General features: G+C 44.9%; 55 protein-coding genes and 1 tRNA gene (1 of these 56 running past the window's edge). 28 read left to right on the forward strand and 28 right to left on the reverse strand.

The features are described 5' to 3' along the window. Window positions 1–593: 593 nt before the first annotated feature. The 7 genes from R7F67_RS17240 to R7F67_RS17270 all read right to left on the reverse strand — a co-directional run bounded on the left by R7F67_RS17240 (window position 594) and on the right by R7F67_RS17270 (window position 7,280). Window positions 594–1,847, reverse strand: a complete 1,254-nt coding sequence (locus tag R7F67_RS17240; protein ID WP_005381029.1) for an HD-GYP domain-containing protein — start codon at window positions 1,845–1,847, stop codon at window positions 594–596. Window positions 1,848–1,977: 130 nt separating this feature from the next. Next, the gene (locus tag R7F67_RS17245) at window positions 1,978–2,976 is read right to left on the reverse strand and encodes a LacI family DNA-binding transcriptional regulator (RefSeq protein ID WP_005381031.1); all 999 of its coding nucleotides are present in this window, start codon (window positions 2,974–2,976) and stop codon (window positions 1,978–1,980) included. Between the two features lie 104 nt (window positions 2,977–3,080). Then, window positions 3,081–3,836, reverse strand: coding sequence for a chitin disaccharide deacetylase (gene chbG / locus R7F67_RS17250; protein WP_054579416.1), 756 nt, complete (start codon window positions 3,834–3,836; stop codon window positions 3,081–3,083). A gap of 18 nt (window positions 3,837–3,854) precedes the next feature. Continuing rightward, complete coding sequence (locus R7F67_RS17255; RefSeq protein WP_005381048.1) at window positions 3,855–5,177, reverse strand: 6-phospho-beta-glucosidase; 1,323 nt, start codon at window positions 5,175–5,177, stop codon at window positions 3,855–3,857. Between the two features lie 12 nt (window positions 5,178–5,189). After that, entirely contained in the window at window positions 5,190–5,501 is a 312-nt protein-coding gene (locus R7F67_RS17260) for a PTS lactose/cellobiose transporter subunit IIA (protein WP_031777269.1), read from the reverse strand. Window positions 5,502–5,552: 51 nt separating this feature from the next. Then, window positions 5,553–6,887 (reverse strand): PTS sugar transporter subunit IIC, encoded by a 1,335-nt coding sequence (locus tag R7F67_RS17265; protein ID WP_005381064.1) that lies wholly within the window; start codon window positions 6,885–6,887, stop codon window positions 5,553–5,555. An 87-nt stretch (window positions 6,888–6,974) separates the two neighbouring features. After that, a complete protein-coding gene (locus tag R7F67_RS17270) occupies window positions 6,975–7,280 on the reverse strand; it encodes a PTS sugar transporter subunit IIB (RefSeq protein WP_064368782.1) in 306 nt (101 codons plus the stop codon). 247 nt (window positions 7,281–7,527) lie between these two features. Between R7F67_RS17270 and R7F67_RS17275 the strand changes: the two genes are divergently transcribed. After that, a complete protein-coding gene (locus R7F67_RS17275) occupies window positions 7,528–8,811 on the forward strand; it encodes a carbohydrate-binding protein (protein WP_054577132.1) in 1,284 nt (427 codons plus the stop codon). A 246-nt stretch (window positions 8,812–9,057) separates the two neighbouring features. Here the strand turns inward: R7F67_RS17275 and R7F67_RS17280 are convergent. Continuing rightward, window positions 9,058–9,142: transfer RNA gene (locus R7F67_RS17280), tRNA-Leu, on the reverse strand. Window positions 9,143–9,332: 190 nt separating this feature from the next. Further along, a complete protein-coding gene (locus R7F67_RS17285; protein WP_054577133.1) occupies window positions 9,333–9,998 on the reverse strand; it encodes an SDR family NAD(P)-dependent oxidoreductase in 666 nt (221 codons plus the stop codon). Between the two features lie 227 nt (window positions 9,999–10,225). Here R7F67_RS17285 and R7F67_RS17290 point away from each other — a divergent pair, with 227 nt between their 5' ends. After that, the gene (locus R7F67_RS17290) at window positions 10,226–11,494 is read left to right on the forward strand and encodes a DUF2254 domain-containing protein (protein ID WP_005385537.1); all 1,269 of its coding nucleotides are present in this window, start codon (window positions 10,226–10,228) and stop codon (window positions 11,492–11,494) included. A gap of 184 nt (window positions 11,495–11,678) precedes the next feature. Next, window positions 11,679–12,158, forward strand: a complete 480-nt coding sequence (locus tag R7F67_RS17295) for an RDD family protein (protein ID WP_005381070.1) — start codon at window positions 11,679–11,681, stop codon at window positions 12,156–12,158. A gap of 86 nt (window positions 12,159–12,244) precedes the next feature. On the opposite strand, the gene lptG is transcribed toward R7F67_RS17295, so the two are convergent. Both lptG and lptF read right to left on the reverse strand, forming a co-directional pair. After that, window positions 12,245–13,315 carry an LPS export ABC transporter permease LptG gene (gene lptG, locus R7F67_RS17300; protein WP_005381071.1) on the reverse strand — a complete coding sequence of 357 codons (1,071 nt, stop codon included), beginning with the start codon at window positions 13,313–13,315 and terminating at the stop codon, window positions 12,245–12,247. Between the two features lie 3 nt (window positions 13,316–13,318). After that, entirely contained in the window at window positions 13,319–14,419 is a 1,101-nt protein-coding gene (lptF, locus tag R7F67_RS17305; protein ID WP_005381072.1) for an LPS export ABC transporter permease LptF, read from the reverse strand. A gap of 201 nt (window positions 14,420–14,620) precedes the next feature. On the opposite strand from lptF, the gene pepA reads away from it, so the two are divergent. From pepA to R7F67_RS17330, 5 genes are all read left to right on the forward strand, one after another. Further along, on the forward strand, window positions 14,621–16,129 hold the full coding sequence (gene pepA / locus R7F67_RS17310; RefSeq protein ID WP_005381073.1) for a leucyl aminopeptidase: 1,509 nt from the start codon (window positions 14,621–14,623) through the stop codon (window positions 16,127–16,129). 115 nt (window positions 16,130–16,244) lie between these two features. After that, window positions 16,245–16,694, forward strand: a complete 450-nt coding sequence (locus R7F67_RS17315) for a DNA polymerase III subunit chi (protein WP_031777270.1) — start codon at window positions 16,245–16,247, stop codon at window positions 16,692–16,694. Window positions 16,695–16,790: 96 nt separating this feature from the next. Then, entirely contained in the window at window positions 16,791–19,649 is a 2,859-nt protein-coding gene (locus tag R7F67_RS17320; RefSeq protein WP_267922997.1) for a valine--tRNA ligase, read from the forward strand. Window positions 19,650–19,851: 202 nt separating this feature from the next. Continuing rightward, window positions 19,852–20,256, forward strand: a complete 405-nt coding sequence (locus R7F67_RS17325; protein ID WP_005381078.1) for a DUF2061 domain-containing protein — start codon at window positions 19,852–19,854, stop codon at window positions 20,254–20,256. A 115-nt stretch (window positions 20,257–20,371) separates the two neighbouring features. Then, on the forward strand, window positions 20,372–21,277 hold the full coding sequence (locus R7F67_RS17330; RefSeq protein WP_213886860.1) for a bifunctional helix-turn-helix transcriptional regulator/GNAT family N-acetyltransferase: 906 nt from the start codon (window positions 20,372–20,374) through the stop codon (window positions 21,275–21,277). A gap of 19 nt (window positions 21,278–21,296) precedes the next feature. On the opposite strand, the gene R7F67_RS17335 is transcribed toward R7F67_RS17330, so the two are convergent. Further along, window positions 21,297–22,097 carry a glycosyl hydrolase 2 galactose-binding domain-containing protein gene (locus R7F67_RS17335; RefSeq protein ID WP_033906208.1) on the reverse strand — a complete coding sequence of 267 codons (801 nt, stop codon included), beginning with the start codon at window positions 22,095–22,097 and terminating at the stop codon, window positions 21,297–21,299. Window positions 22,098–22,251: 154 nt separating this feature from the next. Next, the gene (rraB, locus tag R7F67_RS17340) at window positions 22,252–22,665 is read right to left on the reverse strand and encodes a ribonuclease E inhibitor RraB (RefSeq protein ID WP_054577136.1); all 414 of its coding nucleotides are present in this window, start codon (window positions 22,663–22,665) and stop codon (window positions 22,252–22,254) included. A 583-nt stretch (window positions 22,666–23,248) separates the two neighbouring features. On the opposite strand from rraB, the gene arcA reads away from it, so the two are divergent. The 6 genes from arcA to R7F67_RS17370 all read left to right on the forward strand — a co-directional run bounded on the left by arcA (window position 23,249) and on the right by R7F67_RS17370 (window position 27,838). Further along, a complete protein-coding gene (gene arcA / locus R7F67_RS17345) occupies window positions 23,249–24,469 on the forward strand; it encodes an arginine deiminase (protein ID WP_005381082.1) in 1,221 nt (406 codons plus the stop codon). Between the two features lie 156 nt (window positions 24,470–24,625). Beyond that, complete coding sequence (locus tag R7F67_RS17350) at window positions 24,626–25,630, forward strand: ornithine carbamoyltransferase (RefSeq protein ID WP_318057291.1); 1,005 nt, start codon at window positions 24,626–24,628, stop codon at window positions 25,628–25,630. 99 nt (window positions 25,631–25,729) lie between these two features. After that, window positions 25,730–25,825 (forward strand): hypothetical protein, encoded by a 96-nt coding sequence (locus tag R7F67_RS17355; protein WP_005381084.1) that lies wholly within the window; start codon window positions 25,730–25,732, stop codon window positions 25,823–25,825. Window positions 25,826–25,911: 86 nt separating this feature from the next. Next, window positions 25,912–26,841, forward strand: a complete 930-nt coding sequence (pyrB, locus tag R7F67_RS17360; protein ID WP_005381085.1) for an aspartate carbamoyltransferase — start codon at window positions 25,912–25,914, stop codon at window positions 26,839–26,841. A gap of 15 nt (window positions 26,842–26,856) precedes the next feature. Beyond that, window positions 26,857–27,318: an aspartate carbamoyltransferase regulatory subunit gene (gene pyrI, locus R7F67_RS17365; RefSeq protein ID WP_005381086.1), complete on the forward strand. Its 462-nt coding sequence runs from the start codon at window positions 26,857–26,859 to the stop codon at window positions 27,316–27,318. Between the two features lie 130 nt (window positions 27,319–27,448). Beyond that, window positions 27,449–27,838, forward strand: coding sequence for a RidA family protein (locus R7F67_RS17370; RefSeq protein ID WP_005381087.1), 390 nt, complete (start codon window positions 27,449–27,451; stop codon window positions 27,836–27,838). 84 nt (window positions 27,839–27,922) lie between these two features. Here R7F67_RS17370 and R7F67_RS17375 read toward each other — a convergent pair whose 3' ends face one another. The 8 genes from R7F67_RS17375 to mlaF form a co-directional block, all read right to left on the reverse strand. Then, complete coding sequence (locus R7F67_RS17375; protein ID WP_005381088.1) at window positions 27,923–28,648, reverse strand: 1-acylglycerol-3-phosphate O-acyltransferase; 726 nt, start codon at window positions 28,646–28,648, stop codon at window positions 27,923–27,925. Between the two features lie 155 nt (window positions 28,649–28,803). Then, the gene (gene murA, locus R7F67_RS17380) at window positions 28,804–30,060 is read right to left on the reverse strand and encodes a UDP-N-acetylglucosamine 1-carboxyvinyltransferase (RefSeq protein WP_005388419.1); all 1,257 of its coding nucleotides are present in this window, start codon (window positions 30,058–30,060) and stop codon (window positions 28,804–28,806) included. Window positions 30,061–30,069: 9 nt separating this feature from the next. Beyond that, window positions 30,070–30,324 (reverse strand): BolA family iron metabolism protein IbaG, encoded by a 255-nt coding sequence (ibaG, locus tag R7F67_RS17385; RefSeq protein ID WP_005381092.1) that lies wholly within the window; start codon window positions 30,322–30,324, stop codon window positions 30,070–30,072. Window positions 30,325–30,327: 3 nt separating this feature from the next. Then, window positions 30,328–30,648 (reverse strand): lipid asymmetry maintenance protein MlaB, encoded by a 321-nt coding sequence (locus R7F67_RS17390; protein ID WP_005381093.1) that lies wholly within the window; start codon window positions 30,646–30,648, stop codon window positions 30,328–30,330. Continuing rightward, window positions 30,648–31,286, reverse strand: coding sequence for a phospholipid-binding protein MlaC (gene mlaC, locus R7F67_RS17395; RefSeq protein WP_005381098.1), 639 nt, complete (start codon window positions 31,284–31,286; stop codon window positions 30,648–30,650). The genes R7F67_RS17390 and mlaC overlap by 1 nt, the downstream gene beginning before the upstream one ends. Before the next feature lie 2 nt (window positions 31,287–31,288). Next, window positions 31,289–31,777: an outer membrane lipid asymmetry maintenance protein MlaD gene (gene mlaD, locus R7F67_RS17400; protein WP_005381099.1), complete on the reverse strand. Its 489-nt coding sequence runs from the start codon at window positions 31,775–31,777 to the stop codon at window positions 31,289–31,291. Between the two features lie 2 nt (window positions 31,778–31,779). Next, window positions 31,780–32,571, reverse strand: coding sequence for a lipid asymmetry maintenance ABC transporter permease subunit MlaE (mlaE, locus tag R7F67_RS17405; RefSeq protein WP_005381100.1), 792 nt, complete (start codon window positions 32,569–32,571; stop codon window positions 31,780–31,782). After that, complete coding sequence (mlaF, locus tag R7F67_RS17410) at window positions 32,561–33,364, reverse strand: phospholipid ABC transporter ATP-binding protein MlaF (protein WP_005388422.1); 804 nt, start codon at window positions 33,362–33,364, stop codon at window positions 32,561–32,563. Before mlaF ends, mlaE begins: the two co-directional genes overlap by 11 nt. Before the next feature lie 374 nt (window positions 33,365–33,738). On the opposite strand from mlaF, the gene R7F67_RS17415 reads away from it, so the two are divergent. The 11 genes from R7F67_RS17415 (at window position 33,739) to mgtE (ending at window position 42,501) form a co-directional block, all read left to right on the forward strand. Then, window positions 33,739–34,704: a calcium/sodium antiporter gene (locus tag R7F67_RS17415; protein WP_005381102.1), complete on the forward strand. Its 966-nt coding sequence runs from the start codon at window positions 33,739–33,741 to the stop codon at window positions 34,702–34,704. A 29-nt stretch (window positions 34,705–34,733) separates the two neighbouring features. Next, window positions 34,734–35,705, forward strand: coding sequence for an arabinose-5-phosphate isomerase KdsD (gene kdsD, locus R7F67_RS17420; RefSeq protein WP_005381104.1), 972 nt, complete (start codon window positions 34,734–34,736; stop codon window positions 35,703–35,705). Window positions 35,706–35,791: 86 nt separating this feature from the next. Then, on the forward strand, window positions 35,792–36,355 hold the full coding sequence (gene lptC / locus R7F67_RS17425; RefSeq protein WP_005381106.1) for an LPS export ABC transporter periplasmic protein LptC: 564 nt from the start codon (window positions 35,792–35,794) through the stop codon (window positions 36,353–36,355). Then, the gene (gene lptA, locus R7F67_RS17430) at window positions 36,336–36,830 is read left to right on the forward strand and encodes a lipopolysaccharide transport periplasmic protein LptA (RefSeq protein ID WP_005381109.1); all 495 of its coding nucleotides are present in this window, start codon (window positions 36,336–36,338) and stop codon (window positions 36,828–36,830) included. Before lptC ends, lptA begins: the two co-directional genes overlap by 20 nt. A gap of 1 nt (window position 36,831) precedes the next feature. Next, entirely contained in the window at window positions 36,832–37,557 is a 726-nt protein-coding gene (lptB, locus tag R7F67_RS17435; RefSeq protein ID WP_005381111.1) for an LPS export ABC transporter ATP-binding protein, read from the forward strand. A gap of 50 nt (window positions 37,558–37,607) precedes the next feature. Next, window positions 37,608–39,077, forward strand: coding sequence for an RNA polymerase factor sigma-54 (locus tag R7F67_RS17440; RefSeq protein ID WP_017636186.1), 1,470 nt, complete (start codon window positions 37,608–37,610; stop codon window positions 39,075–39,077). A gap of 24 nt (window positions 39,078–39,101) precedes the next feature. Beyond that, window positions 39,102–39,389, forward strand: a complete 288-nt coding sequence (gene hpf, locus R7F67_RS17445) for a ribosome hibernation promoting factor (protein ID WP_005381114.1) — start codon at window positions 39,102–39,104, stop codon at window positions 39,387–39,389. A gap of 2 nt (window positions 39,390–39,391) precedes the next feature. Next, a complete protein-coding gene (gene ptsN / locus R7F67_RS17450; RefSeq protein WP_005381116.1) occupies window positions 39,392–39,838 on the forward strand; it encodes a PTS IIA-like nitrogen regulatory protein PtsN in 447 nt (148 codons plus the stop codon). Between the two features lie 14 nt (window positions 39,839–39,852). Further along, window positions 39,853–40,716 carry an RNase adapter RapZ gene (gene rapZ, locus R7F67_RS17455; RefSeq protein ID WP_054577138.1) on the forward strand — a complete coding sequence of 288 codons (864 nt, stop codon included), beginning with the start codon at window positions 39,853–39,855 and terminating at the stop codon, window positions 40,714–40,716. A 2-nt stretch (window positions 40,717–40,718) separates the two neighbouring features. Further along, complete coding sequence (locus tag R7F67_RS17460; RefSeq protein ID WP_005381120.1) at window positions 40,719–40,994, forward strand: HPr family phosphocarrier protein; 276 nt, start codon at window positions 40,719–40,721, stop codon at window positions 40,992–40,994. A gap of 148 nt (window positions 40,995–41,142) precedes the next feature. Then, window positions 41,143–42,501 (forward strand): magnesium transporter, encoded by a 1,359-nt coding sequence (gene mgtE / locus R7F67_RS17465; RefSeq protein ID WP_005381121.1) that lies wholly within the window; start codon window positions 41,143–41,145, stop codon window positions 42,499–42,501. A gap of 64 nt (window positions 42,502–42,565) precedes the next feature. Here the strand turns inward: mgtE and pmbA are convergent, their stop codons facing one another. Next, window positions 42,566–43,909, reverse strand: a complete 1,344-nt coding sequence (pmbA, locus tag R7F67_RS17470; RefSeq protein ID WP_171344973.1) for a metalloprotease PmbA — start codon at window positions 43,907–43,909, stop codon at window positions 42,566–42,568. Window positions 43,910–44,019: 110 nt separating this feature from the next. Here pmbA and yjgA point away from each other — a divergent pair, with 110 nt between their 5' ends. Continuing rightward, on the forward strand, window positions 44,020–44,547 hold the full coding sequence (gene yjgA, locus R7F67_RS17475; protein ID WP_025767614.1) for a ribosome biogenesis factor YjgA: 528 nt from the start codon (window positions 44,020–44,022) through the stop codon (window positions 44,545–44,547). An 88-nt stretch (window positions 44,548–44,635) separates the two neighbouring features. Here the strand turns inward: yjgA and R7F67_RS17480 are convergent, their stop codons facing one another. Continuing rightward, entirely contained in the window at window positions 44,636–45,598 is a 963-nt protein-coding gene (locus tag R7F67_RS17480; protein WP_054577140.1) for a D-2-hydroxyacid dehydrogenase, read from the reverse strand. A gap of 103 nt (window positions 45,599–45,701) precedes the next feature. After that, entirely contained in the window at window positions 45,702–46,454 is a 753-nt protein-coding gene (locus R7F67_RS17485) for a pseudouridine synthase (RefSeq protein WP_104979746.1), read from the reverse strand. 342 nt (window positions 46,455–46,796) lie between these two features. Here R7F67_RS17485 and R7F67_RS17490 point away from each other — a divergent pair, with 342 nt between their 5' ends. Beyond that, a complete protein-coding gene (locus R7F67_RS17490) occupies window positions 46,797–48,062 on the forward strand; it encodes an NRAMP family divalent metal transporter (RefSeq protein ID WP_005381130.1) in 1,266 nt (421 codons plus the stop codon). A gap of 109 nt (window positions 48,063–48,171) precedes the next feature. Here R7F67_RS17490 and rapA read toward each other — a convergent pair whose 3' ends face one another. Then, entirely contained in the window at window positions 48,172–51,081 is a 2,910-nt protein-coding gene (rapA, locus tag R7F67_RS17495) for an RNA polymerase-associated protein RapA (RefSeq protein WP_104975637.1), read from the reverse strand. A 561-nt stretch (window positions 51,082–51,642) separates the two neighbouring features. On the opposite strand from rapA, the gene R7F67_RS17500 reads away from it, so the two are divergent. Further along, window positions 51,643–53,019 carry a PhoH family protein gene (locus R7F67_RS17500; protein WP_005381133.1) on the forward strand — a complete coding sequence of 459 codons (1,377 nt, stop codon included), beginning with the start codon at window positions 51,643–51,645 and terminating at the stop codon, window positions 53,017–53,019. Between the two features lie 66 nt (window positions 53,020–53,085). Here R7F67_RS17500 and tldD read toward each other — a convergent pair whose 3' ends face one another. The 3 genes in view from tldD to R7F67_RS17515 are tightly spaced (at most 33 nt apart) and all read right to left on the reverse strand, a layout consistent with a single transcriptional unit that may run on beyond the window. After that, window positions 53,086–54,531 (reverse strand): metalloprotease TldD, encoded by a 1,446-nt coding sequence (gene tldD / locus R7F67_RS17505; protein ID WP_318057292.1) that lies wholly within the window; start codon window positions 54,529–54,531, stop codon window positions 53,086–53,088. Window positions 54,532–54,542: 11 nt separating this feature from the next. Continuing rightward, complete coding sequence (locus R7F67_RS17510) at window positions 54,543–55,364, reverse strand: carbon-nitrogen hydrolase family protein (protein WP_005381136.1); 822 nt, start codon at window positions 55,362–55,364, stop codon at window positions 54,543–54,545. 33 nt (window positions 55,365–55,397) lie between these two features. Beyond that, window positions 55,398–57,671: the 3' portion of a YhdP family protein gene (locus R7F67_RS17515; RefSeq protein WP_017636191.1), read on the reverse strand. The gene runs 1,608 nt beyond the window's last position; 2,274 of the gene's 3,882 nt are visible here — the last part of the coding sequence; its start codon lies beyond the right edge, outside the window; it ends in the stop codon at window positions 55,398–55,400.

Genomic DNA, 57,671 nt, shown 5'->3' on the forward strand with positions numbered 1-57,671 from the left:
GCCGCCAGCGTTCAATCTGAGCCATGATCAAACTCTTCAATTTAAGATTTTGTTCGGCTCAATGAATACTGAACATTCCTTTCGCTAATAAATAGCAGAAGTAATGTTTGAATTGACTGTGCTCTTATTGGTTTTTACTTTTGAAAAAGTAAAACAAAACAGCTCAAGGCTGCTTCCCAATTCGAATGGTCACTTCGTTTCATTGAAACCTAATTTGATACCGAAGTATCGAATTGGATTATCATCAACGAGTGCCCACACAGATTGATAGGTCTATATTGTTAAAGAGCTTGCTTTGCGAGAAGTTTTTCTCTCAAAGCGGAGGTGCATTCTAGCGATTTAGTTGTTAGTGTCAAACACTTTTTTAAACTAATTTTTTGTAGAAGCTTTTTACCTCTTCGACCCTGCTAAAGCCTTGTGGCGTCTGCCGTGTCGATGGATGCGCATTATAGGGAGAAGATTTTCTTTGGCAATACTAAAAATGCATTTTTTCTAAAAAAACATGCCAAATGGATACTTTCCATCCAACCCTAAAATTACCCAGAAATAACACTCAGGATTTATACAATTTACCCACAAAAAGCTGTGGATAACTACTCATCACTATCAAAGAAATAAGAAATACGCGAACGCGGATTTAGATACTCTTTTACTTTATCCGGTAATTTTGACGGATGAATCGCGTTAACTATCTTTATATCTTTTGAGGCAAGATCAATGATTGGCGCTTGCGTCCTTGGTACTGATGGATCGTAAACCAAGACATTCGGGAATAATAAATGCGATGCATTCACTGAGATAACCAGGCCGACCATATTATTAGAAAGCTGAACTACGGTACCCGGAGGAAACACGCCCATAAACTTAATTAGGATGTTCAGGTTCTCTTCTTTATATAGGTGTTTACAGTTCTTATATAAATGAGAGAGTGCGGTATAAGGAATCTTTTGATCTGAGACTATCGGTGTATGACACAAGTTATCAAACGCATTGGCTACAGCAATAATTTGAGCAAACTCGTTGATCTCATCTCCTTTCAGGCCTTTAGGATAACCAGACCCATCTCTTAGCTCATGGTGCTGCGCGATCACAATTCTCGCGACTTCGGGAAAAGCCTCGATTTGACTCGCAAGATCGACGCCATATTTAGTGTGCAACTTTAAGTAGTTGGTTTCTGGCTCTGTTAGAGGTAGTTGCTTTCTTAATATTGCAGTCGGGATTTTTATTTTCCCGATATCATGGAATAGTGCGGAGAAGGAAAGCTCTTTCAACTGTGCTGCTGAGTACCCTTTAGCACGGCCAATCATCATCGAGATAACAGCCACGTTCAATGAGTGGAAATAAATATCTTCAAACTCATTTTTTCCGTTCATCAGATGTAACGTAACATTATCATCGCACATTAACTTCTCGACGATATCTTCAATAAGAAGCTTTGCTTCATCAACTGCTGCTGTCGGACGGTTACGGATTTTAGTCATGACTGAACGCATACGTGCCAGAGAGCGCTCAAACTCTTTTTCACACTGAATCACGCGTCGACGGTATGCACTTAACTTTTCTATGCGGTTCTGTTTTTCTTGCCACATTTTTTGAGTTTCATGATCTAACGACGCTTCATTTGTTACTCTGTCAGCTTGTCTTTGATCAACAGGGAGTGGAACGGCATCGCTTTGCTCTGGATTAAAGTAAACGAACTTTACGCCGAGGTGGCGGATCATCTCGACTTGCTCTTGGTCTTTAATCTTAAAGCTATTGAGTAGAAAGGGGTGATCGTTCCACTTTAGCGGAAGACGGATATGTAATCCGGGTTGAATACGATCGACCGTTAGTTTAATGGCTGCCACTTATTCACTACTGATTTATATTTCTTAAGAGAGTTAGAATACTAGTAAATTTTGTGAATAAATTCATCAGTAACTATCAAAACATCAAACCGTTATTTCTAAGCGACTCACTTAATTAGATAGAAGTAAGCTACTTTAAGGAGCGATCTGCTTTGCGTATTTTAAGCTTGGCCTCGAACACTGGCTTGTCTATTACTTCTTGATCTTTGACTAGCCCCATTAACGTTTGTACCGCTACACGGGCCATGTCACTGATAGGAAAGTGCACTGCTGATACTGTAGGGTAAAGACTTTCACAAAGATCAACACTGTCAAAGCTAGTTAATGAGATTTGCTCTGGTACAGAAATACTGTGCTCGTGTAAGTACTGCATTGCGCCAACCGTCATTTCTTCACTGCACGAAAAGACAGCCGTCACATCAGGGTGTCGTTGTAAAATTGCAGCCATTGCATCATAACCACTTTGCCGACCATAATTCCCTTCTTCACACCAGCTTTCATCAATATCTATACCAGCATCCTTCATTGCATCAATATACCCAAGCTTTCTCAATACACTGTTATGACGTTGGGATGGACCGGCAATACAAGCAATCTTTCGATGACCACCAGCTAAAAGGTGCTCAACGGCAATACGGCTTGCATGATGATGGTTAAAGGTAACACAACGCTCTTCTATTCCTTCCACGTAGCGATCCAGAAGAACGAAAGGTGTTGGCTGTTTAGCTAATTCACGTAAGTCATCATCTGACAAATAACGACTATGAAGTACATAGCCGTCACAACGTAAATCATTAAAACGCTGAATTGCCTCTTTTTCACCTTGTGCAGAATGATGGCCTTGAGCTGTAATCAAAAACTTCTTATGAATATCCAGCTCGGTCTGAACCTGCTCCATCATCTCGCCAAAGAAGCCCCCCGTATAGTAAGTCACCAATAACCCAACCATATTACTGGATGAGGTTGCGAGTGAACGAGCAATTGCACTAGGACGATAATTCAATTGCGCCATAGCTTGCTCTACTTTTTTTCGAGTTTCCTCGCGAAATTTCCCCTCTCCATTAATAATTCGAGAAACGGTAGAGCGATTTACACCGGCGAGTTCGGCTACATCTTTAATCCTTGCCATAATGCTATTGGGTCCAACTGCAATTGTTATTAAATATTCGTTTGTGTAGAACGGCTGCCAGCAATTCGTAAGGTGCTATAGGGGGCGAAGCTGGCAGCCTTTAATCATACACCGACCATTTGATTGGTAGAAACAAGCTCAGAGTAATCCGTGACAGTTATGCCATGATGAGCTAACTGTTCTTTTAAAATGGGAGAGGTAAGAACTTGTAACTCTAGCTCTCGCTGAAGCGCATAGCCACTCTTTAAGATAAGCGCCTGATCGGCCTCTGCCGGGTGGCACATCACCTCAACCAAGTCATAGTCAGCTTTTAAGCTCAATAGATGTGCCATTAAGCCATCCAAGCTCACTTTTTGATCATAAAACTCATCAGTAAAGATATACCTGATTGTCATCGATTCTTGACACAAGCCAGTGCCCCGCAGTGGCACTCTGTATTCATTCGCTACTTCTTTAATAACGGGCAAAATTTGAGGGTGAGTATGCGCGTGATGATGGCTATCTAAGTGGCTTAGCTCTAACCCAAGCGATAAAAAATGTTCCACCTGAGCTTTTGCTTCATCATAAATGACCTGAGTTTCGAAGTCCTGCTTACTCCAAAGTTCGTCATAGTTGATAAAGTGCGCTCGGCCGTTGGTCAAGTTAGGATGCTTCGTTATAGGCACACCTGCTGTAAACCTAAGATGAACGCCAATTTTCAAGTCTGGATTATGGCGAGCTAGTTCTAAGGCATGTTGCTCAGCATCCATACCCACCATCATGGTGGTTGAATGAACCACACCTTGCTGATGAGCTTTAACGATGCCGCTATTTACACCTCTCGTTAAACCAAAATCATCAGCATTAAAAATGACTTTCATCGGCGCCCTTCCTTAGTCTTACAACGTCGTTAGTTTAAATTGAGGTAAATACGGAGCGTTCACCGCTAGGATATCATCCAGGATTGACTTGGCGCGGCCAATGTCAGGCACCAATGGGTTATTGGTTAATGCCATAAGCGCCTTGTCATAATTACCTTCGACAGCAGCTTCTATTGTTAGCTGCTCATACGCTTTAACTTGATGGAGTAATCCTTTGATATTGTTTGACAACTCGCCAACCGCAAGAGGTTTCGCCCCCCAGCTACCAATCACGGCACTACATTCAATCACAGCATCGTCAGGTAGGCCGTTGATCGCTCCATTATTTAAAACGTTAACAACATGAATACTATTACGATTGTTATAAATTGAATCAACTAGGTTCAGTGATGCATCAGAATAATAAGCACCACCCCGCTCCTCTAACTCTTTCGGCTTATGATCGAGGGTAGGATCTTGATAGAGCTTAAATAGCGCATTTTCTGTTTCCATTACCTGCTCAGCACGAGTGCCTTTTTCATCGGCACTTTGTTTCTCTTCAGCAAGCATGGCATCAGTTTGATAGAAGTAGCGATGATAAGGACATGGTATCGCCCCCAGTGCTTTTAGAAATGCCGGATCCCACGGTTCTTCCCAGATATTCTTCATACTGAAGTTGGCACCATCACCGACTTTCTCTAATACCGTTTGAGTAATATCTTCCCCATTGAGCCATGCTTTGTGTACCCACACGAGATGGTTTAACCCAGCAAACTCAAGTTGTAGCTCTTTTGGCTCGCACTCCATCATTTCTGCAATCATCATTTCCATTGAAACGGGCACATTGCATAAACCAATACTCTTTACTTTGGTGTACTTACTGACCGCTTCGGAAACTAAACCCGCTGGGTTGGTGAAATTGAGCATCCATGCGTTTGGAGCCAACTCTTCAATGTCTTTACAGATATCAAGAATGACCGGAATGGTTCGCAGTGCTTTAGCAAAACCACCAGGGCCCGTTGTTTCTTGGCCGATGACGTCGTACTTGATTGGGATTCGCTCATCGTTAGCGCGTGCAGCAAGGCCACCAACACGAAACTGCGTCATCACAAAATCTGCATCTTTTATCGCAGCACGGCGATCGAAACCGGCTTTTATCTCAATTTTTGCGCCGGCTTTATCGACCATTCGCTGAGCCAATCCTTTGATGATCTCAAGCTTCTCAGCTCCTGACTCAATGTCCACAAAATGAATCTTCTTAACGGGTAAATATTCTAAGCGCTTAATAACCCCTTCAACCAATTCCGGGGTATAGCTACTACCACCGCCAATAATGGCAAGTTTGATCGCCTCTCTAGACATTTTCATCCCCCTTTATTTGTTCGAGATTTTTTTGTTCAGTGCGACGATTTCTACAGCCATCTCTTGAGCCAAAATCGTAGTCATTAGGTGATCTTGAGCATGCACCATCACTAACGTCATCGGGACTTTCCCTTCTCCCTGATCTTCTTCAATAAGCTGAGTCTGTATTAAGTGGGCTTTATTAATGCACTCTCTTGCTTGAGAGAGCTTCTCATCAGCCGCTTCAAAATCTTGTTCTCGAGATAAACGCAATGCCTCGTAGCTTAAACTTCTGGCTTCACCAGCATTGCAAATGATCTCCATTACAACCAATTCTTGTTCCATCATTTTCTCTCCGAAAATCGGGCCGCGGTAATTGCGGCCCATTAAGTACAGTTAAGCAGTAACGCCTTCGCCTGACGGCTGCGTGTCACCTTTAGTTTCCTTCGTCGTTGGTAGTTCTTGCTCCAACATTTGCTTCTCAAACATTTTGAAGAATGGGAAGTAGATGATTAGATCAAGAATTAATAAACCAATGACGAGCAATACTGGCGCAAAGGTCCAACCGCTACCCCACGAAGCACCTATCAGTGCCGGTGTTGTCCAAGGTGTTGTAGCGACACCCATACCCACAAAGCCGACATGCACAGCAAAATACGCAATCGTAGCGTTGATGACTGGAGCGAAGACGAACGGGATAAACAAGGTCGGGTTCATCACAACTGGGCTACCGAAGATCACAGGTTCGTTGATTTGGAAAAAGCCAGGCACCGCACTCATTCGACCAATGCTCTTAAGGTGAACAGAACGGCTAAACGACATCAGCATAACAAGAGCAAGTGTTGCACCAGAGCCGCCAATAAAGATGTAAAAATCCCAGAACGGTTGAGTAAATACGTTTGGAATCGGTTCACCTGCAACAAAGGCTTCAATGTTGGCACCAATGTTGGTCAAAAAGATTGGAGAAAGCAGTCCAACAACAATTGCAGCACCATGAATACCCGCAAACCAAAGCAGCTGGCAAAGCAATAAAGCGCCAATAATGGCAGGCAATGAGTTAGACGCACTAATTAGCGGTTTAAAGATAGCCATAACAGCGTCTGGAATCAGCATGTCGTACTGGGTTTGTACGAAAAGGCTAAGTGGATATAAGGTAATGAATATCGCTAAGACTGGTAGCAATACTTCAAATGATCGCGCAATCGCCGGTGGCACCTGCTCTGGCATGCGAATCGTAATATTGTGCTTTTTCATAAAACGGTAGAGCTCCACCGAGAAAAATGCACACATCACTGCGGTGAAGATCCCGGTTCCGCCCATGTGAGACATAGACAACGCGCCATCTTTAGCTGGGGCCGCAATGAGTAAAAAAGACATTAGTGACAATACAGCACTCGTGATCCCATCCATCTTGTAAGCCTTAGCTAAACTATAAGCAACGCCCAGCGAAACAAAAATGGTCATGATCCCCATCGACATGTTGTAGGGCATCATTATGGTATCAAAATGTGTAGTGGCGAAATCGAGCCAAATTCGACCAAAAGTAAAGGTTGTATCTTCGGCAAATGGGGGGAATGCAAAAATCAAAATGAAACTACCGACAATAATAAACGGCATTGCGACAATAAAACCGTCTCTCATTGCGCGAACATGGGGCTGATTCCCCACTTTAGCTGCTATAGGGGCTATATGCTTTTCGACTGCGCCTATAATTGCGTCATAAAGCTTCATAGAGTCCATCCTTATTTTAGGCAAAAGAATCCCGCATCAAATATTTATATTTGATGTACAGTTATCTTTTTAATTTAAAACTATGGTTTAGTTAATTAATTCTAATGCTTGCTCTAGTACTTCTTCTCCCTTCATCATTCCATAATGCTGAGGAGAAATAGCATCAATGTTTTTACCATGCTCTTGCGCCGTTTTTCTTAGCTCTTCTAGCTGAAAACGTACTTGAGGCCCGAGAAGACAAACATCGTACTCTTTAATTGCATCTTCAAACGCATTCACTGACATTGCATCAATTTTGCACTCAATTCCTTTATTTTCAGCAACTTGCTCCATTTTCTTAACAAGCATACTGGTGGACATCCCTGCGCTACAGCATAAAAGGATCTTTTTCATAGCCTTACTCCCGTTGTGTAAATTTCAACCTATAAAAACTGTAGCAAAAATAACCAAGACAAAAAAGCGCAACCGGTTGCATTATTCGTGAACACAATCCCAATTTAGAAAATACCACCTATTTTTTTGTAATTATTTAGGTCTAGGATAAAAGTCATAAAATATTTTAAGACATCACATTAAGTTTCAAATTATCAATATTTTACTACTGACAACGTCGTTATTAATTTCTTAAAAGGAATAGAGAATGAAATTTAATAAATTGGCTATTGCAACGCTTGTAAGTGCCGCACTATCACAACACTCATTTGCTCAAACCGGCTCTAAAGGCACCATTTATCTAACGTTTGATGATGGACCAATCAATGCATCTATTGACGTTATTCAAGTACTTAACCAGGAAGATATCAAAGCGACGTTTTACTTTAATGCTTGGCATTTAGATGGAATTGGTGATGAGAATGAAGACCGTTCCCTAGAAGCCTTAAAGCTCGCATTAGACACTGGTCATATTGTTGCGAACCACAGTTACGATCACATGGTGCACAACTGCGTGGATGAATTTGGACCGAACAGTGCTGCGGAGTGTAATGCGACCGGGGACCACCAGCTTAACTCGTATCAAGACCCTGTTTACGACGCCTCCATGTTTACGGAAAACTTATCTGTGTTAGCAAAGTATTTGCCGAACATTACAAGCTACCCGAACTACAAGGCAACAGAATTTGCTAGACTGCCCTACACCAACGGTTGGCGAGTGACGAAAGACTTCAAAGCAGATGGGTTATGTGCCACGTCTGATGACCTGAAACCTTGGGAACCAGGATATGTGTGCAATACATCCAACCCATCCAACAGTGTAAAAGCAGCTATCGAGGTTCAAAATATCCTAGCGAATAACGGCTATCAAACTCATGGTTGGGATGTGGACTGGGCACCTGAAAATTGGGGCATTGAAATGCCAGCAAACAGCCTTACAGAAGCAGAAGCATTTCTTGGATATGTGGATTCCGCGTTAAACACTTGTGCACCAACAACGATTAACCCGATCAACTCCAAAGCTCAAGAGTTCCCATGTGGTACACCTTTACACGCCGATAAAGTTATCGTATTAACTCACGAGTTCCTATTTGAAGATGGTAAGCGTGGCATGGGTGCAACGCAAAACCTACCTAAGCTCGCTAAGTTTATACAGTTAGCAAAACAAGCGGGTTATGACTTCGACACAATGGATAACTACACACCGAACTGGCAAGTTGGTCATAACTACGACGCTGGCGATTACGTCTTACACCTAGGTACTGTATACCAGGCTGTAACAAACCATGCTGCACAACAAGATTGGGCACCGTCTCCAACCTCTAGCCTCTGGACAAATGCGGACCCAGCCACTAACTGGACTCAAAATGTTTCCTATAAACAAGGCGATGTGGTGACTTATCAAGGTTTGCGTTATCTAGTTGATGTACCGCACGTGTCCCAAGCAGACTGGACTCCGAACACTCAAAATACCTTGTTCACAGCTCTATAGGCTGTTCCTACTATCACCATGTAGTAGTTTGCGCGAGGCATACCCCTCGCGCTTTTTTGTTTTGAAGATCCAGATACAACAAAGCCCCGACTTTCATCGAGGCTCTGTCTTAAAATATGGTACCGGTGGACGGAGTTGATTGGACTGGCATCCCTGCCGCCACCGCGAAGGCAACGCTAACTTCCTTTTGATATTTACGAGCACCTAAAACGACGAAAGGCCGCTATAAAAGCGACCTTTCTAATATGGTACCGGTGGGCGGACTTGAACCGCCACGCCCGAAGGCAACGGATTTTGAATCCGTCGTGTATACCAATTTCACCACACCGGCATCTTTGGGCTATTGCCCTTTGATGGTTGGCATTATACGTAAGCTTTTGACCTGCGCAAGCATAAATACCTTAAATAACTATCGTTTGCTGATAATTTCGCCACAAAGTGTGACAAAGCTGTACTCATAAGAAACGTACGCTCCATTTTCTACTACTCTTCCAGATGAAAATGAGTATACGAAACTCTTTTTAAGTTCTATTCACTGTAATATCAGAAACATAACCATTCCCAATGCTCGACAACGCATTATGGAGCATCTCTGCGGCATCTTCTGCTTGCATGAAGTGACTCGTGTCCATCGTATTGCCGCTTGTTTTCCAGAATTCCGTATCCATTCCACCAGGATAAACCGCGATAATTTTCATAGGTTTTCCTTTTAGCTCCAAACGAACCGACTCAATTAATCCTTTGACGGCCCATTTCACTGCACAATACGTAGACTCTTGCGCTTTAGGTTGTTGCGCGGCTGTGGACATGATCATGACCACTTTTATTGGATGATCTTTGTAACGCTTTACTAACTCTCTTAACACATGAATCGCAGAATTCAGGTTGTTATCAATCAACTTTTGAATCTCTTCCGGCTCCTGCTCTTCCAGTAAGCCAAAATAACCACTTCCTGCACTATGAATGACCATTTCAGGCGGCTGTTTCATCCCATCAAAGAGCTGTTTCACACCTTGATGTAATGAGAGGTTGCAAGCTTGATAGCCGACGTTATGAGAGAGTTGTTTTGCTAGTGCGGATAGTTTTTCTGTGTTTCTTCCTATTACGTACGTCTCTTTGCCTTCCGCATCATAACGCTTTGCTAGTTCCGCCCCTAAACCGCTACTTGCACCTGTAACTACAATCATGCGCTACCTCTTTTCAATCACATACTTTTAATTCATCTATCAATTAAGGTAACAGAATCGTGGTAATTCACACCTCAAGAGCACCATTCTTTGAAGCAAGCAGCTTTCTTACTTTCGTGATGCATGAAATATCAAGCAGAACGACGGGCATTTAACCTATGCTTAAGCAAGAATAACTTTCTGAATTTTCTATCGACTTTCTAGTGAGAACTGAATAGGAGCAAAGAATGACTGGGTCAAAATGGCAGTGGTTACTGAAACAGATGACACGAAAACTGTGGGTCCGGACGTCACTCTACGCATTACTAGCTGTTGCTACCGCCTTAATGTCGATTGTTTTAAACCAGTTCATTACTCTGCCCCCTGCCATCAACGTCAGCAAGGATTTGTTGAACAACATATTAAATATCCTCGCAACCTCCATGCTTGCAGTGACTACATTCTCTCTCAATATTATGGTCTCAGCGTACAGTGCCGCTAGTGCAGGGGTAACGCCGCGAGCGACAAAACTGTTGATGGAAGACAGCACAACACAAAATGCCTTAGCAACCTTTCTTGGCTCTTTTCTATTTAGTTTGGTAGGAATTATCGCGCTAGGTATTGGGGCCTATCATCAACAAGCACAAATTTATCTGTTCATCGTGACTATCGCCGTAATCGTGATGATCATACTCACTCTGCTACGTTGGATTCAGCACCTTTCCGTACTAGGAAGGGTCAGTGAAACCACTTCATACGTGGAGCAAGCCTTGTTAGATGCGATAAGAAAACGGGGCAAAGAGCGTTGGCTAGGTGCTCACCCGTGGAGCCACCCAGAACATAAACCCAGAGGAAGTAAACCTATTTTGAGCCAAGAAATTGGCTACTTACAGCATGTTGATATGCATCATCTCGATAGTATTGCTGAAGCAAACCAATGCACCATCTATCTTGAGCGACAACCGGGAAGTTTTGTGTACGTAGGTCAACCATTGGCTTGGGTTTGTGGAGAATTGCCAGACGAAAGCGAAGTAACGGCAGCCTTCACGATTCGAACGGAGCGTTCATATGATCAGGACCCTCGCTTTGGTTTAGTCGTTATGGCGGAAATCGCCTCACGAGCACTATCTCCGGCTGTAAATGATAATGGCACCGCAATTGACGTTCTTGGGCGTTCTGTACGAGCACTTTCATTATGGGGAGACCTACTCAGTGAGCCTCCTACCAAAACTCGATATCCTAGACTATTTGTGCCCGCATTGAGCTGCCAGGATTTGTTCGATGATGTCTTTTTGCCGATAGCACACGATGGTGCAGCGCAACTCCAAATACAGATTCGCCTACAAAAGGCCTTGCTAGCTCTCTCTAGTATGCACCCTAAGTTATTTTTGTCACCAGCAATCAAGCTGTCAGAAAAAGCTTTAGAGCTTTCATTAAGCCAACATTATACCGAAGATGAGAAACACCAACTCTCTCAGCTATCTAATCTGGTCACAGACCAAAAAGCCAATGGTTAAGAGAGTCGAATTCAGTTGAAACATATTGCTGCACGGCCTCGTGTATCATGACATGTGCTGATAACGTAGGGCAGAAAAGTCTCTTCGTTTATACACAATTAAAGACTCTGTGCGTTAGGTCTCTTTTCTCTTGGTGAGGGAATCTATATTCTGACGCACAATTTTTAAGGTAAGTGATGGAATAATGACAACGTCTACAACTCTTCCACCTGCTGGTCTCTTTCGTCGACTTGCAGCGTTGATTTACGACACATTGATTATTATCGCAATTGAAATGATGGCCGCAGGTATTGTTATGGCCGTTGTGTTTGCACTAAATGCAGCAGGATTGTTGAGCTATGGCGAGTACGCTGATGCCGCAGATATGCTCGGAAAGCACCCTGTATTGAGCCCTCTATTTACACTTTATCTTGCGGGTGTGTGGATATATTTCTTTGTGTTCTTCTGGACGCGAGCAGGACAAACTCTTGGGATGCGCGCTTGGAAGCTTCGAGTTCGCAATGCCAAAGACGGAGCACCAATTACGGTAACTCAAGCTCTGATTCGTATTTCGACATCTGGCTTTGGCTTGGCAAATTTGACTGTACCGATTGATCCGAAGAAACGTGGTTTCCACGACATTTGGGCCAAAACAGAGGTTGTTGTATTACCTAAGGCAAACTAACTTGTCTAGGAACACAAAAAAGGAAGGCGTAATGCCTTCCTTTACATTTGGTTCGGTAAAACTTGGTTTATTCGATGATGCTTCAGTTATAGCTTTCTTCGTAGTAGTGCAATCGCAATAGCTAAGAACACCAAACTCGGGGCCAAAGCACCAAACACTGGGGATATGCCATACACCAAGCTTAATGGACCAAAGAACTCACTGGATATGTAAAAAGTAAACCCGGCAACCACGCCCGACAATACCCTTGCCCCCATGGTCACGCTTCTGAGTGGACCGAAAACAAAAGATAGCGCCATTAACATCATCACAGCAATTGAAAGCGGCTGAGTCAACTTACGCCAAAACGCCAACTCATAGCGAGATGCATCTTGTTCCGATGCTTTCAGGTAAGTCACATAATCATACAAACCGCTCAGCGACAGTTCTTCTGGCTTCACGGTCACCACAGCTAGCTTATCTGGTGCCAAAGAGGTGTGCCACTCCATCTGTTCGATGTCTTGCTTTGAAATTACGTTTTCATTTTCCATGTCCGTAATTTGTACGTAGCGCATCAGCCAGTTGTTATCTTGTTGGTAGTCGACTTCTTCGGCGAAAATAACTTTTTGTAGATTCTTATCATCATCAAAACGCCACATATTTAAAGCATAAAGCTTGTCGTCTTCGACTTTACCTATAAAGATAAAGTCGTTTGCGTCACGAGCCCACACACCTGAGCGCACAGACACAATGCTACCACCTGATATCGCAAACGCACGTAAGTCACGGGCCATCTTCTGGGCCTCAGGAGCGCCCCATTGACCTAACGCCATAACGACAATCATGAGCGGGACGGCCGTTTTTAGTACCGATAACCCGATATCCAGCTTAGAGAAACCAGCAGCTTGCATCACCACCAGCTCAGAGCTTGAAGCCAACATACCTAAGCCGATCAGGGCACCGAGTAATGCCGCCATTGGAAAGAACATTTCGATATCACGCGGCACACTGAGTAACACAAAGTACAACGCATGAGTGAGGTCGTACACACCTCGCCCTACTTTACGTAGCTGTTCTACATATTTGATGATGCCCGATAAGCCAACAAACGTCGCTAAAACCAAGGCAGTGGTAGAGATGATGGTTCTACCGATGTAAAGGTCTAAGATTTTGAACACAGCTTACGCGAGCCTCTTCTTGCGGAATTTGTCTTTTATTCGTCTAGCAGCAACGCTGTCCATCATATTCGCCATGATAGCAACAATCAGCAACATCGCATTGATTGGCCACATACCAATAGCAGCCGGGATGTCACCATCTTCTAATGCAGATTTGGTTGCACTGATCGCCAAGAAATACGCTAGATAGATCAGAATCGCAGGCCCCATTTTGGCAAACCGTCCCTGACGCGGATTCACCGCAGACAAAGGAATAACGAGCATTGTTAAGAGTGGAATACACACAAATAACGAAATTCGCCATTGTAGCTCCGCTTGCGCCTCTGGATCTGGGTGACCTATCAAGTCAACCGTTGGGTATGCTTCCCAGTCTCGCCCTTTCTTTTTGACCTCACGTTGGCCGATAACACCTTCGTATTCATCGAATTTCGTGATCATATATTCAACGCGAGTAGGCACACCTTCATAACGCGTACCTTCTTTCATAGTGATGATCTGACGACCGTCCGAAAGCTCTTTTACTTCACCAGAAGATGAGAACATCACACTCGGTAACACTGAATCTCGAGGGCGCATCTGCGCAACAAAAACGTTGCTCAAGGTATTGTCTTTAATGTCATCGATGAACACAACCGATGAACCGTCTGGTGTACCTTGGAACTGACCTTTTTTAAGTAGGTCAACGCTGTTTTCTGACGCTACCTGCTCATAAAGCTGCTCAACGCGGTCTTGAGACCACGGCGATAGCCACAACGCATTGAAAGCCGCCACCGCTGAAGTAATCAACGCTAGGTATAAGGCCGCTTGAACTAAGAATTTATTACCAATACCTGTCGCGTTCATTACGACAATTTCGCTCTCTGCATACAGACGACCAAATGTGATCAATATGCCGATATACAGACTTAAAGGCAGCATTAACAGACCCATTGCTGGCATGTTCAAACCAACAATAGAGAAAATCAATCCAGCAGGAATATCCCCATCAGAAGCATCAGCAAGAACACTTATGAATTTCTGGCTTACAAACACCAAAAAAAGTACGAAAAAAATCGCAAATTGGCTCTTGAGTGTTTCGCGGATCAAATATCTAACAATAATCACGCTGAAATTACCTATACAAAACTTGTTTTTTTGGTCGAATCACTATAGTTTCCCGTTGAACCATTTATTTTTTTAAAAATTATAAACTAGATGTTAGTCGCTTAATCAGCTCTGCATGTTAAGTCTGGAGCTAAAATTCAACAAGTAAGCGATCATTATCTAACATTTAGAGCAATTTGTCTTCAGGATGTAGGAGTACGCATGGAGTTCAGTGTAAAAAGTGGCAGTCCAGAGAAACAACGTAGCGCATGTATCGTTGTTGGTGTGTTTGAACCACGTCGCCTTTCTCCAGTAGCCGAACAACTTGATAAAATCAGTGACGGTTACATCAGTTCACTACTTCGCCGTGGTGATCTAGAGGGTAAACCTGGTCAGATGCTGCTACTGCATCAAGTACCAGGTGTTTTGTCAGAGCGCGTTTTACTTGTCGGTTGCGGCAAAGAGCGTGAACTTGGCGAGCGCCAGTACAAGGAAATCATTCAAAAGACGATCAGCACACTTAACGAGACAGGCTCAATGGAAGCGGTATGTTTCCTAACTGAACTGCATGTTAAGGGTCGTGATACATACTGGAAAGTGCGCCAGGCTGTAGAAGCGACTAAAGATGGTCTATACACATTTAATCAATTCAAGAGCGTGAAACCTGAGACTCGCCGCCCACTGCGCAAGCTTGTTTTCAACGTACCAACGCGTCGTGAATTGAACTTGGGTGAAAAAGCAATCACTCATGGTCTTGCTATCGCATCAGGTGTCAAAGCCTCAAAAGACCTTGGCAACATGCCGCCAAACGTAGCTAATCCAGCTTACCTTGCTTCTCAAGCTCGTCGTCTAGCGGACGACTACGAAACCGTAACCACCAAAATTATTGGTGAGCAAGAGATGGAAAAGCTGGGTATGACCTCTTACCTAGCAGTAGGCCGTGGTTCTAAAAACGAATCTATGATGTCTATCATCGAGTACAAAGGTAACCCTGACTCAGATGCAAAACCGATTGTGCTCGTAGGTAAAGGTCTAACCTTCGACTCAGGCGGTATCTCTCTAAAGCCGGGTGAAGGTATGGATGAGATGAAGTACGACATGTGTGGTGCGGCATCGGTATTCGGTACAATGAAAGCGCTGGCGAAGCTAAACCTACCAATCAACGTTATTGGTGTTCTAGCGGGCTGTGAAAACATGCCTGGCAGCAACGCTTACCGTCCAGGTGACATCCTAACGACCATGTCTGGTCAAACTGTAGAAGTTCTGAACACGGATGCTGAAGGCCGTCTTGTTCTTTGTGACGCACTGACTTACGTAGAGCGTTTCGAACCAGACTGCGTGGTTGACGTTGCAACGCTAACTGGTGCTTGTGTTATCGCACTAGGCCACCATATCAGCGGCGTAATCTCTAACCACAACCCTCTTTCTCATGAGCTAGTAAACGCTTCTGAGCAAGCGAGTGACCGTGCATGGCGTCTACCAATGGCAGACGAGTACCACGAACAGTTGAAGAGCCCGTTTGCGGATATGGCAAACATTGGTGGTCGCCCTGGTGGCACAATTACTGCGGGTTGCTTCTTATCTAAGTTCGCGAAGAAGTATAACTGGGCACACGTCGATATCGCAGGTACCGCGTGGAAATCAGGCGCAGCGAAAGGCTCAACGGGCCGTCCTGTCTCAATGCTTGTCCAATTCCTTTTGAACCGCAGCGGCCAAGAGACAGAAGAGTAATTTCTGAACAGAATCTAAAAGGGCCGCAAGGCCCTTTTTTATTATCCTAATTTTCTAAAATGAAAGTGGGACTTAAGATGGTCTTAGGAAGAGACCCAAGGCAAGTGAGAGAATGATGCAAACTGCAACCTTCTACATCATTAACGAAGAGAGCCCGCAAGCAACGGTGGCTGGCTTTGAAGAATACATCGTGTTTTTGGCTCAGCACTTTGCTCGCCAAGGCGCTAAAGTGTATTTAAACTGCCAAGACAAACCACACGCCGAGCAGCTCGCTGAAGCCTTTTGGCAAGTTGATGCAGACAAGTTCATGGCACATAACCTCGTAGGCGAGGGACCGAAATACGCCACCAACATTGAAATCGGCCATGAAGGTGTAAAACCTAATTGGAACCGTCAGCTGGTAATTAATTTGGCGGAAAATGAGACAACCTTTGCGAACAAGTTTGCTCAAGTGGTAGACTTCGTGCCCTGCGAAGAAAAAGCTAAACAACTCGCAAGAGAAAGATATAAAATTTACCGTCAAGCAGGTTACCAGCTGCAAACGATCGAAATTCAATATCCTTAACGGTCAATCCTTATAGTTAAGGCGATCTTGTTAAGATCCCTCACTTATAAAGATTGACTAAGATTCAACCATCAACGTATCCATTAAAAGAGCGCTATGGAAAAGACATACAACCCAACTTCAATCGAACAAGCTCTGTATCAGACTTGGGAAGAGAAAGGCTACTTTAAGCCACACGGTGACACTACTAAAGAATCATACAGCATCATGATCCCGCCACCGAACGTCACTGGTAGCCTACACATGGGCCACGCGTTCCAAGATACGATCATGGATACGCTTATCCGTTGTGAACGTATGAAGGGTAAAAACACCCTTTGGCAAGTAGGTACTGACCACGCTGGTATCGCAACTCAGATGGTTGTTGAGCGTAAGATCGCTGCAGAAGAAGGCAAAACAAAACACGATTACGGTCGTGAAGCTTTCATCGACAAAATCTGGGAATGGAAAGGCGAATCTGGCGGCACTATCACTAAGCAGCTTCGTCGTCTTGGCGCATCTGTAGACTGGGATCGTGAACGCTTCACGATGGACGATGGTCTATCTAACGCCGTTCAAGAAGTGTTCGTACGTCTATACGAAGACGATCTAATCTACCGCGGTAAGCGTCTAGTTAACTGGGATCCAAAGCTACACACAGCGATTTCAGATCTAGAAGTAGAGAACAAAGACACTAAAGGCAACATGTGGCACTTCCGCTACCCACTAGCAGATGGCGCAAAAACAGCGGATGGCAAAGACTACATCGTTGTTGCAACGACTCGTCCAGAGACCGTGCTAGGCGATACAGGTGTTGCAGTTAACCCAGAAGATCCACGTTACAAAGATCTTATCGGTAAAGAAATCATCCTTCCTATCGTTGATCGTCGCATCCCAATCGTGGGCGATGAGCACGCAGATATGGAAAAAGGTACTGGCTGTGTGAAAATCACACCTGCGCACGACTTCAACGACTACGAAGTAGGTAAGCGCCACCAGCTACCAATGATCAACATTCTGACTTTCGACGCGAACATCCGCGACTCAGCAGAAGTATTCAACACTAACGGCGAAGCAAGCGACGCTTACAGCACTGAGCTACCAGCTAAATACCACGGTATGGAGCGTTTTGCCGCTCGTAAAGCTATCGTTGCTGAATTCGACGAGCTAGGCCTACTTGAAGAAGTGAAAGATCACGATCTACAAGTTCCTTACGGCGACCGTGGTGGCGTGGTTATCGAACCAATGCTAACTGACCAATGGTACGTACGTACTGCGCCTCTAGCGAAAACCGCAGTTGAAGCAGTAGAAAACGGCGACATCCAATTCGTTCCTAAGCAGTACGAAAACATGTACTTCTCTTGGATGCGTGACGTTCAAGACTGGTGTATCTCTCGTCAGCTATGGTGGGGTCACCGCATCCCAGCTTGGTACGACAACCAAGGTAATGTTTACGTAGGTCGCACTGAAGAAGAAGTTCGTAAGAACAACAACCTAGAGTCAGTCATTGAACTGCACCAAGACGAAGACGTACTGGATACATGGTTCTCTTCTGCACTATGGACCTTCGGTACTCAAGGTTGGCCAGAGCAAACTGACGATCTGAAAGTATTCCACCCTTCAGACGTACTAGTAACTGGTTTCGACATTATCTTCTTCTGGGTTGCGCGCATGATCATGATGACCATGCACTTCGTGAAAGACGAAAACGGCAAACCACAAGTACCATTTAAGACAGTTTACGTTACTGGTCTAATCCGTGACGAAAACGGCGACAAGATGTCTAAGTCGAAAGGTAACGTACTTGACCCAATCGACATGATCGATGGTATCGACCTAGAGTCTCTAGTAGAGAAGCGTTGTGGCAACATGATGCAGCCTCAGCTAGCGAAGAAGATCGAGAAGAACACTCGTAAGACGTTTGAAAACGGTATCGAAGCATACGGTACAGACGCACTACGTTTCACTCTTGCAGCAATGGCATCAACAGGTCGTGATATCAACTGGGATATGAAGCGTCTTGAGGGTTACCGTAACTTCTGTAACAAACTATGGAACGCAAGCCGTTACGTAATGATGAACACAGAAGAGCAAGATTGTGGCTTCAACGGTGGTGAGATTGAATACTCACTAGCAGACAAGTGGATTGAGTCTCAGTTTGAACTCGCAGCGAAAGCGTTCAACAACCATATCGACAACTTCCGTCTAGATATGGCTGCGAACACGCTTTACGAATTCATCTGGAACCAATTCTGTGACTGGTACCTAGAGCTAACTAAACCCGTTCTATGGAAAGGTACTGAAGCACAACAGCGTGGTACTCGTCGTACATTAATCACGGTTCTTGAGAAGACTCTACGTCTAGCTCACCCAGTGATTCCTTACATCACTGAAACTATCTGGCAAAGCATCAAGCCATTAGTTGAAGGTGTAGAAGGCGAGACAATCATGCTGCAAGCACTGCCTCAATTCGACGAAGCAAACTTCAACCAAGAAGCGCTAGACGACATTGAATGGGTGAAAGCGTTCATTACCAGCATCCGTAACCTACGTGCTGAATACGACATCAACCCTGGTAAGCCGCTTGACGTTATGCTGAAAGCAGCAAATGCAGAAGATGCCTCTCGTCTAGAAGCAAGCAAGCAAGTACTGATGTCACTAGCGAAGCTAGAAGCAGTACGCGTGCTTGAAGCTGGCGAACAAACTCCTGCATGTGCGACAGCACTGGTTGGCAAGTCTGAGCTGATGATCCCAATGGCAGGTCTGATCGACAAAGATGCTGAGCTTGCTCGTCTAGATGGCGAAATCAAGAAGACGCACGGCGAAATCAAGCGTATCGAAGGCAAACTGGGCAACGAAGGCTTTGTAGCGAAAGCACCTGAAGCTGTTGTTGCTAAAGAGCGTGAGAAGCTTGAAGGCTACAAAGAGACACTAGCTAAGCTAGAAGAGCAGAAGACAACGATCGCTGCACTTTAGGCCTCAGTGAAAGAGAAGAACTAACACTTCTCACTTTGAATCCAAAGGTTGGCCATCATGGTCAACCTTTTTTGTATATCTTTCACCAAAAACCATCATCAATAGCTTTCCCCTATCGCAACAATACTCATCATCCATTAGCATTAATGAGAATTATTATCGATAATGAACTAATCGAAACAAACACGATTGAGTAATTATCATGAAAAAGACACTAACTTTCGCAGCACTGCATTTTACTATCGCATTTAGTGTCGCTTACGTACTCACAGGCGACATTCTAATTGGTAGTTTAATTGCCATGATTGAGCCTTCAGTGAACACCGTAGCCTTCTACTTTCATGAAAAGGCATGGGCAAAAGTCCCAGCACTTAAAGCTCGTCAGTGGATGACCAAATTAAAAACCGCAAGCTTTGCGACCGTGCACTTCAGCGTCGCTTTTACCGTGGTTTACTTACTAACAGGTGATGCATTTGTCGGCGGCGTAATGGCGATGCTAGAGCCGAGTTTGAACACGGTGGCTTACTACTTCCACGAGAAAGTATGGATGCGTAAATCATCAGAAAAAGCTCCAGCACCGCAGTTTTGTTTACATCACCACGCTTAAACATGGAGGCTCACTACGTCTCCTAACGAGAAAAATGACATTTACCATTGACAAGGTTGCGCACCGCAATTAATTTAATTGCGGTGCGCAACTTTATTTTTAGAGGTAAGTGATAATGAACGCTCGTCAACTTCGACACTACTCCCGTCAAGCCGTCCGATTGCTTGGTATACTTGATAAACAATGCGGCGATGTCGCTCTCACTCCAGTGCAAGCGCACGCATTGGGTGAAATCCAATTGCAGCCATTGACCATCAATCAGCTGGCACAGCAGCTTAATGTCGACAAGTCCAACGCGAGCCGAACCGTTACTGGTTTGATTAAATTAGGTTTGGTCGAGAGCATCGAAAACCCAAAAGACAAACGTAGTCAACTCGTAGCGATTACAGAGCAAGGCCAGCAGGCGTTATCACAACTGGACCAACAGCAAAACCACTTCTTTGAACAACTGCTTACCCAACTCGATGACAGCGAGCAAGAGCAACTCAAACTTGGTCTAGAGACTTACCTAAAAGGGCTAACAAAAGTGTGTCAGTCTGAGGAATACGTTCTTCGACCTCTTACTAAAGCAGACAACCCGCAAGTCGCAGATGTGATTCGTAAAGTCTCTGCAGAATACGGCTTAACCGCAGACAAAGGTTATGGTGTGGCCGATCCAACGCTTGATGATATGTATTCGGTTTACAATCAATGCGGGGCCGCCTATTGGGTCATTGAACATCGCGGAGAGATCGTTGGTGGCGGTGGCTTTGCCCCTTTAGCTGGCGAGCCAAATGTGTGTGAACTACAAAAGATGTACTTCTTACCTCAAACACGAGGACACGGTTTAGCCAAACGCATCGTCGCATTGAGCTTACAATTGGCGAAACAATTTGGGTATCAGCAGTGCTATTTAGAGACAACTGAATGTCTGAGAGAAGCGGTAAGCTTGTATGAAAAGCTAGGCTTTGAGCATCTCGATGCCCCGCTTGGACAAACAGGGCATGATGCATGTGAAGTCGTAATGCTTAAGATGCTGTAATAGATAATATTATTAGACGTTAAAGCACAACATGGGTAACACAAAGCTCCTGGCTCAAGGCAACAGTGAAGTTTTGGTGCTGCCCATCCAACTCAACAGACAACTGGTAGAGATCACTTGGATCAGGATCAGTAAGATCGGCATACTTTGGCGCTTCTATCTGGAATAAAGCGCTCGCATGCTCCGCTCGGACATCAATAGGAATATGGTAAGTCATACCATTAAACTTAACCGATGCAGAGACCAGACCCGGCGCAAAAGTTTGATAGTACAAGTCTACTTTAAACTCGCAACCACCACCGTGGTGCCAAATCTGCTCGGTTGCCACGCGGTCTAAACGTACATTGCGAATGAACTGCAGATACGGTTCTTGCCATACCCCTAAGCGCTCATCACTTTTTTTATATTCATGATCGGACAGAGAGCACAGCTCAGGTTTATCTTCATCAAACAGAAGATCCTCTTCTTCCTCTAAGAACAAGATTTCAAAGCGGTTACGCCCCATTTGCATGAACGGACGAATGTCTTTCTTGTAGACATTTTGAGAACCGTCACAGTCGAACAATGCTACTCCGTTCAAACGCACTTCTGCATGGTAATCCACACCACCCAACACCATTTCTACCGCTGGGAATGCCATCATGGATTCGTCCACTTCAATGTCATGCATCAGGTGCCACTCTTGCTGACGAATTGCTTCTTCTGTCAGTTCAGCTGGCAATACCTGACTCAAAGGAGCAGGGAAAGTAATGTCATCCTGTGGGATAGAAAGGTCCGTCAGTGGAGAGACTTGCCATAAACCGGCGAGTGAGAGTTGCATATACACCTTGAGCTAGATCAATTTTCATGCATTATAGGGAGAAATCCCCTATAAACTCAATGTGAATTATTTATCGCCTCCACATTCGTCAGTTTTTCAAGGTATAAAAAAACCAGCGTTAAACGCTGGTTTTTCCAAAAGTAGTGAGCTTTGATTACTCGTCGTCTTCATCTTCTTCAGGGTAAAGCGCATCTTCGCCTTCGTAGTACGTACCCCAACCGTCATAGATGATGTCGTATTTTTCTGCCAAGTAAATCAATTTTTCAACTTGCGCATCAATCGCTTCTGCGTCTAGTGCGGACTCCATAGTCGCATCACAGCAAAGCAACTTGTTACCATCTTCATCTTCAGTTTCTTCTGCTTCAAGAACTTCAAAGCCCATCTTGAATGCTTCAACTACCGCTTTTTCTAGCGTGTCAAAATCTTCTGCAAACAGGTGGTGCTCAATTTCGTATAGCGAATCTGGATCGCTGCCATCTTCTAGCAATGCTGCAATGATATCGCGAGTCTCTTCCTTTTGAATCTCAATTAATTCTTCTACTGATAGATATTCATCTTCGTGAGACATGTTTTGGCTCCAGATTAGTTACTTGATGGAAACACAATACCCGATACTGAGTATGCTGATCCGGTGAAATATGGCATGGATTGCGATGAAAAGCCACAAACAAACATCATACCACTGCGATTCTTATCGGTTATTTGAATCTAAATATTAAACCGACCACACAAAGAAACAAAAAATTAACAAAGAATGGCATTTTTTAATATTCAGAACATCCTAATTGACACTTAATGTGGTTATTTTCTCTTTCTATGCGTGTTTATGATGCTTTCTTGAATACACTCACGTGTAAAACGAAGAAGCATAACGAATAAATTCACTTTAATAATGCATAATTTAGAATAAAAATGCACGTTTTATGCACTGTGCGTGTATTCTTTCTCAACGGGAAAATTAGAATAAAAACGCACGCACTCTAATTTTAGTAAAATAGCATTTATATCTAATAATAAATTTCATAAGAATCAAAATAAAAATAAAAAACTCACAAAACCAGAAACACCAGAATATAAACAAAGCTTGATAACTTGCATCTTTCTAGGAAGCTTGTCATAACTAATGGCTGGAAAATTTGTAAGGATACAAAATGAGCAAGCTGTACGTTGGATCAGAAGTTGGTCAACTTCGACGAGTTCTATTAAATCGCCCTGAACGCGCCCTAACCCACTTAACTCCGTCAAACTGTCATGAGTTGCTATTTGATGACGTTCTTGCTGTAGAAGCGGCAGGTGAAGAGCACGATGCATTCGCACGTACGCTGCGCGAGCAAGACGTTGAAGTGCTTCTCCTCCACGATTTACTGGTCGAAACCCTCGCTGTTCCAGAAGCAAAACAATGGCTGCTGAACACTCAGATTTCTGACTTTCGCTACGGGCCAACATTTGCGCGAGACCTACGCCAATACTTTTCAGAAATGGATGATGAACATCTTGCCTGCATCTTTTTAGGTGGCTTAGCATACTCAGAGCTACCGATCTCCTCATCTTCTATGCTGCCAAAAATGAAGCGTCCTCTCGACTTTGTTATTGAGCCACTGCCTAATCACCTCTTTACTCGTGATACCTCATGTTGGGTTTATGGCGGCGTTTCTCTTAACCCGATGATGATGCCTGCACGCCAACGTGAAACAAACCACCTACGTGCGATTTATCGTTGGCACCCAATTTTTGCTGGCCAAGATTTTATCAAATACTTCGGTGACGATGATCTGCATTATGATAATGCGAATGTCGAAGGCGGTGATGTGTTGGTTATTGGTAAAGGTGCAGTTCTTATCGGTATGTCTGAGCGTACGACTGCACAAGGTGTAGAGAACCTTGCAGCAAGCCTATTTAAAGCAGGCCAAGCTACCGAGGTGATTGCAATTGATCTGCCTAAACACCGCTCATGTATGCATTTAGACACCGTGATGACCCATATGGATGTAGATACTTTCTCTGTTTACCCAGAGATCATGCGCAAAGATCTCGACACATGGCGCTTAACACCAAAAGGCAACGGTGAAATGCATGTTGAAGCCTCACATAACTATCTGCACGCGATTGAGTCCGCTCTTGGCTTAGATCAGCTGAAAATCATCACCACTGGTGGCGACAGCTATGAAGCGGAACGCGAACAATGGAATGATGCCAATAACGTTCTAACTGTAAAACCGGGCGTAGTAATTGGTTACGAACGCAACGTATACACCAACGAAAAATACGATAAAGCTGGCATCAAAGTACTGACAGTACCTGGTAACGAGCTTGGTCGTGGTCGCGGTGGCGCTCGCTGTATGAGCTGTCCAATAGAACGAGACGATATATAACTTACTCGTCCCTTTACATTAGGTGAATCAAAACTAAGGTTGATGTGAATACATCAACCTTTTTTAGCTTTAATTAAAAATAATTATTCACAATAAAAGCATTTATATGTTTTAATGAATTCTATTAATCTAATCACATGTACTAAGGGACGAGCTATGGCTTTCAATTTACGTAACCGCAACTTTTTGAAGCTATTGGACTTCTCAACCAAAGAAATCCAGTTTTTGCTCGAACTGTCTGCAGAGCTGAAAAAAGCTAAATATGCAGGAACAGAGCAGAAGAAACTTCAAGGTAAAAACATCGCACTAATCTTTGAGAAATCTTCGACTCGTACCCGATGTGCGTTTGAAGTCGCTGCCTTTGACCAAGGTGCTCAAGTCTCTTACATCGGCCCTTCTGGCTCGCAGATCGGTCATAAGGAATCGATGAAAGACACAGCTCGTGTTCTTGGTCGTATGTACGACGGGATTGAATACCGAGGCTTTGGCCAATCCATTGTTGAAGAGCTTGGTACTTATGCTGGTGTTCCAGTGTGGAATGGTTTAACGGATGAGTTCCACCCAACCCAGATCCTTGCTGACTTCCTGACCATGCAAGAGCACGGCCGTGGTAAACAGCTACATGAAGTAACCTTCGCTTACCTAGGTGATGCGCGCAACAACATGGGTAACTCACTTATGGTGGGCGCAGCGAAAATGGGCATGGATATTCGCCTTGTCGCGCCAAAAGCGTTCTGGCCTGAAGAAGATCTCGTGGCAACTTGTCAAACTATCGCGCAACAAACCGGTGCAAAAATCACGTTAACAGAAAGCGTTGAGGAAGGTGTGAAAGGTTGTGACTTCCTATACACCGACGTTTGGGTGTCTATGGGTGAGTCTGCCGAGGCATGGGATGAACGTGTAGCGTTAATGACACCTTATCAAATCAATATGGACGTGATTAAGCAAACGGGTAATCCACATGTGAAATTCATGCACTGCCTTCCAGCTTTCCACAATGATGAAACCACAGTCGGCAAAGAAGTCGCTGAAAAATACGGTATGAAAGGCCTTGAAGTAACAGAAGAGGTATTTGAATCGGAATACTCCATCGTATTCGACGAAGCTGAAAACCGTATGCATACCATCAAAGCCGTGATGGTTGCGACGCTAGGAACCTAAACCAGCGCGCAAAAACAGCCGATAAAAACCATGATGTAATCGCTTGCGCTCACGAAAGTTAAGCGTATAATGCTCGGCAATTTGTCTGAGGATTAAGAAATGACCACGCTGATTGCTGACGTAAAAACGCGATTTGCTCTCGCTAAGCGACTACGCTTACGTGGTGTTATTTTCGTTAATTCTATTGAATTTTAAAACCTCCCCATTGGGGAGGTTTTTTTATGTCCAAAATTCCTTTCGGTTATTTGGATGTAGTCATCAATGTTATAGGGAAGAAGATCATGGCGAACTCGCTTTACCAGAAGCACATCATCTCTATTCCAGAGCTTTCACGCGAAGAACTGGAACTTATCGTAGAAACAGCAGGTAGCCTTAAAAAAGCACCTCGACCAGAACTGATTAAAAACAAAGTCGTTGCAAGTTGTTTCTTTGAACCATCAACACGTACACGTTTATCGTTTGAAACAGCGATTCAGCGCATTGGTGGTGACGTGATTGGCTTTGATAATGATGGTAATACCTCTCTGGCGAAAAAAGGCGAAACACTCGCAGATTCAGTACAAGTCATCTCTTCTTACGTCGATGCCTTTGTGATGCGTCATCCACAAGAAGGCGCCGCTCGCTTGGCCTCTGAATTTTCAAATGGCGTGCCAGTGATCAACGCGGGCGACGGTGCAAACCAACACCCAACTCAAACGCTACTCGACCTATACACCATCGCGGAAACACAAGGGCGTCTAGACAACCTGAACGTCGCATTCGTAGGTGATCTAAAATATGGCCGCACAGTGCACTCACTGACTCAAGCCTTAGCAAAGTTTAACAACATCCGCTTCTTCTTTGTTGCACCAGATGCGCTGGCAATGCCAGATTACATCTGCGAAGAACTAGATGAAGCTGGCATTCAATATAGCCTACACACAGACATGGAAAGTGTGATTCCTGAACTGGATATTCTGTACATGACACGCGTACAGAAAGAACGTTTTGACGAATCGGAATACGCACATATTAAGTCGGCTTACATCCTAACGGCGGCACTACTAGAAGGCGCGCGTGAGAACTTGAAAGTGCTGCACCCACTACCACGTGTGGATGAAATTACAACTGATGTTGATAAAACGCCTCATGCTTACTTCTTCCAGCAAGCTCAAAATGGCGTGTATGCTCGCCAAGCACTGCTGGCGCTTGTTCTAAACGAAACACTGTAATCGAGGGGAAAAATCATGGCTAAAGAAACTCAATTGCAGGTAGAAGCAATCAAAAATGGTACGGTCATCGACCACATCCCTGCGCAAATCGGCATCAAAGTATTAAGACTGTTCGATATGCACAATTCATCACAACGCGTAACGATTGGACTGAACTTGCCATCATCAGCACTCGGTCATAAAGATCTACTCAAAATCGAAAATGTGTTTATCAATGAAGAGCAAGCGAGCAAGCTAGCGTTGTATGCTCCTCACGCGACCGTGAATCAAATCGAGAATTATGAAGTGGTGAAAAAGCTCGCGTTAGAGCTTCCTGAGCGCATCAATGATGTATTTGAATGCCCGAATTCAAACTGTATTTCTCATAATGAACCAGTAGAAAGCAGCTTTAGCGTGTTCGAGAAGAAACAAGAAATCCGCCTAAAGTGTAAATACTGCGAGAAAGTGTTCTCACGCGAGATCGTAACCGAGCGATAAACACGCCGCACGACTAGGCTGTGATACGTTTAAAATACCCTGCAATGTCAGGGTATTTTGCTCTTTACCTACCGAGGGTTTAGAGGCAAACTGAGAATCTTTATTCCCTACAACTGATGGAAAAAATCAAATGACGAAAGTACTTCACACTGAGTCTGCACCAGCAGCAATCGGTCCTTACGTTCAAGGCGTAGATCTAGGTAACATGGTTCTTACTTCAGGCCAAATCCCAGTAAACCCAGCGACAGGTGAAGTGTCTGCTGATATCGCAGAACAAGCTCGTCAGTCTCTAGAAAACGTAAAGGCTGTAGTTGAATCTTCAGGTCTTAAAGTATCTGATATTGTAAAGCTAACGGTTTTTGTTAAAGACCTAAATGACTTTGGCACAGTGAACGAAGTTTACGGCAAGTTCTTTGATGAGCACGGCGTAGCAAACTACCCTGCACGCTCTTGTGTAGAAGTGGCTCGCCTACCAAAAGATGTTGGCATCGAGATTGAAGCAATTGCAGTTCGCAAATAATTGTACTTGCTGACAAACATAAAAAACGGGTAGCTCAGGCTACCCGTTTTTTATTGTCTTTTCGTGATGATATCGCAGTAAAACTTAAGCAGCATTACGCTGTTTGACTTCTTCATCTAACGATTCAAGCTTCTCTTTCATCTGTTCACGACAGATATTCGCTAACTCGCGAATGCCCTCTTTACCATAGCCTTCAGTGCTGATTGGAGGTAGCATTTCAACAATCACATGACCATTGTTCCAACGGTTCAGCTTAATTTTATTCGTCGAGCTACATACGATAGGAATGATTGGCACACCTGCTCCAATTGCCGCATGAAAAGCACCTGTTTTGAATGGCAGCAAACCACGCCCACGAGAACGCGTGCCTTCTGGGAACATCCACACCGAAACATCACTTTCTTTCATGCTGCTCACGACCTGATCGATAGTACCTTTTGCTTTAGAGCGATTCGCTCGGTCAATCAGAATGTTACCCGTAAGCCAGTAAAGCTGACCAAACAGTGGCATCCAAGCCAAGCTCTTTTTACCTACTGTCACAACTTTCGGAGTCACAGCCGCAGAAACAGTAAACATGTCCCAGTTGTTCTGGTGGTTAGCAATGTAAACATGTTGGCCGCGTGAATACGCATCTTCAGGGATACGCAACTCTAACTTAATCCCAAACACACGAGACATCTTGGCAAACAAACGGCCAAAAGTGAAAACGTGCTTAGGGTTTCTAGGGCTTAATAGGCAGTAACCACAACCACCAATAAACATAACAATCGCAAAGATAGCGACAGCAAATACACGTAACAGTGCAATCATTCTTGTTCTCCAGGAACCGGCTTTTGCCAGATACAGCTATTAATATCTCTCTTTCCATAAAGGGAAAATATGGTCATGAGAGTGATATAAAAAAGCCGAAACTCAGGTTTCGGCTCTCTTGATATCCAAGTTACCTGCGGTGCAGTTTAACTTGCCTAGCTCACTCGCTCAATATTTGCGCCAAGTGCAGCCAGTTTATTTTCGATTTTGTCGTAACCACGGTCGATATGGTAAATACGATCAACGACGGTTTCGCCTTTAGCAATGCAACCTGCAATAACCAAACTAGCCGAAGCTCGTAGATCGGTTGCCATCACTTGCGCACCGCTGAGTGACTCAACATCACCACAGATAACCGTATTGCCTTCGATCTCAGCTTTAGCGCCCATACGCATGAGTTCTGGTACGTGCATAAAGCGGTTTTCAAAGATAGTCTCTGTGATCACGCCGCCACCTTTCGCCATCATGTTCAGAAGCGTAAATTGAGCTTGCATATCCGTCGGGAAACCAGGATGTGGCGCAGTACGTACACTTACCGCTTTTAGCTCGCGGTCGGTCATATCAACGGAGATCCAATCTTCACCCGTTTCGACAAGCGCGCCAGCTTCTTCCAGCTTGGCGAGAACCGCTTCAAGCAAATGAGCATTAGTGTTGCGACATACCACTTTACCGCCAGATACTGCTGCTGCGACAAGGAATGTTCCCGTCTCAATACGGTCAGCAACCACGTTGTGTTTACAACCGCCTAGGCGCTCAACACCTTCAATCGTAATGGTATCTGTGCCAGCGCCAGAGATTTTTGCGCCAAGCTTATTTAGGAAATCAGCGGTATCGACGATTTCAGGCTCACGCGCAGCGTTATCTAGTGTTGTTGTGCCTTCCGCCAGCGCTGCGGCACACATGATGGTGATCGTCGCGCCTACGCTGACTTTATCCATCACGATGTGCGCGCCTTTTAGACGGCCATCCACTTCTGCTTTCACATAACCATCTTCTAATGTAATGGTTGCGCCAAGCTGCTCTAAACCAGAAATATGTAGATCCACAGGACGAGCGCCAATAGCACAACCGCCTGGTAAAGAAACCTGACCTTGACCAAAGCGCGCCACCAAAGGACCCAAAGCCCAAATAGAAGCACGCATGGTTTTCACCAAGTCATAAGGCGCACAGTATTCTGTAATACTGCTTGGATCAACATGAACAGAGCCATTGCGGCTTACTTTCGCGCCTAAACGCTTAAGCAATTCCATCGTTGTGTCGATATCACGAAGGTGTGGTACGTTTGCCACTTCTACTGGCTCTTCCGCCAAGATAGACGCAAATAAAATCGGCAGTGCTGCGTTTTTTGCACCTGAAATGGTCACTTCACCAACTAGTGGTTTATCTGACCCAATAACTCGAAACTTTTCCATCAATAAACCTTAAAGCGACATCAATTTCTTATCACGAGCCCACTCTTCTGGTGTGAACGCTTTGATTGATAATGCGTGAATGTCGTTACGCTGGATGTATTCCATCAGAGGAGCATAAATTAGCTGCTGCTTCTTAACGCGGCTCATTCCATCGAAACAAGCATCAACAGCAACCACTTCATAGTGGCTACCTTCACCTTTCACATGCACTTCTTGAAGGTTTAGTGCTTCTTCTAATAACTGTTGTACTTTTGCGCTATCCACAATTTACCCCTGATAATTCTGTATGTGTTTGGCCACTAAAGATTCAACATTGCTCAGTTGAAACAAAGTGCGCAGTTGCGCCGGCACGAAACTGAGCATTATATGACAGTTTTGCTTTTTTGCATGCTCTAATAAGTGGATTAACATCACCATTCCTGCAGAGTCGACGCGCTCTATCTCTTTTAGCGAGCATTCCAGCTCCGATTGAGCAGGTTGCCATTGCTGTGCATACGCCCACAATGAAGGCACTGTATCTCTATCAAGTGCCCCTGTTAGCTTAAGAATGTTTTGATCCAATTGCCACTGAGCGGGAGTCTGGGCCATTATTTCTTCGCCTCGAAGCGGATCGGTTCTGCGGCCAATTTTTCTAGGTCTTTAGCAACAGATAGAATACCTTCTTGACGAATTTTACTGTTCCATTCAGATTGTTTACTAGAAAGCAAACTAATGCCCTCTGCAATCATATCGAATGCTTCCCACTCACCAGACTGGTTGTCTTTACGCAGTTTAAACTCAAGTTTGATGTTTGGACGCGGAGTATCGATGATATCAACTTTAATGCTTGTAATACGCTTAGAGTCATCAATGCTAGGCTCAGGACCAAACTCAATTTTTTGGTCAGAGTATTGCGTCAACACTTGTGCATAAGACGCAATCAGGTACGCACGAAATGCATCGATAAACTCAAGTACATCTTCACGCTTAGCACCTTTTAAGTTTGGACCAAGAAGTTTTAACCCTGCATAGCGGTAGTTGACGTAAGGCATTAGCTCTTCTTCAACGATCACTTTAAGTAAATTTGGATCTTGTTTGATTTTCGGCTGTTCGGCTTTCAATCTTTCGAACGTGACTTCAGCTACCTGCTTCATCATCTTATAAGGTTCGGTTTTATCCACCTCTGCTGCTGTTGCTCCAAAAACGCTAAACACAGCACAAACTGAAAGTAGTAATCTCGCTAACATAGTTATTCCTTACTTGAGTCGTCTGAACCACCTACGCTGTATAGTACTTGACCAATTAAGTCTTCAAGCACAAGCGCCGATTTGGTGTCTTCGATGGTATCACCATCCACCAGCATGACTTCATCATCAAAAACGAAGCCAGGTACTAAACCAATGTATTGCTCACCAATCAGGCCAGATGTCAAAATTTGTACGCTCGACGTTTCTGGGAACTGATTGTATTTGCTATTGATAGATAGTGTTACAACTGGCAATAAGTTGTCTGGGTTAAGCGAAATACTACTTACTCGACCAATCACAACGCCCCCCACTTTTACGGGAGAACGAACTTTTAAACTGCCAATATTATCGAACTCGGCTTTGAGGGTATAAGTATCACCAGAGCCAATGCTTTTTACGTCAGCAACTTGAAAAATCATCACAAGAATCGCGCAAATTCCCGCTAATACAAAGCTGCCAACCCATAATTCAGTTTTACGTGTTTGTTGCATGATTAATTCCCAAACATCAATGCGGTCAGTACAAAGTCTAATCCTAGTACTGCTAAAGAAGAATGCACAACAGTGCGCGTAGTTGCTCGGCTGATCCCTTCCGATGTTGGAATAGCATCATAACCGTTAAATAGAGCGACCCAAGTAACCGTAATTGCAAACGCAAAACATTTGATCATACTGTTACCAATGTCTTGTCCTAGCTCAACAGAGGACTGCATCGCTGACCAAAAACTACCGTGATCAACGCCTTTCCAGTCAACACCAACAAGCTGAGCGCCCCAAATTCCCACAGCCATGAAAATCATAGCCAGTAAAGGCATTGAGATAACCCCAGCCCAAAACCGTGGTGCAATCACTCGTTTCAATGGGTCTACCGCCATCATTTCAAGGCTAGACAGTTGTTCCGTTGCTTTCATTAGACCTATCTCTGCGGTTAACGCAGAACCGGCACGACCAGCAAACAAAAGTGCAGTAACAACAGGTCCTAATTCACGGAGTAACGAAAGCGCTACCATTTGCCCCAAACTGCCTTCTGCGCCGTAATCCACCAACACAACATAGCCTTGTAGACTCAAAACCATTCCAATGAACAGACCAGATACGACGATGATCGCCAGCGACTGAACACCAACAGAATAAAGTTGCTTAACAAGCAGAGGAAAGCTTCTGATCGGTTGTGGCTTAGAAAATAGCGCCCCAATCAACATGAAAGTCGCACGACCAAATGCTCCGCAAATAGAAAGCGTGCGTCGACCCAGCGAGGCGACAAAGTGAATGAAGTTATCGACCATCAAATAAGTCCTTTTCGATACTTTGAGAAGGGAAACGAAACGGTACAGGACCGTCGGCATCACCTTGTAAGAACTGCTGGACACGAGGATCAGAGTTTTGAGTCAGCTCTTCTGGCGTACCATAGGCGATGATTTTTCCATCGGCCATCAGGTATACCCAGTCAGCAATACTCATGACTTCAGGTACGTCGTGAGAAACCACAATAGAGGTCAAACCTAACGCTTGGTTTAGATTGCTAATTAGCTCAACCAAAACGCCCATAGTGATTGGGTCTTGCCCCACAAACGGCTCATCGTACATGATCAGGTCAGGATCAAGTGCGATTGCACGAGCCAAAGCAGCGCGTCTTGCCATACCACCTGAAAGCTCACTCGGCATTAATTGCGCCGCGCCGCGTAGACCGACAGCTTCGAGCTTGAGTAACACCATGGTGCGAATCAAATCTTCCGATAAATCGGTATGCTCTCTCAATGGAAAGGCGACATTATCAAAAACATTCAAATCAGTGAATAAAGCCCCTGACTGGAACAACATGCTCATTTTCTTTCGAGCATGGTAGAGTTTTTTACGCGAGAGAGAGGGAATATTGTCGCCATCAAACCAGATCTCTCCTTGCTCGGGATACAACTGACCACCAATCAAACGCAGCAGTGTTGTTTTACCAATTCCCGATGGTCCCATAATGGCCGTCACTTTGCCCTCAGGAACATGCAGATCAATATCATCAAAGATCATGCGTTCTCCCCGTGAAAAAGTGAGGTTGTTCACGGTGACTAAATCGTTGTTCGACATATCATCTCTTCTACTGTAGGAGCGTTGCAACTCACGGAATCATCAAGCAGATACTCATCGGAGTTGAATTCTACGTTTAATAAAGTAACGTCGGTACATTTATTAGGCTGCAATCATAAGCACATTGGCGTTGAATTTAAAGCACTGTTCAATTAAATAAAGTCGAGTATATCCCTGCAATTTCTCATGGTTTATGACCGAATTAGCACGAAGTGTTTAAATCCTAGACCAGAATTGCTCATTTAAATGAGTGAGATTTACATACATTTTCGTTACTAACCTTTAATTTATTCTTCGTTTATCTTCCATTTTAGGCCGCAAAAGGTCAAAATTAGCGGTTATTCATTTTACTTATTTAATACTTAGGAATTCTCATGCTCGAAGCCGTTGCGTTGCTTATAGTCGGTCTTGTTTTGCTTGTTTGGAGTGCAGATAAACTTGTTTTTGGCTCTGCAGCGATAGCACGCAACGTCGGTATTTCCCCGCTTGTCATCGGCATGACAATCCTTGCGATGGGCTCATCCGCCCCTGAGATGATGGTATCTGCAACCGCTGCTTGGGATGGCAAAACAGATACAGCGGTGGGTAACGTATTAGGCTCAAACATAGCGAACATTGCGTTAATCCTAGGTATTACAGCGCTGATCAAGCCTTTGTCGATTAGCTCCGCCGTCATCCGCCGAGAACTGCCACTCATGATAGCCGTAACCGTACTCGCTGGTATTCTGCTTTGGAATAGCCATCTCGGTTTTTATGAGGGTGTCTTATTGTTTGTACTCTTTGGGGCATTTTTATTTGCTATGTTGCAAATCAGCCGCAAAGAGCAAAAATCAGGTGATGTTTTTCTTGATGACCAAGAGTCAGAGATCCCAGAAGGCGTCAGTAACCCTAAAGCAATCATGTGGGTGGTTATTGGCTTGATACTGCTTCCTTTGGCAGCCAGCATGCTGGTTGATAACGCGGTAATTATTGCTAAACACTTTGGTATGAGCGACCTTGTTATCGGTCTAACTATTATCGCCATTGGCACTAGCCTGCCTGAACTGGCCGCATCACTTGCGGGAGTTTTAAAGGGTGAAGACGACATGGCTGTCGGTAACATTATCGGTTCGAATGTGTTTAACATTCTGGCGGTAATGGGGATTCCTGGCATCATTAATCCATCGGTGCTCAGTGAGTACGCGATGGGACGTGACTTCTGGGTCATGTTAGGCGTTTCATTGTTACTTGTCGCGATGTGTTTGGGTAAATCACGCAGTATTAACCGTATTGAAGGTGCCATCTTGTTTGTGTGCTTCTTAGGTTACCAAGTGTACTTATTCGCAAACATGACCGCTTAATTACCACGATCAATAAGTAGAGATCTGATATGTCCAATCAATTTGATTTTCGCGCTGCTGCTAAACAAGTTCTTGATATCGAAGTTGCTGCTCTGCAAGAGCTAGATACCTACTTTGATGATCAATTTGAAAAAGCGTGTGAACTTATCCTTTCCAACAACGGCAAAGTTGTCGTTATGGGTATTGGCAAGTCAGGCCATATTGGTAACAAGATTGCCGCCACTCTGGCAAGCACTGGGACTTCGGCGTTTTTCGTTCATCCAGGCGAAGCCGCACATGGCGACTTGGGTATGATCAGCCCTGGTGACATTGTGCTGGCAATTTCTAACTCTGGTGAATCAAACGAAATTCTGTCTCTATTTCCAGTATTAAAGCGCCTGAATATTAAGATCATCAGCATGACAGGTAAGCCAGAATCAAATATGGCCAAGCTGTCTGACTTACACCTGCAAATTACGGTACCTCAAGAAGCTTGTCCGTTAGGCCTGGCGCCAACTAGCAGTACGACTGCCACATTAGTGATGGGAGATGCATTAGCCGTAGCTCTGCTTCAAGCTCGTGGTTTTTCTGCCGAAGATTTTGCCCTGTCTCACCCAGGTGGTGCACTGGGGAGAAAACTGCTACTTAAGTTGTCTGATATTATGCACTTTGGAGAAGCGTTACCTAAAGTTTCTCCTGACGCATTAATTCGCGATGCCCTGCTTGAAATTTCAGAAAAGGGGTTAGGCATGACAGCCATCGTCGATGAGCACGATGCTATGCTTGGTATATTCACCGATGGTGATTTACGTCGTACCTTAGACAAGCGTATCGATATTCATACGACGGCAATTGGCGAGGTCATGACGACAAACCCAACCACAGCACACCCTGATATGCTGGCGGTTGAAGGTTTGAACTTGATGCAGAATAAAAACATTAACGCTCTGATTTTATGTAAAGACGAAAAAATTGTGGGTGCACTGAACATGCACGATTTACTAAAAGCTGGCGTGATGTAATATCAGCACAAACATTTAAATCATTTATTAGACGAATAAAGGCAATGGTCAGGGAAGTACTGAGCTAAACGATAGGCCTTCATTATATGAGTTTTACTCGCCTTATTTATTTGCTCTTGATCTTCGTTGTAGCGTGGTGCGGTTATTACCTACTAACCCCTAAAGGCAACGACGCAATTCAAGTAGCACCAGATTCTGAACTGCCCATGTTCAGTGGTTCTGGATTAGAAAACATCACCTACGGTGAAGATGGTGTCCGCAGTTACATCATTCGCTCCACTAACTTAGACCATTATGCTAAGAGTGGAGATACTATTTTTAATAACCCGACTTTGATGGTTTACCGTGAAGGTAGCGTCATTGAATGGAAGGTGACTGCCACAAGAGCAGTGTTAGATGAAGACCAAGTTTTGACTTTATATGACAAAGTCTTAATGCAAAATCTTCTGCCTGGTGCGAGTTTTGATACCATGGCAACAGACAAACTGGTCATTAATCTAACCAATCGTGATTTTAAAGCTGACCAACAAGTGATGTTGGTTGGACCACAATTTGAAACTACTGGAGGCGCAATGCAAGGCAACTTAAAACAGCATACTGCGACTCTGACAGATGAAGTTCAAGGTCGATATGAAACCGTTACACCTTAGCCTACTGGCACTGGTATTGGCGGCGCCTCAAGCGCTGGCACTCAAGTCGGATACTCAACAGCCGGTTTACATAAACTCTGACACCCAACAGGTTGATATGAAGAGTAACCAGGTTGTTTTTGAAGGCGATGTATCTCTTAAGCAAGGGAGCATCAATATCGATGCTGATAGAATCGTGGTAACTCGCGATCCTAAAACCGAAGCAATTAAACAGATTCAAGCATTTGGTAAACCTGCGAAGTTTTCTCAGCTGATGGACGATGGTAAAACACTTAGTGGTCAAGCTACGGAGTTGGATTACCGTATTTCTACAGACGAACTGACCATGAAAGGTCAAGCGCAGCTGGCACAAGACAACAACACCATCAAAGGTTCTTCGATTCGTTACCAAATTGGTAAACAAAAGCTAGTCGCAGATAGCTCTAAGGAAGAGCGCGTTACGACCATTTTGCAACCCAATCAGATAGAGAACTAATATGGCAGTACTGAGTGCGAAAAACTTGGCGAAAAGCTACAAAAAACGCAAAGTCGTCACTGATGTTAGCTTAGAAGTTGAATCTGGTCAGATTGTTGGGCTACTCGGTCCAAACGGTGCGGGTAAAACCACCTCGTTTTACATGATTGTCGGCTTAGTACCTCGTGATGAGGGCACCATTACCATTGACGACAATGACATCAGTATTTTACCGATGCATAGCCGTTCACGCCTTGGCATTGGCTATCTTCCACAAGAAGCGTCGATTTTCCGTAAGCTTTCAGTAGAAGATAACATCATGGCCGTACTTGAAACTCGTCAAGAAATGACGAGGGAAGAGCGCCAAGATAAACTGGAAGATTTGTTGGAAGAATTCCACATCCAGCACATCAGAACCAGTGCTGGTATGGCACTATCAGGGGGTGAGCGACGCAGGGTGGAAATCGCTCGAGCTTTAGCGGCCAACCCTCAGTTCATTTTATTGGATGAACCTTTCGCTGGTGTTGACCCAATTTCGGTTAATGACATCAAGAAAATCATTGAGCATCTGCGCGATCGTGGTCTCGGAGTGTTAATCACTGACCATAATGTACGTGAAACACTGGACGTATGTGAAAAAGCCTATATCGTGAGCCAAGGGCACCTAATTGCATCGGGAACTCCGGCAGAAGTTCTCAATAATGAACAGGTGAAACAAGTTTATCTCGGCGAACAATTCCGTCTATGATTATATTAGGAACGGTAAGATTCTGAGCATTACAAGGTAAGTAACACTGAATGAAACCTTCATTACAACTCAAGCTAGGTCAGCAGTTAGCCATGACGCCACAGTTGCAGCAAGCGATTCGCTTATTGCAATTGTCGACACTCGATCTTCAACAAGAAATCCAAGAAGCGTTGGACTCAAACCCATTATTGGAAGTTGAAGAAGGCCAAGACGAGCCTCTAGCAAACGGTGAAGATAAGTCAGCGGTCGAGGCTGCTGATAGCAACAGTGCTAGCGAACCAACAGAAATTGACGTTCCAGATAGCTCCGATGTGATAGAGAAATCAGAAATTAGCTCTGAACTTGAAATCGACACGACTTGGGATGACGTCTACAGCGCGAATACTGGTAGCACAGGCTTAGCTCTTGATGATGATATGCCCGTCTACCAAGGCGAAACTACTGAATCATTACATGATTACCTCATGTGGCAGCTTGACCTAACACCATTCAGTGAAACTGACCGCACGATTGCATTAGCGATTATTGACGCTGTTGACGACTACGGCTATTTAACTTTGTCGCCTGAAGAGATTCATGAGAGCTTCGATAATGAAGAGATAGATTTAGACGAAGTAGAAGCCGTTCGTAAACGCATTCAACAATTCGATCCTCTTGGCGTAGCATCGCGTAACTTACAAGAATGTTTGTTACTGCAATTGACGACCTTCCCGGAAGACACACCGTGGCTTGCTGAAGCCAAAATGATACTTGCGGATCACATTGATCACCTAGGCAACCGAGACTACAAGCTCGTCATCAAAGAGACTAAGCTGAAAGAAGCCGATCTTCGTGAAGTCTTAAAGCTTATCCAACAGTTAGATCCTCGTCCAGGTAGTCGCATCACTCCTGATGATACCGAGTACGTAATTCCAGACGTATCCGTTTTTAAAGACAATGGCAAATGGACCGTTTCTATAAACCCGGATAGCGTGCCAAAATTAAAAGTAAATCAACAATATGCTCAATTAGGCAAAGGTAATAGCGCGGATAGCCAGTACATCCGCAGCAATTTGCAAGAGGCAAAATGGTTAATTAAGAGCTTAGAGAGTAGAAACGAGACGCTACTCAAAGTTGCAAGATGTATTGTTGAACATCAACAAGATTTCTTCGAGTATGGTGAGGAAGCCATGAAGCCAATGGTACTCAATGATGTCGCTTTGGCTGTGGACATGCATGAATCCACGATTTCTCGTGTAACAACGCAAAAATTTATGCATACACCACGTGGTATTTTTGAATTGAAGTACTTCTTCTCTAGCCATGTTAGTACTGACAATGGCGGAGAATGTTCGTCAACAGCAATTCGTGCACTCATTAAAAAACTGGTCGCAGCAGAGAATACTGCCAAACCACTGAGTGATAGCAAGATTGCTGCTCTTCTGGCTGACCAAGGGATTCAGGTCGCAAGACGTACGATAGCCAAATATCGCGAATCCTTGGGAATTGCCCCTTCAAGTCAGCGTAAACGCCTATTATAAGGCACTAACTGAAAAGGAAAGTCTATGCAAATCAATATTCAAGGCCATCACGTTGATCTTACCGATTCAATGCAAGACTATGTAAATTCTAAGTTTCAGAAGCTCGAAAGGTTCTTCGACCATATCAATCAAGTGCATGTTGTACTAAAAGTTGAAAAAATTACTCAAATCGCGGAAGCTACGCTTCACATAAATCAAGGCGAAATCCACGCATCAGCCGATGACGAAAATATGTATGCCGCGATCGATTCGCTGGTAGATAAATTGGTTCGCCAACTTAATAAGCACAAAGAAAAACTAAACAGTCATTAATCATGCAACTGAGCGAAATACTGTCATTGGACTGCACCAAAAGTGCGGTCCACTGCACGAGTAAAAAACGCGCCCTTGAAATGATCAGCCGTATCGTGGCTGATCAAACGGGCCAAGATTCTACCGAGCTGTTCGAATGCATGCTCAATAGAGAAAAAATGGGCAGTACCGGTATCGGAAACGGTATTGCGATCCCTCACGCGAGAATGCAATCAAGCGACAAGGCCATTGCTGTCTTACTGCAATGTGATGAAGCAATCGAATTTGATGCGATTGACAATCGACCTGTCGATCTTCTTTTTGCGCTCCTTGTACCAGAAGAACAGTGCAAAGAGCACCTCAAGACTCTATCCTCTATGGCAGAACGTCTGAGCGATAAGCAAGTATTAAAACTACTGCGTAATGCTCAGAGTGATGAAGAACTTTACGACATCATGATTCACCAATAAGCAGGACTAACTCCATGCGACTAATCGTTGTTAGCGGGCACTCAGGTGCCGGTAAAAGTATTGCGCTTCGTGTACTGGAAGACTTAGGTTACTACTGTGTTGATAACCTGCCAGTTAACTTGCTGGACGCATTTGTTCATTCTGTTGCTGACAGCAAACAGAATGTTGCAGTCAGCATTGATATTCGTAATATTCCTAAAAAGCTAAAAGAACTGACGAGTACACTAGAACAGTTAAAAACTGAGCTTGATGTGACCGTGCTTTTCTTGGACGCTAATAAAGAAACGCTACTCAAACGCTACAGCGAAACACGCCGAATTCACCCGTTATCTTTAGGTGGCACCTCCCTCTCGCTTGATCAAGCCATCGAGCGTGAGAAGCAAATTTTGACGCCACTCAAAGCGCATGCAGATCTGGTCCTAAATAGTAGTGGGCAGTCTTTGCATGAATTGAGTGAAACCGTGCGTATGCGCGTTGAAGGCAGAGATCGCAAAGGGCTCGTTATGGTATTTGAGTCTTTTGGTTTTAAATACGGCCTGCCTTCCGATGCCGATTACGTATTCGACGTTCGCTTCTTACCTAACCCACATTGGGAACCAGCACTACGCCCGCTTACAGGTCTGGATGCTCCTATCGCCGCATTTTTAGAGCAACACCAATCGGTGTTAAGTTTGAAATATCAAATTGAAAGCTTTATAGAGAATTGGTTACCTCTGCTTGAGAAAAACAACCGCAGCTACCTGACCGTTGCAATCGGTTGTACTGGTGGTAAGCACCGCTCGGTGTACTTAACTCAGCAAATCGGTGAATACTTCTCCAACAAAGGACACCAAGTACAAATTCGCCATACCTCACTAGAGAAAAACGCTAAGGAGTAGCCGTGGAGTTAAGTCGTAAAGTATTGATTCAAAACCGCCTTGGCTTACATGCTCGTGCAGCAGTCAAACTTGTCGAACTGGCACAGAGCTTTGAAGCGGTCATCACCATCGACAATGAAGAAGACAAAACCGCCACAGCAGACAGCGTAATGGGCCTGTTAATGCTAGAGTCCGCTCAAGGACAATACGTCACGATCCACGCAACGGGTGGGCAAGCGGAAGAAGCACTGGATGCCGTTTGCCACTTGATCGAAGATAAATTTGATGAAGGCGAGTAGTTTACTCGCTTTTTTCTTACCTCCCATTATCTTTCTCTTCCCTGACCTAATAAATAAATTTGCTTAGTATCATAAGTTGTTATTAAAAGGCGCCTAGAATTAAGTTATTATTCAACGCATTGTAAATATCAGGAATTGGGAGGAATGAATGGCAGAGCAAATTGAATTCGACCAAGCTCACCAAGCCCTCCAAGAAGTCACAGAAGCGCTAGAAAATGGCCGCTTCGTCCATGTTCGTCGTCAATTACAGGACATGGAACCTGAGGATATCGCTCACCTTTTAGAAGCCTCCCCACGTAAGAGCCGTGAAGTTCTTTGGCAACTCACCGACCCTGAAGATTATGGTGAAATCCTTGACGAGCTGAACGAAGACGTCAAAGACAGCCTCGTATCCAAAATGGCACCAGAAGCGCTTGCAGAAGCGACAGAAGGCATGGATACCGATGACGTGGCTTACGTACTGCGTAGCTTGCCTGACAACCTGTCACGCGAAGTCCTGTCGCAAATGGACTCCTCTGACCGTCTACGGGTCGAAACCGCCCTATCCTACCCAGAAGACACCGCGGGTGGACTGATGAACACCGACGTCATCACAATTCGTGGTGACGTCGATGTGGACGTAGTTTTGCGTTATCTACGTATGAAAGGCGAGCTTCCAGAAGCTACGGATGCCCTGTATGTGATCGATGAAGAGAGTAAGCTCATCGGTGAACTGCCGATCACGACGCTTATTACCACTCAGCCAGACGTAAAAATCATTGATGTAATGGAAGACGCGGACGAGGCCATCACCGTCGATACTAGCGACTCAGATGTTGCGAGTCTGTTCGAACGCCGTAATTGGGTATCTGCACCTGTTGTTGATGAAAACTTGCATTTGGTCGGCCGTATCACCATCGATGACGTGGTTGACGTTATTCGTGAAGACGCGGAACACTCGATGATGAGTATGGCGGGTATGGACGATGACGAAGATACTTTCGCGCCTGTTGTAAAATCAGCTCGCAAACGCAGTATCTGGCTTGGCGCTAACGTATTAGCCGCCCTTGCTGCTGCTTCCGTTTCTAACATGTTTGAGGCCACATTAGATCAAATGGCGGCCATTGCGGTATTGATGACGATTGTTCCGTCCATGGGTGGTGTCGCTGGTAACCAAACCGTCGCACTAGTGATTCGTGGTCTTGCTCTTGGTCATATCGGTGACTCAAACAAACGCGAACTGTTAATGAAAGAAGCCTCGATCGGCTTACTTAACGGCATCATGTGGGCGCTGATTATTGGCGGTATTGTTGTTGCTTGGAAAGGTAACTGGATGCTCGGAGGAATCATTTCCGCCGCCATGCTGACCAACTTATTGGTCGCAGGTATTGCAGGAGTAACGATTCCAATCCTATTGAAAAAAATGAACATCGATCCTGCTTTAGCTGGTGGTATGGCATTAACAACGGTGACGGATGTGATTGGTTTATCTGTCTTCTTAGGGCTTGCCACAATACTGATTACCTAACAGAAAAAACGAAAAAGCCTGATGAACACATCAGGCTTTTTTGATTCTGAATTGCTAGAAAAGCTTATTCACCCGCCACTTTCATGGTATCCAGTAGGATAGAGCCTGTTTGGATTTGTGAGCGCGTTTCAATATCACTACCAACCGCTACAATCTTGGTGAACATGTCTTTTAGATTACCTGCGATGGTAATTTCTGATACTGGGTATTGGATCTCGCCGTTCTCAACCCAGAAGCCTGCGGCACCGCGAGAGTAATCACCCGTTACCACGTTCACACCTTGTCCCATGACTTCTGTCACTAGAAGACCAGTACCGAGCTCTTTAAGCATTTGTTCGAAGTTTTGGCCTGTCGACTTCACGTACCAGTTATGAATCCCACCAGCGTGACCTGTCGGCGTCATCTTCATTTTACGTGCGGCATAACTGGTTAACAGATAAGTTGCTAGCACACCGTCGGTAATGATCTCACGGTCTTGAGTGTACACACCTTCACTATCGAATGGACTTGATGCCAAACCACGCAATACATGCGGACGTTCTGAGATATTGAACCATTCAGGAAGCACTTGTTTGCCTAGATGGTCAAGTAAGAAAGAAGATTTTCGGTACAGGTTACCACCGCTGATCGCCATAACGAGATGGCCAATCAAGCCTGTCGCAACATCAGCCGCAAACATGATTGGGTATTGACCTGTTTTTAGACGCTGCGCATCTAAGCGGTTAACCGTATTCTCTGCCGCCTTACGACCCACCGTTTCTGGGGTCCATAAGTCATCACGATGACGTGCCACGGTGTAGCTGTAATCACGTTCCATCTCGCCGTTTTGACCAACGCCAATTACACAACAGCTAGTACTATGGCGGCTAGACGCATAACTAGCTAATAAGCCATGGCTATTGCCATACACTTTCACGCCGTAATGACTATCATAACTCGCGCCATCACTTTGCTTGATTGCACTGTCATAACTTAGCGCCTCTTTTTCTGCTGCAATCGCCACATTGGCAGCATAGTCTGGATCGGGTGCGTCAGGGTGGAAAAGATCAAGCTCAGGGATCTCTTGCACCATGTATTCTTTTGCTGCAGGGCCTGCAAATGGGTCTTCAGATGTGTAATGTGCAATATCTAGCGCCGCTATAACGGTTTGCTCGATTGCCGCTTCACTTAAATCAGACGTGGAAGCACTGCCTTTGCGTTGACCTCGGTAAACGGTAATGCCCAGCGCACCATCGCTGTTGAACTCGACATTCTCTACTTCACCCATACGAGTTGAAACACTTAAACCAGTGCTTTTAGTAATTGCGACTTCGGCGGCGTCAGATTTTGCCGATGCAAGCTTTAAGGCTCTTGCGACGGCTTGCTCTAGCTCGGTACGTTGCTCAGCAACCTGCTGTTTAATATCCATTGTCTTTCACATCTTGTCTTTGATGAACAATAGGATAACAAGAATTTCGCTTTCTCCCCATGATTCTTGTTAAAATAGTCATAATATTAATCAAAACACAGGCAACTGAAATGGCACGTAAGAATCAAAAAGCGCCATGGGAACCAGAAGAAGAGATCATCTGGGTAAGTAAATCCGAGATGAAGCGAGACATGGAAGAACTGCAAAAGCTAGGTGAGGAGCTTGTCGGCCTCAAACCTTCAGTTCTAGAAAAGTTTCCATTGAGTGAAGATTTGCGAGAAGCAATTGCTGACGCGCAACGTTTTAAAAATGAAGCGCGTCGTCGCCAATTACAACGTATTGGTAAATTGATGCGTTACGAAGATCCAGAGCCAATCCAAGCCGCACTGGATAAAATTCGTAATAAGCACTCTCAATTAACGGCGGTATTCCACAAACTTGAAGCGTTGCGTGATCGCGTAGTGGAAGAAGGCGACAAAGCCATTGATGACGTAATGGAAATGTACCCAGAAGCGGATCGTCAGCGTCTACGTCAACTTGCTCGCCAAGCAGCGAAAGAGAGAAAAGCTGGGAAACCAGCAAAAGCGTACCGCGAAATCTTTCAGATCCTTAAAGGTCTAAACGAAGAAGAGTTTTAATTCGAGGGCTCAAGCAATGAGCATTCGATTTAAACGCAAAAAGCAGACGTCAATGTCTGCTTTTTTATCTTTGGTTTTACAGTCAGCGTTACACTAAGCGATTAACGCGGTCTCCGCGCTCGAAAGCGTTAATGTTCTCAATCAAGATTTCCGCTAAACGTTGGATAGATGAGTCGCTGCCCCATGCAACATGCGGTGTCAGTAACAAATTAGGTAAACTCATATTGGCAATCAGCGGATTGCTCTCATCAGCCGGTTCTTGTGTAAAAACATCAAAACCAGCCGCTGCAATTTCTTGCTGTTTTAAGGCATCCACCAGTGCGCTCTCATCCACCAAACCTCCACGCCCTGTATTAATCAAAATGGCGTTGGACTTCATTTGTTTCAACTCTGCTTGACCAATTAAATTCTGAGTATGATCGTTGAGCGGGCAATGCAAAGTCAGCGCATCGGAGCGTTTTAATACTTCCTCAAACGACACATAACCTGGTCTACATTCTGCCGCCCCTTTACGCTCAGAAAACAACACGGTCATTCCTAACGCTTGAGCCAGATTCGCCGTCGCTTGCCCTAGTGCCCCACTACCAACAACACCTAACGTGCTACCACCAATATCCCCGATTGGGTGAGTAAAAAAACAAAACTGCTGGTTACGCTGCCACTCACCTGCGGCAATATCTTGGTGGTACCCAAATAAATTCCGTCTTAAAGCGAATAACATTGCCATCACGTGCTCGGGCACCGAACGCGTCGCGTAACCACGTACATTAGCAACCGCAATATCATGATTAGCACAGTAGTTCACATCGACGTTGTTAAAACCAGTTGCGGCAACCGCGATCATCCGTAATTTTGGTAGTTGCTCTAATACATGTTGGTCAAGCAGGACTTTATTGCTAATCACGATATCGGCATCTGCTAACCTTTCTATTACCTGCTCAGGCGCAGTTAGGTCGTACTCACGCCAGTGGTGCGGAAAGCCAGGTCGTGGGACCTCAATATGTTCTGGGATGGTCGCTCGGTCTAAAAATACGATGCTTGGCAAAGACATAACAACTCCTTGTTCACGGCTGAAAGACAGGATACATCAACCACAGTAACGAAATAGCCAAAAATAGCGAACTAGAAAGAACCGCTGTTGAGTGCAATTGGCATTAAGGGTGTGGCAACGTTTTATAATCAGGCAATGTACGCTCTGGCGAAAAATAGTTAAAGATCATCGCCTCGGCTTCAGGATAAAGGTCACAGGGTACAAAAATACTTCTCAACTGATCCGTAGCTGGGTGATAAAAACTTAGCTCCGCAGCGTGCAACTCTAAACGCTCTGAAAACTGATACGCCTCTTCAGTTGCATAAAACTCATCACCAATAATCGCATGACCAATCGCCATCAAATGCACGCGTAACTGATGCGATCGACCAGTAATGGGCAGTAGTCGCACAACGGTCGTATGGGTGCCATCAGGGTGTACTTCACGCTTCACCACTTGGAATAAAGTTTGAGATGGTTTGCCGTCGTCGAAACATACTTTTTGTCGTGGACGATTTGGCCAATCACAAATTAATGGAAGATCAATATTCCCTTCTTGCGGCTCAACATGTCCCCAAACACGTGCGTAATACACCTTGTGAGTGAGACGATATTGGAACTGCTTTTTTAATGCTCGCTCCGTGGGTTTGTTTTTCGCCAGCAACATCAACCCGGATGTTGACATATCCAAGCGATGCACAACTTGAATTTCTGGATGCAACTCTTTGAGGCGGCTCCACATGCTGTCGTAATACTCTGCAAGGCGACCAGGGACAGACAGCAGCCCTGATGGCTTATTCACTGCCAGAATGTCGTCATCCTCAAAAACGATATCAACCCAAGGGTCGGTGGGAGGGGTATATTCAAGCATTGCCATGGGAGATCTCTACAAAATAAAAACGCCGCGATTATATACCCAAATAGCACCCAGATGCAGGATTCTGAAGAAAAGTTCAACCCAATAAAACAAAGTCAATCCTTTAGCATAAAAACTAAAAATAGCACGTTGTAAATTTAGTTTGACAACAAGACGCATAACTGAATAGAGTGCTAGATGCACACAGCATGGTATTCGCAAAGAATACTTAAAATAAATACACCAAAACACAGCATTTAAAAGACATTACCGTTGCGCAGTATAGGGCGATCGCTCAGCTTGTCATGTACTGCGGTATGTATCTCTTTAGAAAGATACATAAGATAAAAAGGACAATAAGCAATGGACTCCGCCGTTATAGATAAACCCCAATCCAAACTTTCCTTATTTTTTCGTTCGCTAGGCCCCGGCATATTAATGGCATCTGCTGCGGTCGGTGGCTCTCACCTCGTGGCATCAACCAAGGCTGGTGCGATTTATGGTTGGCAATTGGCTGCACTGATTCTGCTCGTAAACCTGTTTAAATACCCTTTTTTCCGAGCGGGCGTACAGTACACCATGGGGACAGGGCTCACCTTGGTTGAGGGCTACGCGAAATTAGGTCGGCCTTATCTATGGCTATTTCTATTTCTTAGCGTGGTATCGGCCGTCATCAATACCGCCGCTTTGTTGATGTTTAGCGCTAGCTTGCTGGGCTACTTCATTCCGTTTTCACTATCAATGGCATCACTCAGCATCATTGTGATTGTCACCTGCCTGATCATATTATTTGCTGGCCATTACAAAGCGCTCGATACGCTATCTAAGGTGATCATGTCGGTGTTAACCATCGCGACTTTACTCGCTGTTTCTATCGCCTTTGGTAACCCTGTTGAGCAAGTAGCCAACTTCGAGCCGCCGTCACCTTGGTCTATTGCGGCTATTGGTTTTATCGTTGTGACAATGGGGTGGATGCCTGCACCGATAGAGATCTCCTGTTTAACCTCAGCATGGCTAAAACGCCAATCAAGCCAGCAAGAAGTAACATACCGCTCTGCTCTATTTGACTTTAATGTCGGTTATATTGGCACGGCGTTTCTTGCCATTATCTTTGTATCGCTAGGCTCTTTGATGCTTTATGGATCTGGCGTTGCGCTTGAAAGCTCTGGTGTTGGCTTCTCCCACCAATTGGTTGGCTTATATGCGGCAACGATTGGCGAATGGTCTCGTTACTTGATCGCGGTAATTGCGTTTTTCTGTATCTTTGGCAGCACGATTACCGTTATTGATGGCTACTCGCGCGTTATTTCGGATTCTCAACGCCTACTGCGCTCGCAACCAGACACTAACCCTAAAACCACTTCAGCGATCATGCTGGTAGTCTCCTTACTTGCATTGGGTATTGTGGTTTTCTGGGCTTCTGCGTTATTGCCTATGCTGAACTTTGCGATGATCCTCGCCTTTATGACCACGCCATTCTTTGCTCTGCTAAATTACACCTTAGTGAGCAAAACTGAGTTACCTGAGCCTTTGGCTGTTGGACCTAAACTAAAGTGGTTGTCGATTGCAGGCCTGATTTACTTGTTTGGCTTCTTGGCTGTATTTATCTGGTGGAAGTGGTTGATGTAAATGAGATAGCTATCAGTGATTAATGCATTCCGCATAAAGAAACTAAACCGTAAATAAAGAAAAAGGTCTTCAACTGAAGACCTTTTTTTAATGAGCAATAAATACTTACTTAGTTGTGGCTCACCACAATCAAACGCAGCGAGTCGAGCTGAACCTGAGCTTGGTTGATATAACCAGTAAGCTCTTTAATTTGTGCGTCGATAGCTTCAATTTCTTCGTCACGAATATTTGGGTTCACCGCTTTCAGTGCTTGCAAACGCTCAAGCTCTGCATTCAAACTGTGCTGCATATCTTGATGAGCTTGTTTGCGTACTTCTTCGACCTTCTCTTCAATAAGAACATCACCGGCTTCAATTAAGCGGTGTACGTCTTTCTGTACCGACGTAACCAACTTGCTACCTAAGTGACGGTTTACAGGGCTGAGTTGGCGGTTAAAGCTTTCAAACTCCACTTGAGCAGACAAATCATTACCACGCGAGTCCATCATTAAACGGATTGGCGTTTTCGGTAAGAAGCGCGCGATACCACTGCGTTTTGGCGCTTGCGCATCTACCGCGTAAATCAACTCAAGAAGAATAGTCCCGACTGGTAACGCTTTGTTTTTCAATAGAGATACCGCAGACGTCCCCACCCCTTCACTCATAAGAAGATCGATACCACCCTGGATCATTGGGTGTTCCCAACTGATAAAGTGCATATCTTCACGAGATAACGCTGTATCACGATCAAACGTGATCGTCGCTCCTTCGTATGGCAGACCTGGGTAGCTTGGCACCATCATGTGCTCAGATGGGGTCACAATCAGGGCGTTTTCACCTTTATCGTCTTGATTCAAGCCAATCGTGTCAAAAAGAGAAAGTGCGAAGGTGACCAGATTGGTATCGCCGTCGGTTGATTCAATTTTCTCAACGATTTGTTGTGCTTTTTCCCCGCCATTTGAATGCATTTCTAATAGGCGATCACGGCCTTGCTCCAATTGGGATTTCAGCTCTTTATTCATTTTTGCTGACGCTTCAATGATCTCATCTAGCGTGCTGGTATCACCAGAGGCAAGAATTTCAATCAGATCATCGGAGTACTTATCGTAAACAGCACGGCCTGTTGGGCAGGTTTCCGCAAAAGCGTTCAGGCCTTCATCGAACCAACGTGCTAGGATCGCTTGCGATGTGCCTTTCAGGTAAGGAACATGAATGTCGATATCGCGATTTTGACCGATACGGTCCAAACGACCAATACGTTGCTCAAGCAAGTCTGGGTTGAATGGCAAGTCGAACATGACAAGTTGGTTGGCAAACTGGAAGTTACGACCTTCAGAGCCGATTTCGCTACAGATAAGAACTTGTGCTCCACCTTCTTCTTGCGCAAAGTAAGCCGCCGCTTTGTCACGTTCAAGAATCGACATACCTTCGTGGAAAACGGTGGCGCGGATACCTTCACGCTCACGCAGTGCTTGCTCCAATTGCAGTGCGGTACTCGCACGAGAAGCAATCACGAGGATTTTCTCGCTGCGCTTCTCTTTTACTTTTTCAAGCAACCAATTCACACGCGAGTCAAACTGCCACCAGCTCGCGTCATCGCCTTCAAATTCTTGGAAAATTTCTTCCGGGTAAAGGTTCTTCATCGCACGTGCTTCAGAACTCATCTTACCGCCAATCATCCCAGCAACACGCATTGATGTAGTGTATTGCGGTGGAATATCCATTGGCATCAGATGCACGTTACGCGTAGGGAAGCCTTTGATGGCCGCGCGCGTGTTACGGAACAGAACACGCCCTGTACCATGACGATCCATCAAGTTATCGATCAGCTCTTGGCGTGCCGACGCTTTAGCTTCTTCGTCCGCTTCACTTTCGATAATACGGAAAAGTGGTTCTACGTCTTGTTCAGACAACAACTCAGTGATCTGGTTTTTTGCTTCATTAGGTAGCTTTTCACCGGAAAAGAGTGAAGTAATCGCATCCGCTACGGGCGCGTATTGATCTTCTTCCTCAACGAATGCTTCGTAATCATAGAAGCGGTCTGGATCCAACAAACGCAGACGAGCAAAGTGGCTCTCACGACCAAGTTGCTCTGGCGTTGCAGTCAGTAACAACACACCTGGAGCACGTTCAGCCAAACCTTCTACCACTTGATATTCACGGCTCGGTTTATCTTGACTCCATTCAAGGTGATGCGCTTCATCGACAACCAGTAGGTCCCATTCACCTTCCAGTGCTTGTTCAAAACGCTTGCGGCTCTTGCGTAGGAAATCCAAAGAACACAGCACATATTGCTGAGTATCAAATGGGTTTTCTGCATCCGCAAAAGCTTCGATACAGCGCTCTTCGTCAAAGATAGAGAAATGCAGATTGAAACGACGCATCATCTCAACCAACCATTGATGCTGTAGTGTTTCAGGCACCACAATCAAAATGCGTTCGGCACGACCAGACAGAACTTGTTGGTGGATGATCATGCCCGCTTCGATGGTTTTACCCAAACCTACCTCATCCGCCAACAAGACGCGTGGCGCGTGACGACGGCCAACTTCGTGCGCGATGTAAAGCTGATGAGGGATCAAACCTGCACGCATACCACATAGGCCACGCATTGGGCTCTTATGCTGCTCAAACTGGTTGGTTAGCGCACGGTAACGCAGAACAAAGTTGTCCATACGGTCGATTTGACCGGCGTACAACTTATCTTGAGGTTTGTTAAAACGAATTTGGTTGCTAAGGAAAATCTCACGCAGAACAACAGCGGTTTCTTGCGTGTCTTCACGAGTACCGAAATAGGTGTAAAGACCTTCATCTTCCAGTACTTCTTCTACTTTTAGAGACCAACCTTCTTGGCAATCGATGACATCCCCAACATTAAAGGTGACTCGGGTAACAGGTGCATCGTTACGTGCGTAAACTCGGTTTTCCTCTGACGCTGCAAACATCAATGTCACAGTACGAGCATCCATTGCTACAACGGTACCTAAACCTAAATCGCTTTCCGTATCGCTAATCCAGCGCTGCCCCAAAGCAAATGTCATGAATTGACTACCTCGTTATTAGTTCTTGATTCGTATTTCTTGTTGGTCTACTCATGCCCGTGGGCATGGATAATAGTTTAGATCTGATTCTGGCTTCTGCTATGCCGATAGCATTCGTCATTTCAGTATGAACTGAGTATTTTTTAAGCCAGCTCAACATGATAAATCGGACGTAGCCTATACGCAGAAAAAGGTCGCTAATCTTACTTGAAGCTGTGATTTAGGTCACGCCGAAACCGCACCAAGCAGAAACTTTTTTTCCCAAACTCTAAATGCAATCAAATTGTAAAATACTCATGCCAATTATTAAGTTGTAGAACGTAAATATTACGTATACTTCTAATGAGGGGCGTTTAAAACCATTGCATATGATTTAAGCGCGTTAGTACACGATTAGGATCAACACGGGTTTGCAGTAAGTTGTCTTGCTACTCGGTTGCACACTAGCCGACATCAGCCCGACAACCTCTATTGCAAGCAATCAGAGTTAGGTCACTTCACACCTATTTGGAAACGACCTAACAACTCGCATGCAGAGCCGTACTACGGCAAGGAGACGCTATGGGCGATACCGATCGGAAACTGTTTGTACTCGATACCAACATTCTTCTTCATGAACCCTTTGCCATCTTCTCTTTCCAAGAACACGATGTCGTTATCCCCATGACCGTGTTGGAAGAACTCGACCGAATCAAAGACAGTAAGCGCGACGTTGCAAGAGATGCGCGCGTGGCTATTCGCACCTTGGAAGATTTGTTTAAAGAAGCAACGCCAGATGAAATCTCTGAAGGCATTCCTGTTTCTAAAGACAACCCCGACCAAGGTACTATTTCCATTTTGGCGGATTTTGAACTGCAGGAAACTGTCAAAGCCTTCGCCGACAAAGCCGGTGACAACCGTATTCTCAACGCGGTGCTTTATCTGCAAAATAAACGTGCACCACGTGAAGTGGTACTGATCACGAAAGACATCAACATGCGTCTGCGAGCCAAAGGGGCTGGTGTACGCTTTGTTGAGGACTATAGAACCGACCAACTGATTGACGACATTCAATACCTAACCAAAGGCTTTCAATTGCGTGAAGGTGATTTCTGGAGCGGTATTGAGGAAGTAGAAAGCTATGCTCTGGGCGGAAAAACTTACCACAAACTCAGTCGCGAACCCTTCGACCCAACCTTTATCAACCAATACGTTATTGATGAAGACAGTGACTTTGCTGGTCGCGTAGAAACCATCAATGAAGACAAGCTAACGCTTCTCGACCTGAGCCGCGAACGTCTAATGCATCGTAAGGCTTGGGACATCACACCTAAAAATATCTACCAGGGAATGGCGTTAGATGCCTTACTCGATCCAGAAATTGACTTGGTGATTCTAACGGGTGCGGCGGGTAGTGGTAAGACATTACTGGCAATGGCAGCAGCATTGGAGCAAACCATTGAAAAAAGCATGTTCGATAAAATTATCGTAACACGTAACACGCCAGATATCGGTGAATCCATCGGCTTCTTACCCGGCTCCGAAGAGGAGAAAATGATGCCGTGGTTAGCGGCGGTGACCGATACCTTGGAAGCACTACATAAACACGATCACTGCACTGAAGGCTCATTGAAGTACATCTGCGATAAAGCCAACATTCAATTTAAATCGATCAACTTTATGCGTGGCCGTTCGATTCAAAATGCGTTTGTACTGCTTGATGAGTGTCAAAACCTCACTGCATCACAAATCAAAACCATCATTACCCGCTGTGGCGAAGGAACCAAAATCGTCTGCTCCGGTAACTTGGCGCAGATTGACTCTCATTACCTCACCCCAGTGACATCAGGATTGACGTACATGGTTGAGCGCTTCAAGAACTTTGAAGGCAGCGCAAATATTCACCTCAACGGCGTGGTTCGTAGCCGCTTGGCGGAATTTGCTGAAGAAAACCTGTAATTGACACCGACTCACAAAGCAAAAGAGCGCTCTAATGAGCGCTCTTTTTATAACGATTCGACTGAGTTACTCCGTGCCACCCACTGTCAGTGAGTCCAGCTTCAAGGTCGGCTGACCAACACCAACTGGCACACTTTGACCTGCTTTACCACATACGCCAACGCCCTTGTCGATACTTAGGTCGTTACCGACCATAGACACTTGCTGCATTGCTTCGATACCTGAGCCAATCAACGTCGCACCTTTAACAGGGCGCGTAATTTTACCGTTTTCAATCAAGTACGCTTCCGATGCAGAGAACACAAACTTACCCGAAGTAATGTCCACCTGGCCGCCACCAAAGTTTGGCGCATACAACCCTTTCTCGACCGTCGAGATAATTTCTTCTGGCGTATGTTCACCTGGAAGCATGTAGGTGTTGGTCATACGAGGCATTGGCAAGTGTGCATACGATTCACGACGACCGTTACCCGTTGGATTTACACCCATTAGCCGCGCGTTTAGCTTGTCTTGCATATAGCCTTTCAGCACACCATTCTCGATAAGCGTGTTGTACTGACCGTTTACCCCTTCATCATCCACATTCAGTGAACCACGAAGGTCTTTTAACGTGCCATCATCGACGATGGTACACAACGAAGACGTCACTTGTTGACCCATTTTGCCAGAGAAAACCGAAGATTCCTTCCGGTTAAAGTCACCTTCTAGGCCATGACCTACCGCTTCGTGTAGCAACACGCCAGGCCAGCCAGAACCCAATACCACTGGCATCATGCCAGCTGGTGCGGCTTCTGCTTCAAGGTTGATTAACGCCATGCGAATCGCTTCGTCTGCGTAATGAAAAGCTTGTTTCACACCATTGCTTTCCGTTAAAAAGAAATCGTAACCGAAACGGCCGCCGCCACCAGCACTACCGCGTTCACGTCGTTCACCTTTTTGTGCGAGCACGCTAATAGACAAACGCACCAAAGGACGAATATCGCCTGCATAAGTACCGTCTGTTGCCGCAACAAGCATCTGCTCATGCACACCGCTGATGCTGATCGAAACTTCTTTAATCAATGGTTCTTTAGTGCGGATGTAAGCATCTAGAGATTTGAGTAATTCTGTTTTTTGCTGCTTTTCCCATTCAGCTAGTGGATTCACAGCCGCGTAGTACGCTTGGTTTTCGGTGCGTTTAAACGCTTGGACTTTGCCATTTTGCCCTTGCTGAGCAATACCGCGCGCCGCCATTGCACTCTGCTTCAGGCCTTCAGGCTGGATTTGATCAGAGTAGGCAAAGCCTGTTTTCTCGCCAGTTACTGCACGGACACCAACACCACAATCAATGTTAAAAGAGCCATCTTTGATGATGCTGTCTTCTAGAACCAGAGACTCATGCCAGCTGGACTGAAAGTAAATGTCCGCATAATCGACCTGGCGCGTCGCAATGCTGGCAAGCGTGTCAGCAATGTCTTGTTCTGTCAGACCATTTGGGGCAAGGAGTGCCTGTTCTATTTGGTTTGTGCTCATAGTTAGCTCTTTTATTTCCGTCTCAATTCATTTTGAAAGCGACTGTGTTGAGTCAGCGGCATATTCTGCCTTACTTGTTGGCTTTGTGACAAATCTATCTCAGTCACCAATAAACCTACTTCATCCTGAAGCTGTTTATGGATACGTCCCCAAGGGTCAACGACCATTGAGTGTCCCCATGTTTTTCGTCCACATGGATGCGTTCCAGTTTGTCCGCTTGCCAAAATCCAACATTGTGTCTCAATCGCTCTAGCTCGCAATAATACTTCCCAGTGAGCTTGCCCCGTCACAGCGGTAAACGCAGCGGGCACCACAATGATATCCGCCCCTTCTTGACGCAATACTTTATAAAGTTCTGGGAAACGTAAATCATAACAAATACTCAATCCAACACTGCCGATATCAGTTTCCGCAACGACTATTTGATTACCCGCCATAAACGTATCCGACTCACGATAACTACCATAACCATCGGCTACGTCGACATCAAACATATGCAGTTTGTCATAGTGAGCAATGCATTTACCGTGCGGCGGAAATACAAGTGTTGTGGTGGTGACACCTTTTGCGGTTTGAATGGGCATGCTTCCGACAATTAGCGTTAACTGGTTCTTTCTAGCGATTTCACAGAGCCGCTGTTGAATCATGCCACTGCCAAGTGGCTCTGCATGTTGATGATAAGCTTCGCGACTGGAAAATAGCACTGTATTTTCAGGAGTAAGAACAAGTTTGGCACCTTGCTTGCTCGCTAAAGCACACTGTTTTTCAATGAAGTCCAAATTCGCGTTAATATCCGGACCCGAAGTCATTTGAATAATGCCAACACGCTCCATGTGTTTCCTCCCTATTCCATTATATTCGGTGAGTTATTTGGCCTGTTCACGCAGTTTTTCTGGCAGCTTATATTCACCTTTACTTCGCGAAATTTCTTTCACCGTTGGTGAATCTAGTGGGCCTTTCACTTCATAATTGACTTGAGTGAAGACCTCAACCACCGGAGATATCACCGTAGAGATGGCCAAGACATACAAAGCAGTTTGAGGCGCAACGGCAAACGCGGTCAGCATTGGTAGGCCTGATGTGATGTCTGGTGTGAATTTCACTTCCGCATCAACCATTCTGCTGTTCATATTAGCGATGCCGCGGATTTGCATTTCCCCTGCTAACGCATCCATTACGATATCATTGGTGATAAACACACCGTCTTGGATTTTGCCCGTTCCCGTGATCGAGTTGAATGCCATGCCTTTATCGAATACGTCGGTAAAGTCGAGCTGCATCTTACGGATGATAGAATCCAAGCTAAACAAGCCTAACAAGCGTGCCGCACCACTAACTTCACTGATCACGCCTTTACCAAATTCCGTTGAGACGTTTCCTTGCAAGGTTTGTGTCTTCATTGACCAAGGTGCGCCGTCCCATTCCATATTGGCATTGATCTCAAATGGTGCTTGTTGAATGCCTGATGTAATACCAAAGCGCTCCATAAGATCGGTGTTGTTATCACCTTTCATTTTCATGGTTAAGTTGGAATGACTACTCTCTTTCGTCAGGTCCCACCAACCACTCATATCAATGCGGTTTTTGCCGCTACTAAAGGTGATATTTTTCCACTCCAAGCGGTTCTGGCGACGCTGCAAATCAACATTCACTTTGCCCACTTTGTAGCCTTGCAGCCAAAAATCATCAATGTTCAAAGTTAAGTTTGGCATCTCAGCGTGAAACTTGCGGTCAAAATTGGTAATCAAAGGTGCGTTTTGATCTTCACTCGCAAAGATTGAGCTGCGCTCTTTGGTCATCTCTTCAAACCCTGGGATGTACAGATGCAAGTGCTCTAAAGAGACCGATAGATCATAGGGTTTCAGATAGTTAGCTTTCCCTTTAACCTCTTGACTGTCCACATCGAGTTGCCAACTCAAATTTTTCTTGCTTGCTGAAAAATCCACATCATGAAACTCAATCCCACCGAGCTGTAAGTTTGGCGTTTCAACTTCAATGCGTGTCGGCAATGGAATGGTCGGCGTTTTCATGCTTGCCAAAACAGACGATGAAGGCTTGCTCTCAGAGACCTGCGCAAGCTCCGCCCATTGGTCTAAATTCAGTTCTTCGACACGCACCGAAGCATCGTACCCGACAATAGGACTAATCCGGAAGCCACCTTTGCCAACCATTAAATGAGTCGCAGTCAGAACCGGGACATCGCCAGCGATATCTATCTCAGTTTGATACTTCACATTTGGGATCTGTAGTCGTGCTGAAATACTCTCTTGGTTGCCGGATGCTTGCAGTTTCGCTTGCCCAGACTCACCAATTTTTTTCGCTAAAGGATAAGGATATTGACTAGCCAGACGATTTAGCTGCGCCAGCACTTCAAGCTGATAAGTGAAACCAACATCATTGAGTTGCAAGTCAATATCCATTTGCCACGGCGCATGGCCAGAAACAAGGTTTAACCAACGCTCACCGACATAGGGTTTGAGCGGCTCGACATCCCAATCTCCTAGTGTATTAATTGTCACGTTGTAGCCTTGCTCCGCACTCTCTCCATGGAAATCAAGAGAGATAGGCTGTTGTAATAATTCGGCCGACAAACCCGATGTGGTAACCACATCATTGTCGAAGGTGATACGTCCTGTGGCGTTTTCAAGCGTCATTGGCGGCGCTTCAATATCAACACGATTTTCTGTTAAATCGGCATAACCCCAAGCGCGAGAGTCTTTCTCAAAATCAAACGGTATGTTGAGTTGAAACTCAGAGTAAACGGGCCCACTCACTTGCAGCGCTGTCAATGCGGCACCGACTGAATCCACTAATGGCGTCGCCATCATGTAGTCACGGACTTCATTACCCGGCGCGCTTGCTTTCGCTTCAATCTCGATGTGTCCACCTTCTGCCAACTCAGGGATTCGCCCAGTGATACGCTTGGCATGAACGCCATTTAGTGTGGCTGATTTTGAATCCAAATACATGGCATCATTTTCAAACAGCAAGTCTAGCTGCAAATCCGTGATGGTTGGCCATGCCGTATCAAAGCTAAATTTCGCGTCTTTTAATCCAACCCAAGCTTGGAACATGCCATTATGTTCTTTGTAAGGAAAATCACCTAACTCGCCATACCACAACAATTTCGCTGTGTTCAC

The sequence above is a fragment of the Vibrio sp. YT-17 genome (assembly GCF_033337375.1).
Taxonomy (GTDB): domain Bacteria; phylum Pseudomonadota; class Gammaproteobacteria; order Enterobacterales; family Vibrionaceae; genus Vibrio; species Vibrio alginolyticus.

Coding starts and splice junctions, on each gene's coding strand:
- rapA (WP_104975637.1), bottom strand. CDS start 51,081: ATGACATTTGCTTTGGGGCAGCGCTGGATTAGCGATACGGAAAGCGAT.
- rraB (WP_054577136.1), bottom strand. CDS start 22,665: ATGTCTCACGAAGATGAATATCTATCAGTAGAAGAATTAATTGAGATT.
- R7F67_RS17275 (WP_054577132.1), top strand. CDS start 7,528: ATGAAATTTAATAAATTGGCTATTGCAACGCTTGTAAGTGCCGCACTA.
- R7F67_RS17290 (WP_005385537.1), top strand. CDS start 10,226: ATGACTGGGTCAAAATGGCAGTGGTTACTGAAACAGATGACACGAAAA.
- R7F67_RS17330 (WP_213886860.1), top strand. CDS start 20,372: ATGAACGCTCGTCAACTTCGACACTACTCCCGTCAAGCCGTCCGATTG.
- R7F67_RS17260 (WP_031777269.1), bottom strand. CDS start 5,501: ATGGAACAAGAATTGGTTGTAATGGAGATCATTTGCAATGCTGGTGAA.
- R7F67_RS17285 (WP_054577133.1), bottom strand. CDS start 9,998: ATGATTGTAGTTACAGGTGCAAGTAGCGGTTTAGGGGCGGAACTAGCA.
- pyrI (WP_005381086.1), top strand. CDS start 26,857: ATGGCTAAAGAAACTCAATTGCAGGTAGAAGCAATCAAAAATGGTACG.
- R7F67_RS17500 (WP_005381133.1), top strand. CDS start 51,643: ATGGGCGATACCGATCGGAAACTGTTTGTACTCGATACCAACATTCTT.
- R7F67_RS17295 (WP_005381070.1), top strand. CDS start 11,679: ATGACAACGTCTACAACTCTTCCACCTGCTGGTCTCTTTCGTCGACTT.
- R7F67_RS17255 (WP_005381048.1), bottom strand. CDS start 5,177: ATGTCTAGAGAGGCGATCAAACTTGCCATTATTGGCGGTGGTAGTAGC.
- R7F67_RS17485 (WP_104979746.1), bottom strand. CDS start 46,454: ATGGCAATGCTTGAATATACCCCTCCCACCGACCCTTGGGTTGATATC.
- R7F67_RS17335 (WP_033906208.1), bottom strand. CDS start 22,097: ATGCAACTCTCACTCGCCGGTTTATGGCAAGTCTCTCCACTGACGGAC.
- chbG (WP_054579416.1), bottom strand. CDS start 3,836: ATGAAAGTCATTTTTAATGCTGATGATTTTGGTTTAACGAGAGGTGTA.
- R7F67_RS17315 (WP_031777270.1), top strand. CDS start 16,245: ATGCAAACTGCAACCTTCTACATCATTAACGAAGAGAGCCCGCAAGCA.
- murA (WP_005388419.1), bottom strand. CDS start 30,060: ATGGAAAAGTTTCGAGTTATTGGGTCAGATAAACCACTAGTTGGTGAA.
- pmbA (WP_171344973.1), bottom strand. CDS start 43,909: ATGGATATTAAACAGCAGGTTGCTGAGCAACGTACCGAGCTAGAGCAA.
- R7F67_RS17265 (WP_005381064.1), bottom strand. CDS start 6,887: ATGAAGCTTTATGACGCAATTATAGGCGCAGTCGAAAAGCATATAGCC.
- hpf (WP_005381114.1), top strand. CDS start 39,102: ATGCAAATCAATATTCAAGGCCATCACGTTGATCTTACCGATTCAATG.
- kdsD (WP_005381104.1), top strand. CDS start 34,734: ATGTCCAATCAATTTGATTTTCGCGCTGCTGCTAAACAAGTTCTTGAT.
- pyrB (WP_005381085.1), top strand. CDS start 25,912: ATGGCGAACTCGCTTTACCAGAAGCACATCATCTCTATTCCAGAGCTT.
- tldD (WP_318057292.1), bottom strand. CDS start 54,531: ATGAGCACAAACCAAATAGAACAGGCACTCCTTGCCCCAAATGGTCTG.
- R7F67_RS17350 (WP_318057291.1), top strand. CDS start 24,626: ATGGCTTTCAATTTACGTAACCGCAACTTTTTGAAGCTATTGGACTTC.
- ptsN (WP_005381116.1), top strand. CDS start 39,392: ATGCAACTGAGCGAAATACTGTCATTGGACTGCACCAAAAGTGCGGTC.
- lptC (WP_005381106.1), top strand. CDS start 35,792: ATGAGTTTTACTCGCCTTATTTATTTGCTCTTGATCTTCGTTGTAGCG.
- lptB (WP_005381111.1), top strand. CDS start 36,832: ATGGCAGTACTGAGTGCGAAAAACTTGGCGAAAAGCTACAAAAAACGC.
- R7F67_RS17480 (WP_054577140.1), bottom strand. CDS start 45,598: ATGTCTTTGCCAAGCATCGTATTTTTAGACCGAGCGACCATCCCAGAA.
- R7F67_RS17390 (WP_005381093.1), bottom strand. CDS start 30,648: ATGGCCCAGACTCCCGCTCAGTGGCAATTGGATCAAAACATTCTTAAG.
- yjgA (WP_025767614.1), top strand. CDS start 44,020: ATGGCACGTAAGAATCAAAAAGCGCCATGGGAACCAGAAGAAGAGATC.
- mlaD (WP_005381099.1), bottom strand. CDS start 31,777: ATGCAACAAACACGTAAAACTGAATTATGGGTTGGCAGCTTTGTATTA.
- R7F67_RS17355 (WP_005381084.1), top strand. CDS start 25,730: ATGACCACGCTGATTGCTGACGTAAAAACGCGATTTGCTCTCGCTAAG.
- arcA (WP_005381082.1), top strand. CDS start 23,249: ATGAGCAAGCTGTACGTTGGATCAGAAGTTGGTCAACTTCGACGAGTT.
- mlaF (WP_005388422.1), bottom strand. CDS start 33,364: ATGTCGAACAACGATTTAGTCACCGTGAACAACCTCACTTTTTCACGG.
- mgtE (WP_005381121.1), top strand. CDS start 41,143: ATGGCAGAGCAAATTGAATTCGACCAAGCTCACCAAGCCCTCCAAGAA.
- lptA (WP_005381109.1), top strand. CDS start 36,336: ATGAAACCGTTACACCTTAGCCTACTGGCACTGGTATTGGCGGCGCCT.
- R7F67_RS17325 (WP_005381078.1), top strand. CDS start 19,852: ATGAAAAAGACACTAACTTTCGCAGCACTGCATTTTACTATCGCATTT.
- R7F67_RS17440 (WP_017636186.1), top strand. CDS start 37,608: ATGAAACCTTCATTACAACTCAAGCTAGGTCAGCAGTTAGCCATGACG.
- mlaC (WP_005381098.1), bottom strand. CDS start 31,286: ATGTTAGCGAGATTACTACTTTCAGTTTGTGCTGTGTTTAGCGTTTTT.
- R7F67_RS17510 (WP_005381136.1), bottom strand. CDS start 55,364: ATGGAGCGTGTTGGCATTATTCAAATGACTTCGGGTCCGGATATTAAC.
- R7F67_RS17415 (WP_005381102.1), top strand. CDS start 33,739: ATGCTCGAAGCCGTTGCGTTGCTTATAGTCGGTCTTGTTTTGCTTGTT.
- R7F67_RS17370 (WP_005381087.1), top strand. CDS start 27,449: ATGACGAAAGTACTTCACACTGAGTCTGCACCAGCAGCAATCGGTCCT.
- rapZ (WP_054577138.1), top strand. CDS start 39,853: ATGCGACTAATCGTTGTTAGCGGGCACTCAGGTGCCGGTAAAAGTATT.
- R7F67_RS17320 (WP_267922997.1), top strand. CDS start 16,791: ATGGAAAAGACATACAACCCAACTTCAATCGAACAAGCTCTGTATCAG.
- R7F67_RS17375 (WP_005381088.1), bottom strand. CDS start 28,648: ATGATTGCACTGTTACGTGTATTTGCTGTCGCTATCTTTGCGATTGTT.
- pepA (WP_005381073.1), top strand. CDS start 14,621: ATGGAGTTCAGTGTAAAAAGTGGCAGTCCAGAGAAACAACGTAGCGCA.
- mlaE (WP_005381100.1), bottom strand. CDS start 32,571: ATGGTCGATAACTTCATTCACTTTGTCGCCTCGCTGGGTCGACGCACG.
- R7F67_RS17270 (WP_064368782.1), bottom strand. CDS start 7,280: ATGAAAAAGATCCTTTTATGCTGTAGCGCAGGGATGTCCACCAGTATG.
- R7F67_RS17490 (WP_005381130.1), top strand. CDS start 46,797: ATGGACTCCGCCGTTATAGATAAACCCCAATCCAAACTTTCCTTATTT.
- R7F67_RS17245 (WP_005381031.1), bottom strand. CDS start 2,976: ATGGCAAGGATTAAAGATGTAGCCGAACTCGCCGGTGTAAATCGCTCT.